This is a genomic window from Pseudomonas sp. TE3911, assembly GCF_054062775.1.
Genome location: NZ_JBSSFP010000001.1, coordinates 3,493,970 through 3,549,922 on the forward strand (window position 1 = coordinate 3,493,970; position 55,953 = coordinate 3,549,922).

Sequence of the window (55,953 nt, forward strand, 5' to 3'; positions counted from 1 at the left end):
CATGTTGCCCCAGACGCTTTAGGCCTCGGCCGACTCCGGATACTCGTATTCGAACACCCGCACCACTTCGGAGGCATGCCAGGACGCCGCGGCCACGCCATCGGAGGGTCCGCTGAAGCGCCCGAGGCGCTCCACGCATTCAAAGAAGCCGGTACGCGGAAGGCGGCTGGCGCCCTGGCTGATCACCAGGGAGCTGCGCAACGGTTGCTCAGCCTTGGCGTCCAGTGCCGCTAGGTGCTCCAGAGCAGCGGCCAGGGTTTGCATCGCCGGCGTCGGAAACTGCAGGCGCTCCAGCAGCGCGCGGTAAGTCAACAGATGGCGCTGGCGGCGCGCCTGGTCCAGTTCGTTAAGTAACCCATCCCAATGCTGACGGCTGATACGTAGGCTCAAGATTCATCCCTCCAACCTGCAACGCCTAATTCCCAGGCCAGGCTGCGTCGTATCGCGGCATCCGGCTGACGTTCACCACTTTCGATCAATCCGAGATACGACGGGCTGATGCCCACGGTGCGAGCCAGCACTTCAATCGCCAGGCCCTTGGTTTCACGCAAACCGCGCAGGTCTGCGAGCGGGCGCAAGTCCTGGTCAGGTGCGGCTTGGACAGTAGGAGAATGAGGCGGTGAAGGCTGTTGCTGACCGGCAGCTTTTAGCAGCGCCTGGTACTGATCCCATGGCAACACCGCGTACTCGGGTTCGCCATTGCGTGAAATTATCTGAATATCCATGACTGCCCCGTAGGATAACTGCACTTACTGAGTAAGCTCTTTCCTTAGGAGTGTAATCCTAACAGCCACAAAGGTCGCAGGGGATAGCTGCCTCATCCGTTTTTTTGCGGGTTTTCCTTGGCCAGCAAGGCCGGGGTCGCAGGCAAACGCTCAACCACCGCGAGCTTTTCCGGGCGCTGCGCGTCACGCCAGGCGCGAAAAGCGCTCAGTTCGCCCTCTAGGGTCTTCATGACCCACGCAAGTACGGCGATGTCATCGAGCATGCCGAACATCGGGATAAAGTCCGGAATCGCATCAATCGGGCTGAGGAAATACATCAGCCCCGCTACCACCGAGATCAGCGCCTTGGGGCTGATCGCCCGATACTCTCCCCGCCAGTACGCGAGGCACAGGGCCTGGAGCAGTTTGAAATCATCCTTGAGCTTGCCCAGGCGATTGCCCTGGCTTGACCCCTTGGCGGCCACCGCGAACAGCAGAGTCGGCAGGCGCCCACGGCCCAGCAAGCGTGCAGCCATGGGTAGGAAACGGGTGAAATTGAAGGGTGGTTTCATCTGTCACTCCAGTTCCATCAAACAGAAAGGTTATCCACACAAATTGTGGATAACCTTGTGAACAGAGCCTGTTTTACTGGCTGAAAGCCACGGTTTAAAAGGCTTTCAGTCAGATCGGGCGTTTTTTGCGCACATCAAAAAAACCCAAGATTTCATTGACTTGGCGGTTGTGTGCGGCTAGTGGTGCCTTAGCCTTATATCAGACTGCCACTGGCCAGGGATGTTCGTTTGGATTTGCCCAAACCGCAATGTAAGTGCTTCAGAAACAACAACGCCCCGTCGAGACGGGGCGTTGTGTGTTCAGGCGCCTATTACTTCTTGGCGGCTGGTGCGTCAGGAGCTTCAGCCTTGGCTGGGTCCTTGATGGCCAGCAGTTCCAGGTCGAATACCAGCACGGAGTTGGCTGGAATCGCCGGGCTTGGGCTCTGGGCGCCGTAGGCCAGGTCGGACGGGATGTACAACTCGACCTTCTCGCCGACGTGCATCAGTTGCAGGCCTTCGACCCAACCTGGGATCACGCCGCTGACCGGCAGGTCAATCGGGCTGCCGCGATCCACGGAGCTGTCAAAGGTGGTGCCGTTGGTGAGTTTACCGGTGTAGTGAACAGTCACAACGTCAGTCGGCTTAGGCTGTGCGCCGTCAGCTTTCTTGATGATCTTGTACTGCAGACCGGAAGCGGTGGTGACGACGCCGTCTTTCTTGGCGTTGTCTTCGAGGAATTTCTTGCCGGCGGTTGCCGACTCTTCGCTCATTTTGGTCATGCGTTCTTCAGCACGTTTTTGCAGTGCGGCGAACGCTTCAACCAGTTCGTCGTCTTTGAGCTTCTGCTCTTTCTTGCCAACGGCATCTTCGATGCCCTGGGCTACTGCTTTGGAATCCAGGTCATCCATGCCTTCTTGAGCAAGGCTTTTGCCCATGTTCAGGCCGATGCCGTAGGAAGCTTTTTGCGCCGGGGTTTTCAGCTCTACGCTGGTCTGCGAATCACAACCCGCAAGTACCAGGCTAACCAGGGCCACCGCCGCCGCCAACCGATGCTGTTTCATGCTATTTCCTTGTTCATGCGCCAATAGGGCATTCGAATAAAGTCGCGAGCTTATCAGGCGGCCACGACCAATGGCTACCGGCATGTGAGCAGGAAACTTCCGATAAGTTCACGTGTTTAAAAGCATTTTCATTCATGATGGGCGTCCGCGACGGATCGCGGGACCGCCTCTCATAAGGCTCATGGCCACTTGCCGCACTTATGGCGTAGTGGCATAACAACGCTACAACTCGACAAGGATAGTTATCTTGCGCATTTTTTCCCGTGTTTTACTCCTGATATTCGCCATTCTGGTCCTATCACTGGCCGTGGTGCTCTATTACACCGTTAACCCCAAGCTACCGAACTACGTGCCCGTGGAGCAGGTGCACTATCAGGATCAATGGAGCGCCGCCGACCGCCAGACCTATTACTTCACGCCCCAAGGCACCCAGGTAAAAGGCCTGCATTACGACTGGTTCACCGCCCTGGAGCTGCCGTTCTCCGAGGGACGTTTTGCCACGCCAGAGTACCTGGCGCGCTTCGGTTTCCTTGTGGATCCCAAGCAAGTGCCCACCGCGCAAAACCCCGGCAACCTGCCGGTAGGTTTTGCCCGACATAAAAACGCGGGCAGCAACGTTGAGTACTTGGACATCACCTGCGCCGCCTGCCACACCGGCGAGCTGCATTTCAAAGGTCAGGCCTTGCGGATTGACGGCGGTTCGGCCCAGCATGTGCTGCCTTCAAGCGTGCCGACACTACGCGGCGGCAGCTTTGGCCAGGCCTTGGTCGCCAGCCTTGCAGCGACTTATTACAACCCATGGAAATTCGAACGCTTCGCCCGTCAGGTGCTGGGTGATCGTTACGACGCCGAACACAGCCAACTGCGCCAGGACTTCAAGCAGTCGCTGAACAAGTTCCTAAAAGTCGCCTGGAACGATACACACCGCGGCCTCTACCCCACCGAAGAAGGGCCGGGCCGTACCGACGCGTTTGGCCGCATTGCGAATGCCAGCTTCGGCGATGCCATCTCCCCGGAAAATTATCGCGTCGCCAACGCACCTGTGGACTACCCACAGCTGTGGGATATCTGGACCTTCGATTGGGTGCAATGGAACGGCTCGGCCCAGCAACCGATGGCACGGAATATCGGCGAAGCCCTCGGTGTGGGGGCGACCCTGACGTTTTTCGATGGCGCTGGCCAACCGCTTCAAGGCGATGCGCGTTACCCGTCCAGCGTACGAGTGCGCGACCTCCACCTGATCGAAGAAACCTTGCAACGCCTCAAACCGCCCACCTGGCCCGAAGAATTGTTCGGGCCTATCGACAAGCCCCTAGCCGCTCAGGGCCGCGCGCTATTCGCCGAGAACTGCGCCGGCTGCCACGTGCCCACCGTCAGCCAGGAAGGTGGCCGCCCTGTGCAGACACTGAAAATGCTGCCGGTGGACTACATCGGTACCGACCCCGGCACCGCCACCAACATCGCAGACCAGCGCTATGACCTCAGCGCCCTGCAATGGGACCCTGCGGAGCTGTCCAAGCTGAATGTCCAATTGCACCCGACGCCAACCGAACCCCTGGACCTGAAAAAAATGTCCGTGGCCAAGGGCCTGGCGTATGTCACCGCCTTCGTCGAAGACCACGCTTACCGCGCCGCCGGTGTCACACCGGCCGAACGCCCGCGCCTGGATGGTTTTGGCCTTCCGATTGGCGTGCGCGAGCTGCGTGCCTACAAGGCCCGTCCACTGGCGGGCGTGTGGGCCACCCCGCCATTCCTGCATAACGGTTCGGTGCCGACGATCTACCAATTGCTCTCGCCCCAGGACGAGCGCAGCACCACGTTCTATAAAGGCACCTTCGACTACGACCCTCGCCATCTCGGTTTCGAGACTGCGGCGTTCAAGAATGCTTTTCTGTTCGATACCAAAATTACCGGCAACCACAACAGCGGCCACGAATTCCGTGCAGGCGCTCGTGGCAAAGGCGTCATCGGCCGTGGCCTGCAGCCGCAGGAACGCTGGGCGCTGCTGGAATACCTCAAAGTGCTGGGCGGCCCGCTGGAGCAACAATTGCCATGATGATTCGATCTCGATACGACCAACCGTCCCTGCTCGCCCGCCTGTGGCTGCGCATTGGGAGGTTTCTCGGCAAGACCCTGTTGTGGCTGGTCGGACTGGGCTTGCTCGGCTGGCTGGCCGCTACCGCCTGGTATGCCTGGCAGCACAGCGGGCCGGTGTCGCCGGATGAACACGTCCCGGCAGGTGAAGCCGCGATGACTCAGGGCATCATCCAGACGGCGGTGCGCATCGTTGACCAGCACCGCGAAGGCACGCGCTACCTGCGCGATGCCCATGCCAAGGCCCACGGCTGCGTGAAGGCCGAAGTCAGCGTACTGGCGGATCTCGACCCGGCATTACGCCAGGGTGTATTCGCCGAACCGGGCAAGACCTGGCAGGCCATGATGCGGTTGTCCAACGGCAACGCCTACCCGCAGTTCGACAGCATTCGCGATGCCCGGGGCATGGCGCTCAAGCTGTTGGACGTGCCGGGCAAACAACTGCTGGCCGACCAGCAGACCCGCACGGAACAGGACTTCGTGATGTTTAGCCATCCGAACTTCTTTGTCAGCGATGTGGCGGAATACGCGCAGAACATCGGCGCCCAGGCCGATGGCAAAAAAGTCTTGGCGTTCTTCCCCAAGGCTGACCCACGCACTTGGCAGGTGCGTCATCTATTTATCGCCCTGGCAACCCTGGCACCGGCCCCGGCAAGCCCGACGCAAACTACGTATTTCTCGGTATCGCCCTACAAGTTCGGCGCGGCGAATGCCAAGTTCCGCGTGGCGCCAGACCCGCAGAGCTGCCCGGAATACGTCCTGCCCAAACAGAACCAGGACCTGCCGAACTTCCTGCGCAGCGCCCTGAGCCAGCAGTTGTCCATGGACCGCGTGCCGGCGTGTTTCGTGCTGCAGATCCAGCGGCAGAACCCGCAGAAATTCATGCCGATCGAAGACACCAGCATTGAATGGAAGGAGAGCGATGCGGCCTATGAAAGCGTAGCCAAGGTGCGGATCCCTGCTCAGGATTTCGATACACCTGAACTGAACCTGGCGTGTGACAACCAGTCATTCAACCCGTGGTTCGGCGTGGAAGAACACCGCCCTATCGGTGGTATCAACCGCTTGCGCAAGGCGGTGTACGAGGCCGTCAGCGATTACCGCCACAGCCGCAACGCCCCGTAAAGAGTGCGTAATAATGGGCCCGGCGTCGTAAGGATTGCGTCGGGTCTATTGAGGCGCTTTCGCCGTAACTCTACCGTGGACGCCTACTCCATCACGTAGGACGCCCATCGTGGAAAACTCAACCCTAGGCATGATCGTGCTGACCATAATCGCCGTGTTCGGCACGGCCTCTTTTTGCTTCGAGCATTTGGCCACGCGCCAGCCACGCAAGAAAAAGGTCAGGTAGCCTCAGCGGTCCGTTCCAAGGCGTCCCGACGGGTCGACATTCATGCGTGAGTGAGGTACCAGCGCCAGTCCTGCTCTCCGACTTCAGCATTGAATTGACGGAACTCGCGCCACTTGATCGCCAGGAACACCTTCAGGAATTCAGCGCCCAGCGCCTCACGTGCCCAGGTTGAGCGTTGCAGTGCCTGCAACGCTGTCAGCCAGTCGGTGGGTAGAAAATCGGTCGCCTGTTCATAGCCATTCCCCACAATCGCCGCGCCGGGATCGCTTTGATGAGTGATGCCGTGGTGAATACCCGCCAGTAACGCGGCAGCGGCGAGATAGGGGTTGGCATCGGCACCGCAAATGCGGTGTTCGATGTGCCGACTGATGGCAGGGCCGCCGGGCACGCGGAACGACACCGTACGGTTGTTGACGCCCCAACTTTTAGCCAGCGGCGCGTAACTACCGGTCTGGAAGCGTCGATAGGAATTGGCATGGGGGCAAAATATCGCCAGCGAGTCAAACAAGGTCTCCATCATCCCGCCGATGGAGTGCCGCAACAGTGGCGTACCCTGTGGGTCTTCACTCGCATACAGGTTATTCCCGTGCTCGTCGGCCAGGCTGACGTGCAGGTGCATACCGCTGCCGGCCTGATCGCTGAATGGCTTGGCCATGAAGCACGCTTGCAGCCCATGTTTGTTGGCCACCCCCTTGACCAGGCGTTTGTAACGTACGCCTTCATCAATGGCCTGGAGTGCGTCGAAACGATGCTCCAGCGTCAACTCGACCTGGCCTGGCGCGTACTCGGATATCGCCGTACGTACCGGCAACCCCTGCAGCGCGCACGCCGCGTAGAGGTCATCAAGAAACGGTTGAAGCTGCTCCAGCTCGTATACGCCATAGACCTGTGGAGCAACAGGGCGTACGCCATTGGTCTGCAACGCCGGCTGCGGCCGACCGTTGACGTCGCGTTGTCGGTCCAGCAGGTAGAACTCCAACTCGACGGCCATGACCGGATGGAATCCATCGGCTTTCAGCCGCTCGATGGCGTTCACCAGTACGTGACGCGGGTCCGCCGGTGCGGCGGGAATACCTTGGGTCGGGTGCATGCTCACCTGCACTTGACCGGTGGGGTTGGTGCGCCAGGGTTGCAAGGTCAGGCTTCCCGCCAAGGGGTACGTCCAACAATCGGCGTCAGCAACATCCCAGACCAAGCCTGTGTCTTCTACGTCTTCACCCTGCACGGTCAAGGCGAGAATGGAACTTGGCAATGGCCGACCATTTTCGTAGATCGCCAGCAGTTCGTCGCGATGCAACAATTTGCCCCGTGGAACGCCATTCGCGTCGATAAGGAACAACTCGATGCTCAGCACTTCAGGGTGGGCGGCCAGATAATCTACGGCCTCTTTTTTATCCGCAAATTGCATGTCAAACCTCTTAGCGCTTATTCAAGCGACTGGCAGTATTTAAGAACAATGGCGTTTTCAGACGTGCAGTTATGAAGCGATAACCCGCGCGCCAGGTAGGGCAAGCAGGGTGGTCAGCGCGTTATCCAACTCAGCGATCAGCCTGTCGATATCCGCATCACTTGTTTGCGGACAGCACAGGGTCATGTTGTGAAAAGGCGTGATCAGGATTCCGCGGTTGATGAGATAAAGATGCAGCGCCATTTGAAGGCTGTCATGAAAAGCCGCCTCGGCTTGCGCGCCTGTTCTTGGCGAGGTAGCACAGAATTGAAACTCACAACGCGCGCCCAACTCTGTGACAGACCAGTTCAGTTGGTGCCGCTTGAACAACCCTCGAAATCCCTGGGCCAGCCTTGAGGCCAGGGGCAACATGTGCTCGTATGCAGACTCTGTCATGACCTCTTCAAGACTGACGCGCATGCAACGCATCGCCAGGGCATTGGCGGACAGCGTCGTTCCCATGCCACTGTGGCCATGCCCGCCGCTCTCCTCGCTGATGGTCTTCTGGACGTCGCGCATAGCCGAGGCGACTGGCTCGCTAACGCCAAACACCGCGCAAGGCACGCCACCTGCAATGGGTTTACCCACCACGAAAAAGTCGGGTTTCAAATCCCACTGGCGAGTGCATCCACCGAGGCCGGTGGAAATAGTGTGGGTCTCATCAATGACCAACAGGCTGCCATATTTAAGGGTCAGCTCTCGGCACTTTTGCATGAACCCCGGATCCGGCAGGACCATGCCAATGTTCGTCATCGCCGGCTCGCACATCAGCGCGCACACATCGCCCTGGGCTAACGCCGCCTCCAGTGCGGCGACATCGTTGAAGGGGATAGATCGACTGTATTGGCTCAAGTCGTAGGCTTGGCCCACAAGACCTGAACGGTGCACTGTTTTGCCGTCGCGGTAGCGCACCATCACGTCATCCACGGTGCCGTGGTAGCAGCCATCGAACACCAGCAAGACGTTGCGCTGGGTGATCGCGCGCGCCCAGCGCAGCACATACCGGTTGGCGTCAGTCGCATTGGCGGTCACTTGCCAGTAAGGCAGCTCGAATCGCCGAGCCAGCAACTCGCCGCAGACCACCGCGTCTTCGCCGGGCAGCATCGTGGTCAAGCCATTATTCGCCTGCTCGGTTATGGCGCGGACAATAGGATCAGGTGAATGGCCAAACATCGTGCCGGTGTCGCCAAGGCAAAAGTCTATGTATTCATGCCCGTCAACGTCGGTGAAGCGCGCCCCTTTTGCACGCTGTACGAAGAGCGGCGAAGGCATCGACCAGTCGCTCATCCAGTGCATGGGCACACCGTTGAACAGATTCGCCTTGGCGCGCGAGGCCAGCGCCAGTGAAGTTGGGTTGTTTTCTATAAACCGGGCACGCTCGGAGGCGGTAAAAGCAGCAATCGCTGATTCACTAATTCCACTTTTCGACATGATCAATACCCTATGTTAATTATCAACTTAATTAAAAGTCCGTTGCTGAATGACAGCCGGATACGGCTCAAAGAACTCAACGGTTCTTTGATACATCGCGCTTTTATAAATCTCGGTTATAGCCCCCGCCCAATATCGTGGATTGAGCGCGCTAAAGCGTATTCAAACTTAATAATCGCCGTGAGGGGCTTTGTTCTCGACCAGACAGTTACCGCCATCCACCACGAGGACTTCCCCAGTGATGTAACTGGCGTCAGGCGATGCCAGAAATGCAACCGCCGCCGCCACTTCGCGGGGGCTGCCTGCGCGCCCAATCGGGGTGAAGCGCCCCGCCTCGGCTTCAGCGGGCGTGGTTGAGCCCGTGGTGATCCAGCCAGGGGCCACACTGTTGACGGTAATCCCCTGCTTGGCGACTTCAAGCGCAAGCCCCATGTTCATGCCCACCATCGCTGCCTTGGCGGCGCTATAAGCGGCTTCCCCCGGATTGCTCCCTCGGGTGCCCGTGGTCGAACTGATATTGACAATGCGCCCGTAACTTCTCGCCCTCATACCGGGCAAAACGGCTCGTGTCAGAAGAAAAGCGGTCGTTACGTTTCTGGCCAGTGAAAGATTCCACTCATGCAGTTCCATCGTTGCCAATTCCGAGAAAACTTCAGGGCTTCCTTGCATGGCCATACCGGCATTGTTCACCAGAATATCGATCCGCCCCCAGACTGACGCGGCCCATAGGCCGAATTCACGCACCTGACGTTCATCGGTGAGGTCAGTTGCCCGGCCTTCAACTTCAAACCCTTCTGCGAGTAACTCTTTAACTCGATCCTCGATGCGGTTGCTGCTAGCGGTGATGATCAATCTCGCGCCCGCTTCACCCAGCCTGCGTGCGATCGCCATACCAATACCCGCTTCACTTCCGGCACCACTGATAAGTGCCACTTGCCCCCTCAAATCAGTATTTAACATGGTGTTCCCCACGTACTTAACTTGTAATAGAAGTGGAAATTAGGCTAATAAATCTGATAAATAAAGACGATCATCATCAGAAAATCTGACAACCACCATGGCGTTTACCAGTGAGTCACTGAAAGTTTTCCTTGCGGTTGTCGACAGCGGCTCCTTTTCTGCCGCCGCACGCAAATTGGGCCGGGTACCCTCGGCCATCAACATGGCGGTGTCGCAGCTTGAAGCAGAGCTGGATTTATTGCTTTTTGACCGATCAACCCGCAAAGCCATTCCTACGGCCGCCGCCAAAGCACTTGAGCCCCAGGCACGACAGGTCGCCAGCCAGCTAAACCTGCTGGACGCCCATGCTCTCCAGCTTCATCAAGGGTTGGAGGAGCGCCTGGTCCTTGCGATGGCGCCGGAGTTGCAAACAGGCGTATGGAATCGTCCGCTGTCCATTATCGCCAGCGAGTTCCCCACGCTTGAAATCGAGATTCGCTCCGCGTCCCATCCGGAGGCGATGCGCATGCTCCATGAGGGACGTGTGCAATTGGCGCTTGGATTTGAACGACCAGGGCTCGACGAGCGGGAGACGTTTCTTGAGGCGGGAAGCCAGTTGCTGGTGGCCGTTGCCTCTCCTGATCATCCTGCCGCCGCCGGCAAGAAAAGCCCCTTGAGTGAAGAGCAACTGGTCAACGTTCGGCAGATCATCGTGGCTACTGGAGGACCTACCGACTCTGATCCACGTGTTGTGCTGTCACGGCGCATTTGGCACAGCGACAATTACCTGGCAACGCTGGACCTGGTGCAGCAAGGATTGGGCTGGGCTTATCTTCCACAGCCGCTGGTACAACCCTTGATCACTTCGGGTGCATTGACGGAGGTGGTGTTTGACTACATGCCAAGTCAGATGCGGTTATGGGTCGATATCATCTGGGTAAAGAACCGCCCCCTGGGGCTGGCAGCGAGTCGCTACCTGAGCCTGATGCGCAAGATTGCCGAGGGCGAGCCGCGTCGGGTTTGAGAAAAAATACTCGCCGTATGGCTCATTGCGGCCACTGCTCAAGCAGTATCGAGACGAATTTTTCCGCTGCCGGCGAGAGCGATGCCCCGCGGCGGTAGACCAGTCCCAATGAGCGGTTTACCACTGGCTCGATCAACGGGACGCTGACCAAAGTGGGATGATCTTCCGCCGGCATGGCCAGGCTCGGCATCGCCGAAACCCCCAGCCCAGCCTCCACCAGCCCCAGCGAAGTAGAGAGGTGCTGGACTTCGTAGAACCATTGCGGCCGCCAACTCAAGCCAGACAACGCGTGATCGAGCAGCATCCGGTTACCGCTCAGCCGCCCTACCCCGATAAGACGATAATCGCTCAATTCAGACCAGGTGACCGAACTGCGTCCGGCCAATTCATGATCACGCCGGCACGCCAATACAAAAGGTTCGCTGACCAATGGGACGAACTCAATGTCCGGATGCTGCCCACTCATCATATTGATACCGAAGTCGGCTTCCCCGCGCAGTACCGCTTCAAGCCCCTCATTGGCACTCAAATCCAGCAGACGGATGCGGATTTTTGGATAGCGCTCGTTATACAGGCGGATCACTGAGGGCAAAAAATAGAATGCGGCAGTAGGGATGCACGCCAGGGTGACACGGCCAATCTGGCGTTCGGCCAATTCACGGATATTGAGAATCGACTCATCGAAGTCGTCCAGCAACCGACGTGCCTTTGGAAGAAAGTCACGGCCGACGCTCGTGAGACTGACCTTGCGCGTGGTGCGATCAAGCAATGCGGTGCCCAACCCCTCTTCCAGCTTTTTTATCCGCCGACTGAGTGCGGGTTGAGACAGGTGCAAGGCATCAGCTGCTTCGTGAAAGCTCCCAAGCTCGGCGATTTTCACGAATGATCGGATATCGTTTAGCTCATATTCCATGTCTTATCTCGTCAGCAGAAAGCGTCAAAAAGAAATTCAGCGTAAATTTATCATTCGCAAAACGCAATAATCGCTTCAATTTTTGCATTTGAAACATTTTTTAAAGCTTGAGACTCTTGCTCCAAGAACATCAATTACACCGATTGATCAACAAGAGTCAGTGTCATGCAAAGAATTCCCTGTGTGCTGATGCGTGGTGGTACCTCAAAAGGTCCGGTTTTTCTCGACTGGGACTTGCCCGCAGCCGTTGAGGCCCGTGACGAACTGCTACTCAACCTGATGGGCTCCGGTCATGAACTGGAGATCGACGGAATTGGCGGTGGCAATCCGCAAACCAGCAAGGTTGCGATTGTCAGCCCTTCGCTGCACCCGGATGCGGACGTTGATTACTTGTTCGTTCAAGTGATGGTTTCACAACGCCGGGTCGACAGCGCCCCCAACTGCGGCAACATGCTGTGCGCGGTTGGCCCGTTCGCCATCGAACAGGGCCTGGTCAAAGCCACCCAAGAGCGCACTCGTGTACGTATTCGCAACGTAAACACTGGGACGTTCATCCATTCCGAGGTGTACACACCGAATGGCAAAGTCAGTTATGAGGGTGATACCGCCATTGATGGCGTGCCCGGTACCGCGGCGCCGGTGCAATTGACCTTCCTGGATGCAGCCGGCAGCAAGACAGGCAAACTCTTTCCCACTGGCAACACACAAGACGTCATCGACGGCATTGCGGTGACCTGTATCGACATGGCGATGCCCATGGTGCTCGTCGAGGCCAGCCAACTGGGCAAGCGTGGCGATGAGACCCCAGCGGAACTGGACGCTGATAAAGAATTCCTGCGACGCCTTGAGGCACTGCGGCTTCAGGCCGGCTTGGCCATGGGCTTAGGCGATGTCAGCAACAAGGTAATTCCCAAGCCGGTCCTGGTGTCGCCTGCGAAAGCCGGCGGTACGATTCAGGTTCGCTATTTCATGCCACACAGCTGCCACCGCGCGCTGGCCATTACGGGCTCGATTGGTTTAGCTACCGCGTGCGTGATAGAGGGCAGCATCGTCGCGCAGATGCTCGGCGGGATCAGTACGCCGCGCCTTGAAGCGGTGCGCATCGAACACCCGAGCGGCGGAATTGATGTCGTATTGTCCTACACCGGCGTCAACGGTGAGACAATTCAAGCGTCCGTCGTACGCACCGCGCGCAGGCTTTTTTCCGGTTACGTCTACGCCACTGACTCTCAGCGCCTCGCCGGATAATTCCGGCGGTCGTTGGCATTTTTGCATCCGCACAATTCTAAAAATGGGTGATGCCATGAAAGTTGTTAAATCGCTCTACTTCCAGATTCTCTGCGCCGTGGTGCTCGGCATCGTGGTCGGGCATTTCTGGGCCCAGCAGGCCATTGCACTCAAACCGCTGGGTGACGCGTTCATCAAACTTATCAAGATGATGATTGCCCCCGTGGTGTTCTGCACCATCGTCACCGGCATCGCCGGGATGAGCGACAAACGCTCGCTCGGACGCCTGCTCGGCAAAACCATGCTGCTGTTCTTCGTCCTGACGGTGATCAGCCTATTGATTGGCCTGGTCGCGGTGTACGTGTTCCAGCCGGGCGCCGGCATGAACATTGATCCCACCCAGTTGAGCACTAAAGGATTGGCCCAATACACGGAGTCGGCCGCAAAGCTTGGGGTTGTGGAGTTTTTCATGCACATCATTCCCGAGACTTTTATCGGCGCCTTCAGTAAAGGTGAGGTGTTGCCGGTGCTGTTTATTGCGGTGTTGTCCGGCTTTGCCTTGTCGTCGCTGGGCGAGCGTGGCAAACCGGTACTCGACGTGCTCGAATCCGCCTCGCAAATGGTCTTCAAGATCTTTTCTTACCTGATGCGTTTTGCACCGGTCGGCGCTTTTGGAGCCTTGGCGTTCACTGTCGGCCAGTACGGCATCACCTCGCTGGGTTCGCTGGCGAAGTTGATCATGACCTTGTACATCGCCTGCGGCTTTTTCGTCTTCGTGGTACTGGGTAGCATTTGCCGCGCCAACGGCTTCAGTCTGTGGAAACTGCTGCGCTACTTTCGGGAAGAGTTCCTGGTGGTACTCGGCACCTCTTCCACGGAACCTGTGATGCCGCGCATGCTGGAGAAACTCGAAGCACTGGGTTGCAAAAAAGGCGTCGTGGGCCTGGTACTGCCCACCGGCTACTCGTTCAACCTGGACGGCACGGCCATCTACCTCTCGTTGGCGGCGATTTTCATTGCCCAGGCCTGCAACATCGACCTGAGCCTGACGCAAATCATCACCATGTTGGCGATCATGCTGTTGTCCTCCAAAGGTGCCGCCGGCGTTACTGGCAGCGGGTTCGTGGCGCTTGCCTCGACCCTGACGGTCATTCACGACATCCCCTTGGCCGGCCTGGCATTGCTGATCGGCGTTGACCGCTTCATGTCTGAAGCGCGCGCCCTGACCAGCCTGGCCAGTAACGCTGTAGCAACGGTAGTGATTTCGATGTCTGAAAATGCCTGCCACCGCGAAACGCTGAACCGGATGCTCGACGCAAAATCTTCCGAGGCACCAGGAAACGCCTGGAAAGACTTGAAGGTCGCCAAACGCGCCTAGAGAAAACCGGATAACACCTCCCCCCTGACTTGACTGACCCCCCTCCCCGCCAGGCGCCGTTGTGCCGCCCGGCGGGTCAGGGCTCGTGCGCCTCGGCGTCAGCCATTTTTACGATAACAACAAGAGAATCGTTCTATGCTCGCTTTCCTTGGCTTGGCCATGGTGGTCGTATTCACCTTCCTCATCATGACGAAACGCTTGTCGCCGATCGTCGCACTCACTGTGGTGCCTATTGTCTTCGCGGTCATAGGTGGCTTCGGCGGCACCACCGGCAAGATGATGCTAGACGGCCTGAAAATGGTCGCACCGTCTGCCGCACTGCTGTTGTTTGCCATCCTGTTCTTCGGCCTGATGATCGACGCAGGCTTGTTCGACCCGCTGATCCGCAAAATCCTGAAGCGGGTCAATGGCGACCCGATGAAGATCGCGGTAGGCACTGCCTTACTGTCGTTGTTGGTGGCTCTCGATGGCGACGGCACAACGACCTACATGATCACCTGCGCAGCGATGCTGCCGCTGTATAAACGTATCGGCATGAACCCGATGATCCTCGCGACCATCTCCATGCTGTCGCTGAGCATCATGAGTGGCATGACGCCCTGGGGCGGCCCCGCGACACGGGCTATTGCCGCGCTGGGCCTGGATGCCGGTGAATACTTCGTGCCGTTGCTGCCGACTATGATCGGCGGCGCCCTGTGGGTGATCTTCACGGCCTTCATACTGGGTCGCGCAGAGCGCAAGCGTATCGGCAACGTGCAACTGCAAAGCGGCGGCGGCGATTGCTACATCAACGCGATTCTTGAGGACACGCCCCACAAACGTCCGAAGCTGGCCTATGTCAATCTGGTGCTGGTTATAGCGGTGATGGCGGCCCTGGTGATGGGGCTGATGCATTCCGCGATCCTGTTCCTGATCGGCTTCGTGCTCGCGCTGATGATCAACTACCCGCAATTGGACATTCAGAAAGAACGCATCCTGGCGCACTCGGGCAATGCCATGACTGTGGTGTTGCTGGTATTTGCCGCCGGGATCTTTGCCGGGATCTTCTCCGGCACAAAGATGGTGGATGCCCTGGCACAGACCCTCGTCGACTGGATCCCGCCGTCCTGGGGTCACCTGTTTCCATTAGTGGTTGCGATCACCAGCATGCCGCTGACCTTTGTACTGTCCAATGACGCTTACTATTTTGGTGTGGTACCGATCCTGGCTAATGCCGCCGCCGCTTATGGCATCGACCCGGTGGAAATCGCGCGCGCCTCGATCCTGGGGCAGCCCGTTCACCTCATGAGTCCGCTGGTGGCCTCGACCCTGTTGCTGGTGGGCATGGTCGATCGCGATATTGGCGACTTCCAGAAAGCCACCGTCAAATGGGCCGTGCTGACCTCTCTGGTCGTCACCGCGCTGGCCTTGTTGACCGGGGCCATCAGCCTCTTCACCTGATTCACCCACAACCTCTGCTGCCTTCCATCGCGCCTCACTCACGAGGCGCGTGTCGCCCTGTACCCCAAATAACAACAACGAGTCATTTGCCATGAACCATGTGTATACCCGTCGGGCTTTGTTTTGCGCGTTAGGCCTGGTACCCGTCGCAGGGGCCAACGCCGAAGGTTTTATTGATGACAGCAAACTCAAGCTGCAACTGCGTAACGTGTATTTCAACGAGAACTTTCGCGACGAGCACGGCTTGAGCGCACGGGCTGCGCGCACCGCAAAAAGCGAGCGCACCGAGTGGGCCCAGGGATTTCTGCTGGACTATCAGTCCGGATTTACCGCCGGCACCCTCGGCTTCGGCGTGGATGCCCTGGGGCTGTATGGCGTAAAGCTTGATTCAGGGCGCGGTCGCAGTGGTACCGGGCTTATGCCGGTGCATGATGACGGGCGAGCGGCCGACGAGTTTGCCAGCGCCGGCGCTACCGCAAAAGTCAGGTTCGCCAAAACCACCGTCAAGTACGGCACCTTGCTGCCCAAGACGCCGGTGCTGATTTACAACGATGCACGCTTGTTGCCCCAGACCTACCAGGGCACCCAGGTCAGCAGCACCGACATCGAGAACCTGACCGTCACCGGCGGGCATCTGGACCGTTTCAAATTACGGGACTCCACCAACAGCGTGCCGATCGTGCCTGATGGCTACAGCGGGGAAAAATCGGGAGATTTCAACTACGCCGGGGCCGAGTACAAATGGGGTAAGAATGTTCGCCTGAGCTATTTCTACGGGGAGCTGGAGAACTTTTACCGACAGAACTTCGCCGGCATCCAGCACGACCTTCCGCTTGCCGGTGGCGTGTTGACCAGCGACCTGCGCTACTTCAACAGCGTTGATAGCGGCTCTGCCTACGCAGGCAAAATCGACAATGACATGCTCAGCGGCCAGTTGTCCTACGTGATCGCAGGCCATACCGTCGGAGGCGGCTACCAAACCCTTCGCGGTGATGCCGGTTTACCCTACATCAGCGGCGCAACTGTCTACTCGTTCAGTAATGCCGGCATCGGCAAATTCATTGAGGAGGATGAGAAGACCTGGATGCTCAACTACGGCTACAACTTCGCCGCCGTCGGCGTGCCCGGCTTGACCTTTTCAACGCGCTACCTGAGCGGCAATGACGGCAAGTCCACGACCACGGTCAAGGAATGGGAGCGTGATACCGAGCTGGCTTACGTTGTGCAAGCCGGCACGTTCAAGGGGCTGGGCGTGCGCATGCGCAACTATGTCTACCGTTCTGAGTTCTCCCGCGGCCGCGACAGCAATCGCCTCTACCTCACCTATGACATCGCCCTTTGGTAAGTCGACGATCGCGGCCCTTGCGGCCGCGTTCATACAGATTCAGGTGAGGAACCCCAAGCATGCTGTTTAAAAACAAAGTACTGATGCTGGTGCTGGCCCCGGTGGTGCTGTTGTCCACGGTGCTGGCGCTGACAACGAGCACCACTCTGCTGTCGAGCGCCGAGCAAGAAGTCACGGTGACTCGGGAACGCCTGCTTGATGAAAGCCGGGAGCGCTTGAAAGACTACGCCAACCTTGCCCGAACCTCAGTAGCGGAACTGTATGCGCAGGCAGAGACGGGGGACAAAGCAACGCGTGCGCTGGCGATCGCGCGACTGTCCCAAATGAAGTATGGGGACGACGGCTATTTCATCGGTTACGACAGTCAGGTCGTACGCCTGTTTCGGGGCGACAGCCGCGAAGGCGTCGGCACTAACATGAGCGACCGCAAAGACAAGAATGGAATTTACCTGAACCGGGAAATGGTGGCCGCAGCGAAGAACGACACCCACTTCGTCAATTATTCAGGCGCCCTGATCAATACGGATAAAGTCGTTCCCAAGCTTGCTTACAGCTTTTACCTGCCTGCTTGGGACATGGTCGTGGTCACCGCGATTAACCTGGACAGTATCGAAAGCCAGGTTGCCAAAGTACGAGGGGAAATCCATCAGCGCGTGCGCAGCCTTGTCTATGGGATAACCGTCATCGCCTTGGTTGCGCTCGGAATCACCGGCGTGCTCGCCTTGTTATTGGTTAAAAGCAGCCTGCGCCCCCTGTCACGGATTCGTGAGCACCTTGATGAGATCGCAGCGGGCGAAGGCGATCTGACGCGGCGCTTACCCATCAGCCGCGACGAGTTCGGCCAGGTGGCCGTGTCGTTCAACGCCTTCGCGGATAAGATTCATGGGCTGGTCAGCCAGATCGTCGGCATGGCCCGAGAGCTGAATACATCGGTCACCCAAGTGGCCGAACAGAGCAAATGCATCGATCAGGTCATGGAACAGCAACGCCAGGAAACCGATCAGGTCGCCGCAGCAATTAATCAAATGTCATCCGCGGCGCAAGAGGTAGCCATCAGTGCTCAGAGCGCGTCAGATGCAGCAGGCGAAACCGATTTGCAGGCCCAGCACGCCAGGCAGGTCGTCAATGAAAGCATCGCCCGACTGGGCACCCTGACCGAGGACTTGTCCGCGGGAGGCGTCTCGTTGAAAAGCCTGCAAGGCGATGTAGAAGGCATTGTCACGGTGCTTGATGTCATCCGCTCGATCGCAGAGCAAACCAACCTTCTGGCACTTAATGCCGCGATCGAAGCGGCACGAGCCGGGGACGCGGGGCGCGGATTTGCAGTGGTTGCCGATGAAGTACGTGCGCTGGCAAGCCGGACGCAACTTAGTACCCAGGAAATTCAAGCGATGATCGAGCGCCTTAACCTGGCCACAACCAAGGTCGTCACTGCGATGAGCCATTCAGGCGCAGCAGGTCATGGCGCCAGCCTGCACGCGGAACAAGCCGGGCAGTCGCTGGGCAAAGCGGTCGAGTTGATCGTCACCATCAATACGATGAACGCGCACATCGCCAGCGCCGCGCAAGAGCAGACGTCGGTCGCCGAAGAAATCAATCGGAGCGTCCATCAGATAGCCCACGCGATTGAAAACGTCGCAGACCAGACGCAAAGCGGCGTACACACAGTCGATGAACTGTACGCCATCGGTCATCGCCTTGAAGGCCTGTTGAGGCAATTCAAGATTTAACCGGGACGTCGGTTTGTTCAGGTTGCAACGTTGCAAGCGCTGGGCTCATTGCCCGATATCGCCACTTACCCAGTGGATCGGCTGACACACAGCTGCCCTATCGTCGAAATGGACAACGAGTCCTACCGCCTGCAACACAGCACCTTGGCCGCCCAGAGAAAGATCAAATCGTGTGAGCGAAAGCGCAAGGACAAAGAGGGTATCGAAGACGATGAGCCGTTTGAACTGCACCGTAGACACCGTTCAGCAGGCCTGCATGCGGTGGGGCCAGATGAGTCTTCAGCGAAGACACTGCTGCTAAGGTCATCCACAATTATTGGGACAACAATCAGCAATCGGCCGTGGGTCAATTTTCAAGTGGCTGGAGGTGGAATCCAGTGGATTCCAGAAACGAAAAAAGCGGCACAAGGCCGCTATTTCCGTGGCTTCCAGGCGCTCAGTGGGCCTTAGTGGAAGCAAATATGGCGCAGCGGACGGGACTCGAACCCGCGACCCCCGGCGTGACAGGCCGGTATTCTAACCGACTGAACTACCGCTGCGCGTAACACATGAAGCGAATGGTGGGTGATGACGGGATCGAACCGCCGACCCTCTGCTTGTAAGGCAGATGCTCTCCCAGCTGAGCTAATCACCCTTCGTTTCGGTGTGGGCGCATCATACACCAAAAAATCGTAATGTCTTGATTTAAATGCAATTTATTTAAAAAAAGTTTCCAGCACGACTTTTCGCCATATTTCGGACAAAAAAAACCCGCTCAATGAGCGGGCTTTTTGTGGTGACCTGGCGTTCAGCATTCCAGGTTACCGAATATGGCGCAGCGGACGGGACTCGAACCCGCGACCCCCGGCGTGACAGGCCGGTATTCTAACCGACTGAACTACCGCTGCGCGTAACACATGAAGCGAATGGTGGGTGATGACGGGATCGAACCGCCGACCCTCTGCTTGTAAGGCAGATGCTCTCCCAGCTGAGCTAATCACCCTTCGTCTCGGTGTGGCGCGCATTCTACGGAGCGACCCTAGGTCTGGCAAGCACTTTCTTAAATCTTTTTTTTGAGGCCTTCCAATGGCTTAGGCAGGGTTGGCCTGGGGCGCTATCAAGAGAATAATGCCCCCCTTTGTATAAAGGAGAGACTCACCCCATGTGGTTCAAGAACCTGCTTATCTATCGCCTGACCCAAGATCTGCCTGTTGATGCCGAGGCGTTGGAAGCGGCCATGGCCACCAAACTGGCGCGCCCTTGTGCAAGCCAGGAGTTGACCACTTACGGTTTCGTCGCGCCTTTCGGTAAAGGTGAAGACGCTCCCCTGGTCCACGTCAGCGGTGACTTCCTGCTGATTGCCGCGCGCAAGGAAGAACGCATCCTGCCGGGCAGCGTAGTGCGTGACGCACTTAAAGAGAAAGTCGAAGAGATCGAGGCCGAGCAGATGCGTAAGGTCTACAAGAAAGAACGCGATCAGATCAAGGATGAAATCATCCAGGCCTTCCTGCCACGCGCATTTATCCGTCGCTCGTCGACCTTCGCCGCTATCGCGCCGAAACAAGGCCTGATCCTGGTCAACTCGGCCAGCCCGAAACGCGCCGAAGACCTGCTTTCCACCCTGCGTGAAGTGATCGGCACCCTGCCAGTACGCCCACTCACCGTAAAAACCGCGCCAACCGCGATCATGACCGACTGGGTCACCACCCAGAAACCGGCCGATGACTTCTTCGTCCTGGACGAATGCGAGCTGCGTGACACTCACGAAGACGGCGGCATCGTGCGCTGCAAGCGTCAGGACCTGACTGGCGAAGAAATCCAGTTGCACCTGACCACCGGCAAAGTGGTGACCCAACTGTCCCTTGCCTGGCAGGACAAGCTGTCCTTCATGCTCGACGACAAGATGACCGTCAAGCGCCTGAAGTTCGAAGATCTGCTGCAAGATCAGGCGGAACAGGACGGCGGCGACGAGGCACTGGGTCAACTGGATGCGAGCTTCACCCTGATGATGCTGACCTTCGGTGAATTCCTGCCGGCGTTGATCGAAGCACTCGGCGGCGAAGAAACGCCACAGGGCATCTAAGCCGTTTGAAGATCAAAATGTGGGAGGGGGCTTGCCCCCGATTACGGTGTGTCAGCTACGCACATGTTGGCTGACATACCGCCATCGGGGGCAAGCCCCCTCCCACATTTGATCGCTTTTGCACTTCAAGAATCTAACAACAAGGACACCCCCATGCGCGCACTCGCCGCCTTGAGCCGCTTCGTCGGCAATACCTTCGCCTACTGGGTGCTGATTTTCGCCGTGCTCGCCTTCCTCGAACCGAGCTGGTTCATCGGGCTGAAAAGCGCCATCGTCCCGCTGCTGGGTCTGGTGATGTTCGGCATGGGGCTGACCCTAAAACTCGAAGACTTCGCCGAAGTCGCACGCCACCCGTGGCGCGTGGCACTCGGCGTGGTTGCGCACTTTGTGATCATGCCGGGTGTGGCCTGGCTGCTGTGCCAGGCATTCCACCTGCCGCCGGAAATTGCCGTCGGCGTGATCCTGGTCGGTTGCTGCCCGAGCGGCACATCGTCCAACGTGATGACGTGGTTGGCCCGGGGCGACCTGGCGCTGTCCGTGGCCATCGCTGCTGTCACCACCCTCCTCGCCCCGCTGCTCACGCCAGCTTTGATCTGGCTGCTGGCCTCGGCCTGGCTGCCGGTATCGTTCATGGAGCTGTTCTGGTCGATCCTGCAAGTGGTGCTACTGCCGATCGTGCTTGGAGTGATCGCACAGCGCGTACTTGGCGAGCGAGTTCGCCACGCGGTGGACGTATTGCCACTGGTGTCGGTGGTGAGCATCGTGATCATCGTCGCGGCGGTGGTTGCCGCAAGCCAAGCGAAGATTGCCGAATCGGGCCTGCTGATCATGGCCGTGGTGATGCTGCACAACAGCTTCGGCTACTTGCTGGGCTACTTCACTGGGCGACTGTTCAAGCTGCCGTTGGCACAACGCAAGTCGCTGGCACTGGAAGTCGGCATGCAGAACTCTGGGCTGGGCGCCGCGTTGGCCAGTGCGCATTTCTCGCCACTGGCGGCAGTGCCGAGTGCACTGTTCAGCGTCTGGCACAATATTTCCGGGGCGTTGCTGTCGACGTATTTCCGACGCATGAGCGAGAAGGAAGACCGTCGCATCCTGGAGAACACCCCGCAAACTTGATCGCCCGATCCGTTTTCGGCACTCTACGGGCTTCGCGGGGACGACCTCGCGACGCCAACGAGCGTTGAATCCGGGGACGACCCCGCCTGAAGAAGCGAGGTCATCATGTCCTGGATCATTCTGTTTTTTGCCGGGTTGTTTGAAGTCGGCTGGGCCGTCGGCCTGAAGTACACCGACGGTTTCAGCAAGCCACTGCCCACCGCCCTGACCATCACCGCCATGGCTATCAGCCTCGGCCTGCTGGGGCTGGCCATGAAGGAACTGCCACTGGGTACCGCCTACGCCATCTGGACCGGGGTGGGTGCGGTGGGCACCGTGATCGCCGGTATTATCCTGTTTGGGGAATCCATGGCGTTGTTTCGGTTGGCCAGTGTGGCGCTGATCATTTGCGGGCTTATTGGCCTCAAGATCAGCACTTAGGCCGCTACCGCCATCAAGGGCTAGCCCCCTCCCCCATTTGACCGAGCTGTTGTGACGAGCGCGGTCTAATGGAGGAAGGGGCTTGCCCCCGATGAGGCCAATACATCCAGTACAGAACTACCTGACACTCCCCCGCAAAACACCAACCACCGCCTGCAACTGCTCAGGCGTCGCCGCCTCTGCATCGACAGGCTCGCCAGCTACCAACACTACCCGCGACCAGATCCGATGGAAAATCCCCTTGTTCGGATCGCGGCTGAAGAAACTTCCCCACAACCCCTGCAACGCCATCGGAATCACCGGTACCGGCGTCTCCTCCAAAATCCGCGTAACTCCACCACGAAACTCATTCATCTCGCCATCGGCGGTCAATTTGCCTTCCGGGAAGATACACACCAACTCGCCTTCCTTCAGGTACTGGGCAATTCGCGTGAAGGCCTTTTCGTAGATCTGAATATCTTCATTGCGTCCGGCAATCGGAATCGCACCAGCGGTGCGGAAGATGAAGTTGAGCACCGGCAAGCGGTAGATCTTGTAATACATGACAAAACGGATCGGACGACGCACCGAGCCGGCAATCAACAGCGCATCGACAAAGGACACGTGGTTGCACACCAGCAAGGCCGCGCCCTCATCAGGAATGGCCTCCAGGTTGCGGTGTTCCACGCGGTACATGGAATGGCTGAGCAGCCAGATCATGAAGCGCATGGTGAACTCAGGGACGATCTTGAAGATGTAGGTGTTGACCGCGATGTTGAGCAGCGACACCACCAGGAACAACTCAGGGATCGACAGCTTGACCACGCTCAGCAACAGGATCGAAACAATCGCCGACACCACCATGAACAGAGCATTGAGGATGTTGTTGGCAGCGATCACCCGCGCGCGCTCGTTTTCGGCGGTTCGTGACTGGATCAGCGCATACAGCGGCACGATATAGAAGCCGCCAAACACGCCGAGGCCAAGGATATCGATCAACACCCACCAGGCCTGGCCGTAACTGAGCACCGCCAGCCAGTCATTTGCCTGCACGTTCTGCGGAAACCCGCCAGAGTGCCACCACAGCAACAGGCCGAACACCGTCAAGCCGAATGAACCGAACGGCACCAGGCCGATTTCGACCTTACGCCCGGAGAGTTTTTCGCACAGCATTGAGCCGAGGGCGATGCCCACCGAGAACACCGTTAGGATCAGGGTCACCACGGTTTCATCGCCGTACAACCATTCCTTGGCGTAGGCCGGGATCTGGGTCAGGTAGATCGCGCCGACAAACCAGAACCAGGAGTTGCCGACAATGGAGCGTGACACCGCCGGCGTCTGCCCCAGCCCCATGCGCAGGGTGGCCCAGGACTGGGTGAAAATATTCCAGTCCAGGCGCAGTTGCGGCGTAGACGCCGCTGCTCGTGGAATGCTGCGGCTGGCCAGGTAACCCAGCACCGCCACGCCGACAATCGCCACCGCCACGATCGGCGCGTAATGGGTGGACGACATCATGATCCCGGCACCAATGGTGCCGGCCAGGATCGCCAAAAACGTGCCCATTTCCACCAGGCCATTACCGCCCACCAGCTCATCTTCGTGCAGGGCCTGGGGCATGATCGAGTACTTCACAGGGCCGAAAAGCGCCGAGTGAGTACCCATGGCAAACAGCGCCAGCAACATCAATTCCAGGTGGTTAGTCAGGAAGCCCGTGGCGCCCACGGCCATGATCACGATCTCGCCGATCTTGATCACGCGGATCAGTGCGTCCTTGTTGAATTTCTCGCCAAACTGCCCGGCCAGCGCCGAGAACAGGAAGAACGGCAGGATAAACAACAAGGCGCACAGGTTGACCCAGATCGAGCGGTCACCGTCGATGGTGAGTTTGTAGAGGATCGCCAGGATCAGCGATTGCTTGAAAATGTTGTCGTTGAAAGCGCCCAGCAACTGGGTGATGAAGAACGGCAGAAAACGCCGTGTGCGCAGCAAGGTGAATTGCGAAGGATGGCTCATCGTCGTCCGTGTTCCTGCGTGGCCTGAAGGCTTATAGGTTGTCAGGCCAAGACTTTACCTAATCCCGCTTACTTATTCGCTAGGCCTGCAATGCATGGCGAAACAAAAAGCTCACCTTTATAAGCGCCTTGCACGGTGCGCTTGGCCACGATCAACCACATCAGCGTCAATGCCATCACCAACACGCAACCAAATACACTGAAGAACCCCAGTTGCAACAGACTCGCCAGCTTTAACGTGGCCAGGGCGTACACGCCCAGCGGGAAGGTAAAGCCCCACCAGCCCAGATTGAAGGGAATGCCAGCGCGCAGGTAACGCAGGGTTATCAGTACAGCGATGAGCATCCACCACAAGCCGAAGCCCCACAGGGTGATACCAGCAACCAGGCCGAGACCATTGGCCATTTCACCCACGCCAGGCAAGCCATTGGCGGCAAAGATCGCTGGCGCATCGCCGCCCAGTAGCAACATGCCAAGGGCACCAGTGCCAATGGGGCCGAGCGCCAGCCAGCTCGACGCAGCCATGTTGGCGTGAGGCAGTTTATGCAGGGCCATGCGCAACATCAGGATGGTCAAAATGCTGAACGCCACCGGCAGGGAAAACGCCCACAACACGTAGCTGGTCACCAGCATTATCAGTTGCGAGTGAGCGTCCGCCAGGTGCGGTGCGAGCAGGCCACCGCTGGCTGCAGCGACTTCGGCCGCCACCACCGGCAGCAACCAGACAGCCGTCATCTGGTCGATGCTGTGTTCTTGACGGGTGAACATCATGAAGGGGATGAGCACACCGCAGGCCAGTGCCATCGCCACATCCAGCCACCACAGGGATTCGGCCAGCGGGATCACATCGCCCCCCCAACGCGGCAGGCCAAACAGCAGCAAGCCATTGAGAATGGTCGCCAGGCCCATGGGAATGGTGCCGAAGAACATCGAGACAGTGGAGTGCCCGAAGATCCGCCGCGCCTCGTGGAAAAACATCAACCAACGCGCGGCATACAAGCCACTGAACAGGATGAACAGGCCGATGGTGAACCACCACAGCCCTTCGGCAATGGCATGCAGACCGGGCATATTTACCGGCAACTGCGCCAGGGCCAGCGCCAGTACGCCGGTGCCCATGGTCGCGGCGAACCAGTTGGGGGTGAATTGGCGAATCACTTCCCGAGGACGGGCCAGGTGACTGAAGGGCTTGTAGCTGATGGCATTCGAGCAGGTCATGATGAAAATCCTCTTCCTCGCATGAGGTTGAGACCATCATAGAACCTGATCGAATATCTATATAACGGGTAATATCTCTAACTGTTATCTACTTTGCAGATATGCAGGCCGCCTTGGACTTTGCCGAATCCTGCAGCAGCAAAGCGACCAACGCCCCGAGGGCCAGCAGAATGAGGACTGCGCCGTAACCGTCGGTGGTGGCGATCAGGCCAAAGCTGCGAATCAGGTTGCCCGCCAGCAGCGAAGGCAAACAAAACGCCAAATAACTCAGCACGTAGAATGCCGACATCAAGCCTGCGCGTTCATGGGGCAAGGCCAGCGGCACCACACTGCGCAATGCGCCGAGAAAGCCGGCGCCGAAGCCGCCACCGGCGATCAACGTGGCGATAAAAAACAGCGGCAGGCTGGCGCTGTGCACTGCCGTGAGGATCAGCGCCACCCCCACAGCCAACAGCGCAGCGCCCAGGCGCAGTACCTTACTGGCCGGTCGATTGCGCAGGGTGAAGATCACCAGCGCCCCGCTCAACGTCAGCACCGCCACCAAGCCACCACCGATAAGGTTCGACGTAGAGCCTGTCGCCGCCCGCACCAGCGACGGCGCCAGGGACAAGTAAAAGCCCCCCATTGCCCACACCGCCACGTCCACCGGCAGCGAAAGCCACAACGCTCGACGCGCCTGGGGCGGCACATGCAGCGTTGGGCGCAGCGATGCCACTGCACCGGGAATGCGATCAACGGTTTCCGGCAGGCGCCATACATAAAGCGCCTGCACCAGCATCAGCGCCAGCAGCGTCCAGTAGATCAACTGCGTCGGCAGCGGCGCGAACTCCACCAGCAAACTGCTGCCCATCGCCCCGCACGCCATACCCAGCAGAGGCGCAACACTGTTGACCAGCGGGCCCTGTTGACGGTCGGTGTCGAGCAATGCCGCGCCCAGCACCGCCGTGGCCATCCCGGTGGCAAACCCTTGCACGGTACGCGCGGCAATCAGCCAGGCCACGCTGCCCTCATTTATGAACAGCAGCATCGCCAGCATATTCAGGACCAACGCAGCAAAAATCACTGGCTTGCGTCCCAGGTGGTCCGACAGCGAGCCCACGGTCAACAGCGCCGCCAAGAGGCTCAAGGCGTAAACGCCAAAGATCAACGTGAGCATGCCTGCCGAAAAATGCAGCCCCTCCTGATACAGGTGATACAACGGTGTCGGCGCGCTGGAAGCCGCGAGAAACGTCAGCAACGTGATCGCCAGGAACATCAGGCTCGAACGATGAGAAATACGGCTGGACATAGGCACGCTCCGCTAAAGCTAATATTTTGCTTTTGCGAAGTGTGCTACTGACCAACGTTTAAAGCAAATTCTTTGTGTTAAGGTCATAAACATGGCGATTAAAGAAGGCCTCCGCCCGGGGGGTCGTAGTGCCCGGGTACAAGAATCCGTTCATTCGGCCGTGCGTGAGCTGCTGAAAACCCAGGAGCGCTCCAGTGTCACCGTGCCGATGATTGCCACCCGCGCAGGCGTCACGCCGTCGACCATCTACCGGCGCTGGGGCGACCTTTCCATGCTTCTTGCCGATGTGGCGCTGGCGCGCATGCGGCCTGATAGCGAGCCGGCCAACACCGGGACCCTGCGCGGTGATCTGCAAGCCTGGGCCGAGCAATATCTGGATGAGATGAGTTCAGAACCGGGGCGAAACATGATGCGCGACGTGCAATGCAGCCTGACACCCGGGTATTGCGTGAGCATCTTGAGTGGGCAGCTTCAGGCGATTGTTGATCGTTATCCAGATGACAACCCGCCCAGCGTCGACCGCCTGATCAACTTGCTGGCGGCGCCGACGGTGTTTCGTATTCTGTTCTCAACCGAGCCACTGAAAGTTGAAGAACTGCACGCGCTGATCGAGCTGGCACTGAAGGCCTGACACAAAACCAAATGTGAGAGGGGGCTTGCTTCCGATTGCGATGTGTCAGCTACAGATAAGCTGACTGACATAGCGCAATCGGGAGCAAGCCCCCTCCCACATTTTTTACGCGTTCGGGTCAGTACTCAGGTACGCATCCCACGCCCGCTCACCAGCAACTTCGCGCAACCGATATACAACACCACCGTCGCCACGATCATGAAAGTGATCGCCACACTGATCTTGATATCCGACACACCCAGGATGCCGTAACGGAACGCGTTGACCATATGCAGCACCGGGTTGGCCAGCGACACCGTCTGCCAGAACGGCGGCAGCAAAGTGATGGAGTAAAACACCCCGCCCAGGTAAGTCAGCGGCGTCAGCACAAAGGTCGGGATGATCGAAATATCATCGAAGTTGCGTGCGAATACGGCGTTAATGAAACCCAGCAGCGAGAAAATCGTCGCCGTCAGCACGACCACCAGAATGGTGACCCCGAGGTGATGCACTTGCAGGTGGGTGAAGAACAGCGACAGCAGCGTCACGATCACCCCGACCATCAAGCCACGCAACACACCGCCAGCGGTGTAGCCAAGCAGGATAGTGTGCGGCGACACCGGCGAGACCATCAGTTCTTCGATGGAGCGCTGGAATTTGCTTCCGAAAAAGCTTGAGACCACGTTGCCGTAGGAGTTAGTGATCACCGACATCATGATCAGGCCCGGCACGATGTACTCCATGTAAGTGAAGCCGCCCATATCACCGATCTGCCGGCCGATCAGGTTACCGAAGATCACGAAGTACAGAACCATGGTGATCGCCGGCGGCAGCAAGGTCTGCGGCCAGATTCGGGTAAAGCGCTTCACTTCGCGGTAAACGATGGTTTGCAGTGCGACGAGGTTGGGTTGCAGTTCGGAACTCATACCGCCACCTTCGTCAGATTTTTCTCCACCAGGGACACGAACAACTCCTCAAGGCGATTGGTTTTGTTACGCAGGCTCAGCACTTCGATGTTCTGGGTCGCCAGCTGCGTAAACAGCGCGGTGATGCCCATGGCTTTATCCACTTGGACTTCCAGGGTGTGGCTGTCCACCAGGCGGCTTGGGTAGCCAAGCAATTGCGGCGGCGCCGACAGATTGTTCTTCAGGTCGAGCAGGAAAGTCTCCACATGCAACTGGCCCAGCAGGTTACGCATGCTGGTGTTCTCGACGATGGTGCCGTGGTCGATGATGCCGATGTTGCGGCACAACTGTTCAGCCTCTTCCAGGTAATGGGTGGTGAGGATGATGGTGATGCCCTTCTCGTTCAGCTCGGTGAGGAAGGTCCACATCGAGCGACGCAGCTCAATGTCCACGCCGGCGGTGGGTTCATCGAGGATCAGCAGCCGCGGCTCATGCACCAGGGCGCGAGCAATCATCAGGCGACGTTTCATGCCGCCGGACAATGAACGGGACGGCACGTCGCGCTTGTCCCAAAGGCCCAACTGGGTCAGGTACTGCTCGGCGCGTTCCTTGGCAACTTTCGCCGGGATGCCGTAGTAACCGGCTTGGGTCACGACGATGTCGAAGGTTTTTTCAAACTGGTTGAAGTTGAATTCCTGGGGCACCACGCCGATGGAACGCTTGAGCGCCGCCGGGGATTTGTCCAGGTCATGGCCGAAGATATTCACCGTGCCGCTGGTTTTGTTGACCAGGGTGGAGAGGATGCCGATGGTGGTGGATTTGCCGGCACCGTTGGGGCCGAGCAAGGCGAAGAAATCACCTTCGGCAACGTCCAGATCGATACCACTCAGGGCCTGGAAACCGTTGCCGTAGGTTTTGGTTAGCTGCCGGATGGACAGAGCGGAACTCATATCGGAATACGCACCAAAGAAGGGAATAGAAAGAGTAGATGAGCGCGCAGCGCACGTAGTTCAACGGCGGCGCATAACAAGCATGGTGCTTGGCTGCGCCGCACAAGTACAGTCACCTGTATTAATAGTCAGTATTAAGTCAACGCGGTCATGACCGCTTTGCGATAGGCCGGACGCTGTTGCAGACGCTGGTACCAGGCTTCCAGATGGGGCATTGCGGGGCGTTCGATGGGCATCTCGAACCAGGCATACGCAAAGCATCCCAGGGGGATATCGCCTATGCCGAACGCGTTGCCGGACAAGTAAGGCTGCTCGGCGAGGGCTTGATCGACTGTTTTGAGCGCATCGATACACGTCTGGCGCCCGGCGTTGATACTGTCCCAGTTCTGTTTTTCCGCCGGAGTACGCAGGACACCCCAGAAAACCGCTTTGAAGGGCTCAGCCAAGGTGGAGGTTGTCCAGTCCATCCACTTCTCTGCGCTTGCTCGGGCTTGCGGGTCGCTCGGGTAAAATTCCGACGCATGCTTCGCGCATAAATAACGCACGATGGTGTTGGATTCCCACAACACAAAGTCACCGTCCTGAATCATCGGCACCCGCCCATTGGGGTTCAGTGCCCGATATTGCGGGGTGTCGACCACACCAAAAGCCCCGCCCGCATCAATTGCTTCATAGTCCAGGCCGAGCTCCTCGGCGCACCATAGTGCTTTCCTGACATTTGATGAATTTTTACGACCCCAGATCTTCAGCATGACCGCGCCTTATTGTTGATGAACATGGCTATGGACGCAGCAGCATACGCCGGTTCACCCGCGGCTTAAATCGCTCTGCATATCACCCAACAGGTTTGGCATGTCTGCGGCAAACAGGTGCGGGTAGCATTTCTGAATATGGGTGAAGAACAAATGCTCGGGTACATCAGCAAATTGCCCATGGTCCACCACGTACTCCATCGAGCGTTGGCCCTGACGATTGAACGCGTGAAACACACTGTCGTTGAGCCCATCAAATTCCAGCGGCGGCACATCAAACACCGCGCACAATTGCTGATTGAACGCCGGCGTGGCTTTGACCCAGCCACCGTTCAGGTGCAGCTCGGTGTAACCGTGCATGGCGAACACATCACTCTTGAGCAACGCGAGCAGACGCGGCGTCGACAGGTGATTGCGCACATCCGCCAGGCCTATGCGCGCCGGGATACCACAGTGGCGCGCGCAGGCAGCGAGCAACGTGGCCTTGGGCACGCAGTAGCTCTCACGGGTAGCCAGGGCGTAGCTGGCATTCAAGGTGTCTGGGTCGCGGCTGAACGTGTAGGGGTTGTAGCGCACCGCCTCACGCACGGCGTAATAGAGACTGACTGCCTGGTCAGTTAAATCCGCGCGGGTTCCGCGATGTTTTTCCGCGAACTCCACCACCGCAGGGTGGTCACTATCGATGAAGCGGCTGGGACTCAGGTACGTTTCCATGAGTGTTATCTCCGAAGGAAGCCTGGAGTTTAGCGACAGGTCTGCCATAGAGATAACGACGATTCGGCCAAATGTCGGCGCCTGTAGATCGGTGCTTTGCGTACAACTCGTTACACCCTGACTGCCGCGCTTTCTCGGATGCCGACTAAGCTCCTTGGTGGTTTCGCCCCTGGTTTCACGGAGGATTGAATATGCTGTTGTTGTGGATACTGGTTCTGGTGGTCGGCATTGCCTACCTGGCACACCGCCGCACCGCGCCCCTGCCCGCCTTGGGCGTGGTCGCCGTCTACCTGCTGGCGATGGGCGCCTGGAGCCATGCACCGGGCTGGCTGCTGCTGATCTTCTGGGTGCTGATCGCCGCCGTCGCAGCGCCGTTGCTGCTGCCCGACCTGCGTCGCCAATACTTCACTAAGCCGCTGTTCAGTTGGTTCCAGAAAGTCCTGCCGCCCATGTCCGAAACCGAGCGCGATGCCATCGACGCGGGCACCGTGTGGTGGGACGGCGAGCTGTTCAGCGGTCGCCCCGATTGGGACAAGTTGCTTGCCTACCCCAAGGCCCAACTGACCGAAGAGGAACAGGCCTTTATCGACGGCCCAACCGAAGAACTCTGTGCCATGGTCAGCGACTGGGAAATCGGTCAGGCCATGGACCTGCCTCCAGCCGCCTGGGAGCACATCAAGACCCACGGTTTCTTCGCCCTGATCATTCCCAAGGAATATGGCGGCAAAGGCTTCTCCGCCTACGCCCACTCCCAGGTCGCAATGAAGCTTGCCACCCGCAGCGGCGACCTCGCCTCAACCGTGATGGTGCCCAACTCCCTCGGCCCGGCCGAGCTGCTGCTGCACTACGGTACCGACGAACAACGCAACCACTACCTGCCGCGCCTGGCTCGTGGCGATGACATTCCGTGCTTCGCCCTCACCGGCCCACTGGCAGGGTCCGATGCGGGCGCCATGCCCGACACGGGCGTGATCTGCAAAGGTGAATGGGAAGGCAAGGAAACCCTCGGTCTTCGCCTGAACTGGGAAAAACGCTACATCACCCTTGGGCCGGTCGCGACCTTGCTCGGGCTGGCCTTCAAGGCCCATGACCCGGACCACTTGCTGGGCGAAGAGGAAGACTTGGGCATCAGCCTGGCGTTGATTCCCACCGACACTCCTGGCGTGGAAATCGGCCGTCGTCACCTGCCCCTGGGCGCCGCGTTTATGAACGGCCCCAACTCTGGCAAAGATGTGTTTATCCCCCTGGAATTCCTCATCGGCGGCCAGGAAATGCTCGGCAAGGGCTGGATGATGCTGATGAACTGCCTGTCGGTGGGCCGTTCGATTTCCCTGCCAGCAGTCGGCACCGGCGCTGCCAAGTTCACCAGTCTGGTGACCGGCCAATACGCCCAGGTGCGCGAGCAGTTCAACGTACCGCTGTCGGCCTTCGAAGGTATCCAGGAAGCCCTGGCTCGCATCGGCGGCAACGCCTGGCTGATGGACAGCGCGCGCATGCTCACCGCCAATGCCGTCGACCTTGGGGAAAAGCCTTCGGTGCTGTCGGCGATTCTCAAGTACCACCTGACCGAACGGGGCCGCGAGTGCATCAGCCATGCCATGGATGTGCACGGCGGCAAGGGCATCATCATGGGCCCGAACAATTACCTGGGCCGTAGCTGGCAAGGCGCACCGATCTTCATCACCGTGGAAGGCGCGAACATCCTCTCGCGCAACCTGATGATCTTCGGCCAGGGCGCCATCCGCTGCCATCCGTTCGTACTCAAGGAAATGGCCCTGGCCGGCCGCGAAGATCACGACCAGGCGTTAAAGGAATTCGACGGCCTGCTGATGCAGCATATCGGTTTTGCCGTGAGCAACGCCGCCAGCACACTGGTACTGAACCTCGGTATTGGCCGCTTTGAGAAAGCGCCGGGCAACCGCTTGAGCCAGGGTTATTTCCGTTCGCTGAACCGCCAAGCTGCGGCGTTCGCCCTGCTAGCGGACTTGAGCATGATGCTGCTGGGTGGCGAATTGAAACGCCGCGAACGCCTGTCGGCACGCCTGGGGGATGTACTGAGCCATATGTACCTGGCCTCGGCGGCGCTCAAGCGTTATCACGACCTGGATTCACCGGACCACCTGGAACCGCTGTTCGCCTGGGCCATGGAAGAAAGCCTCGGCGAGTCGGAACGCGCGCTGGATGAGTTGCTGAGCAACTTCCCAAACAAGGTGCTCGGATGCCTCTTGCGGGTGATCGTATTCCCGTTCGGCCGTCGCCACACGGGGCCGTCCGATGCACTGGATGCCGAAGTGGCCGCAGTGATAGGCCGCGCCAAAGGCGATCCAACCCTGGAAGAATTACTGGCCGGCTGCTATCGCCCGCAATCGGCGGACGATCCGGTAGGCGCCCTGCAACATGCCTACGACCTGCTGGGTGCCAGCCATCCGCTGCAGAAAAAACTCCACACTGCGCTCAAAAGCGGTCAGGTCAAACCGAGCGCCGGCGAGCATGCCATTGACGCAGCACTGCACGCCGGGGTGCTGCAACCGGCCGAAGCACAGACTCTGCGTGACGCCGAGGCAGCACGACGCAAGGTGATCGACGTGGATGATTTCAGTAAGGAAGAGTTGACCCAGGCTGAGGGTAAAGTCCGCTGAGTCGAGCGGTCATATAAATACGGGCGCGAGGGCTATATACTCTCGCGCCCGTTTTTGCTTTAGAGGACTTATCTCGTGTCCAACGTCGTTGCCGATCATCTCGTCTTGCTCGACCACCTGCGCAGCATCCTGGTTGCCGTCGGCGAAGCCGAACAGGTGCCCGAGGAAAGCCACACCCTATTCCTGGAGCGCTTCGACGAATTGCGCGCGCTGCTGCCCATCGACCCGATCGAAAGCCAGTACCTGGGGCAGGACTTGATGAGCCAGGTCATCCTGCGCTACCCGCAAATTGCCCACCTCGTACCACGCGATCTGCTGTGGTTCTTCGGCGGCGACTGCCTGCACTTCATGCCCGACGAAGAACTGGACCTTTACCAGGCCTTGGAAGAACGTCGCTTTGAGGCCGAACAGAACGACGAACCGTTCGACTGGAACCAGGAAAAACAGTTGCTGGCCATGCCCCAGGATCAGAGCAAGCACTGATCAGCCAACCACACCAGAGGGCCGACGCAACGTCGGCTCCCTCGCCATACACTCCACCAAATAATCAATGAACACCCGCAGCTTAGGCGGCAGGTAGCGCGTGGGCGAATGCAGCAACCACGCCTCGCCATGGTAGGACGCAATAAAATCCCACCCCGGCAACACCTGCACCAACCGCCCCTCCTCCAATGCATGACGCGCTGTAAAGTACGGCAAGCTGCCAATCCCCACATGCTGCAACACCGCATCCAGCCGCACGCCGGTGTGGTTAGCGGCATAACGCCCACGCACGCTGACGGTCACCGCCCTACCTCCCTGGCGAAACTTCCAGCGCGAGTCGCCCGGGGTTTCGCCAAGGTAGATACAGCTGTGCTCCAACAAGTCGTGGGGATGCTCCGGTGTACCGTGCTCGGCCAAATACTGCGGCGTAGCGCAAAGCAAATGTTCAATCGGCAATAGCTGGCGCCCCACCAGGCCCGGCGGCGGGCTGTCGGTGATGCGAATACTCAGATCAACATTGTCATCGATCATGTCCACCTGCCGGTCTTCCAGGATCAATTGCACATCCACCTTGGGATATCGCCGCAGGAACTCGGGCATATGCGGATGCACCACAAACCGCCCGACCGCCTTGGGCACACTGACACGCACCAGGCCCTCAGCCTCATGGGTGAATTGACCGCTGATTTCCATCACCGAGCGCGCAGCGCTGACCATCTCCTGGCAGCGCTTGAATACCTCTTCCCCCCCGTCGCTCAGGCGCAGTTTTCGCGTGGTACGTTGCAGTAACCGGGTAGCCAGGGCTTTTTCCAGGCGCGAAATACTGCGACTCACCGCCGACGGCGAGACACTGAGTTGCCGTGCCGCTTCGGAGAAGCTGCCGGTCTCTACCACCTTGACGAAAATCGCCATTTCACTCAGCAGCGGTAACGGAAGATTGATGCTCATGACGCACAGGTCCATTGATAATTGAGCGGATTATCACCTAATCCGACAGCATTTATACTGCCCGCAGAACCCTGATGCGGATGTAGAAAATGACCGAGCGCCTGTTTTTCACCCATGACCACCTCACCGCAGAGCTTGAAGTGCTGGGTTGCACGCCCTTTGAGGACCAGTTTGCGGTCATTTTGCAGTCGACGATTTTTCATCCCCAAGGCGGCGGCCAGCCGTCCGACACCGGTTGGCTGGGTGAAGCCCGGGTACTGCGCGTCACTCAGGAGGTTGATCGCGTGGTGCACTATCTCAACCACCCTGTGCCACTGGGCGCCATCAATGCGAGGGTCGATGAACCACGCCGCGCCCTGCACACGCGCCTGCATTCCGCCGGGCACTTGATCGGCAACGCCGGCGAAACCCTGGGCTGGATGCCAATCAAGGCCCACCACTGGCCGGGCGAAGGCAAGATCACCTTTATCCGTGGCGAAACCGCGCAAGCTATCGACGCCGAAACCCTCCAGCAGCAGATCAACCAATGGATCGCCGCAGACTACCCACGCCATATGACCCTGGACGAAGGCATCCGCGAAGTAGGTTTCGGTGAGTTGCCCACGTACGCATGCGGTGGCACCCATGTGCAAACACTGGGCGAGCTGGGTGAGGTGACGATCCTTGCCTTGTCGGAAAAAAAGGGCGCGCTGTCGGTACGTTACAGCCTTGACTAAACCGCAACCGCTCTCGTCGAGCACCATGAGCTGCGCGGCCTCTAAAACGCAGGTCACGACGTTGCGAAATAAGCATTCAAGGGGGCTATCGAGTTTTTAGATAAGCCTTCTTACGGCCTCCCCGGCACACCTTCGCAGTGTTAGTGTGTGGAAATGTTTCTGACACATTGATCAGAAATCTCCTACTTTCCCTTTGCAAAGGAATGCCTTTAGCCATGCACTTCCCTCTCAAACATTTGGCGGCTGCGACCCTGTTCGCGGCGAGCCTTTCGGTGATGAGTACTCCCGCCTTTGCCAATATCACCCCGCAGCAAAGCACGGCAATTCTGAAGAGCTTCAACGAAACTTCGGTCACTGACTTTCGTGGTTTCCTCAGCACACTAGCCAAGGGAGACCTGGGCAAAACGGCGGATGTAGGCCCTGCAATCAGCGTCTTCCTCGACAACCAGACCCTGACCGCCGACCAGCAGAACGAGATCCATCGCTTGCTGGGTATTTACACCCGAGTTAAATACGGAAAAGCCGCCCTAGAAACTCTGCGCGAACTGGTGGAAATCCCAACCTTCAACGTAGACGGTGTTCCGCAATACAAGAATCCGGAATTCACCCGGATTGCCGACAAGCTACAGGCCCTGGCCAAGACCTTTGACCTGAACTTCCGTAACGTCGACAACCGCGTGTACGAAATTTCCCTGGCAGGCAGCGGCGACGAAGTGGTGGGCATCCACGCCCACGCCGACGTGGTGCCGGTAACCCCGGAAAACTGGGTACTGAAAGACGGCACCAAGCTTGATCCGTTCAAGGTCACGCTGATCGGCGACCGCATGTATGGCCGTGGTACCGAGGATGATAAAAACGGCATCGTGGTGGCTATGTATGCCATGAAAGTGATCAAGGAAGAAAAGCTGCCGCTGGCGCGCAATTTCAAACTGCTGGTGGATACCACCGAGGAGACCTCCGGAGACGCGATCCCTTACTACTTCGAACGCAACCCGACACCGCAATACAACCTTGCGCTGGATGGCGGCTATCCGGTGGTGATTGCCGAAAAAGGTTATGGCACCGTCATGGCCACCTTCCCCCGCCGCAAAGGGGAAGGCAAAGGCGCAGAAATCATCGCAATGACCGGCGGCATGGCCACCAACCAGATTCCATCGGCGTCGGTGGCCACGTTTATCAGCGACAACCCTAAGGAATTAGCAGCCAGCCTCCAAAAGGCCGGCACGGAATACGTCAAGCGCAACGGTGGCGATTTTGAGGTGAGCGCCAAGGTCAACGGCAAGGACGTCAAGCTGACTGTCACCGGCGTGTCGGCGCACTCCTCCGAGCCGGAGTCCGGCATCAACCCGGTGGCGCGCATGCTGGAGCTGATTCACAGCGTCGACGGCAAGATCGCTCTCAAGCACAACCACATCACCGACGCTGCGCGGTATGCGTCCGACAATTGGGGCCTGGATTACTTGGGTGGCAAATTGGGCGTGGGTTTTGCGGATGATTTCATGGGCCCGCTGACCACCTCACCGACCTTTGTCGGGCTGGATGAAAAGGCTTTCAAGCTGGCAGTCAACCTCCGGGTGCCGAAGGGTAAATCCCCGGAGCAGCTCAAGGCCGAGATCGCCGAAAAGTTGAGCGCCTGGGACAAGAAAACCAAGGTCAACGTGGACTTCACCTACTCGGTGGCCGAGCCGATGTTCCGCAACCCGGAAGGTGAATGGGTGAAGGCCTTACTCGCGGTAGCCAGCGAAAACCTGGGCATGGAACACAAGTTCGGCACCTCGGCTGGAGCGACCTCCGTGCACGAGTTGCCCAACGGTGTGCAATTTGGCCTGGCGCGACCGGAAGTGAAGTACACCGGGCATACCGACAATGAGTTCAAGACGGTCGACCAGTTCTTGCTGGATCTGCAGATCGTCACCGAAATGATGGGGCGTATCGGACAGCTGCCCAAGCTCTGATTGCGATTGAAGCGCTCCCCAACAACAAACGCCGATCATTGCTGATCGGCGTTTTTGTGTGCGGCGCAGGGGTTAACGCGTCAACCCGCCGCGCCCAGGAACGGCAGCGCCAGATACAACTTGATCACCACCGCATTGGTGATATCGATAAAGAATGCGCCCACCATCGGCACCACCAGAAACGCAATCTGTGACGGCCCGAAGCGTTGCGTCACCGCCTGCATGTTGGCAATCGCCGTCGGCGTGGCACCGAGCCCGAACCCGCAGTGCCCTGCCGCCAGCACTGCCGCATCGTAATTGCTGCCCATGACCCGGAACGTGATGAAAATCGCAAACAGCGCCATCAGCAATGCCTGCGCGGCCAGCAGGATGACAATCGGCAAGGCGAGTGCTGCCAGGTCCCACAGCTTGAGCGACATCAAGGCAATAGCCAAGAACAACGACAGACTGACATTGCCCAGCACCGATACCTCGCGCTCGAACACCTGATGCCAGCCCAGCGCCGACAAGCCGTTACGCAGCACGACGCCGACAAACAGCACACAGACGAAAGTGGGCAACTCCAGTGCTGTGCCTTGAAGGAAGCCGTTGAGGTAGGTGCCGACCTGGAGGCTGATCGCAAGCAACGCGAGGGTTTCGATGAATGAGAACGGGGTAATCAAACGCTCCCTGTTCGGTTGCTCGAAGCCCTTGGGCAGGCGTGGCTGCACCTGCTCGATACCAGGCACCTGGACCCGCTTGATCAGCAAGCGGGCAACCGGACCTCCAATCAAGCCCCCGAGCACCAAGCCGAAGGTTGCGGAGGCGATCGCCAATTCTGACGCGGAGGCCACGCCATACTTCTCGCTGAACACAGTCCCCCAGGCGGCACCCGTACCGTGTCCGCCTGACAGCGTCACCGAGCCGGCGAGCAAGCCCATCAACGGGTCGAGTCCCAAGGCCTTGGCCAATGCGATGCCCATGGCGTTTTGCACCACCAGCAGTGTGGTCACGACCAACAGAAAGATCGCCAGGATTCGACCGCCTTTCTTCAAACTGGCGAAATCCGCGTTCAGTCCAATAGTGGCGAAAAATGCCAGCATCAACGGGGTTTGCAACGAAGGGTCGAAGCGCACCTCAATATCGGCCAGCCCCCGCAACGCCAAAAGCACTAAAGCGACCACCAGGCCGCCGGCTACCGGCGCGGGAATATTGTAGGCGCGTAAAAAGCCTATGCGGGCAACCAGCCAGCGGCCAAGCAAAAGCACAAGGGACGCGGCGACCAGGGTTGAATAGAAGTCCAGCTGTAACATCCGGGCAGCTCTCTGAGGTGAACAAGGAAAATAGGCACGCCAGAGTAGAGACAGCGGGACCAATTCGCATCAACCTCACGGAAAGTACAGACTATTCCTACAAGACCCACCACATCAGCGGCGAAGCAGATGGCTTTACCAGGAAAAGCACATCTGGAACCGGCAAGAATGAAAAAAGAGACCGAAGCCCCTTTACGTAAATCGCAGGCAAAAAAAAGCCACTCGCTTGAGTGGCTTTTTTCTTGAATATGGAGCGGGAAACGAGACTCGAACTCGCGACCCCGACCTTGGCAAGGTCGTGCTCTACCAACTGAGCTATTCCCGCAAATGGCGTCCCCTAGGGGACTCGAACCCCTGTTACCGCCGTGAAAGGGCGGTGTCCTAGGCCACTAGACGAAGGGGACACGCTACTGAAACACATGGTGTGTATTTCAGTGCCCAGAGGCCTCATCCGAAGATTGGGTCCTGGTTTCACTCAGCGCCGCCCGAAAGCAACACCGCTTAAAATGGAGCGGGAAACGAGACTCGAACTCGCGACCCCGACCTTGGCAAGGTCGTGCTCTACCAACTGAGCTATTCCCGCAAATGGCGTCCCCTAGGGGACTCGAACCCCTGTTACCGCCGTGAAAGGGCGGTGTCCTAGGCCACTAGACGAAGGGGACACGCTACTGAAACACATGGTGTGTATTTCAGTGCCCAGAGGCCTCATCCGAAGATTGGGTCCTGGTTTCACTCAGTGCCGCCCGAAAGCCACACTGTTTGTAAATTGGAGCGGGAAACGAGACTCGAACTCGCGACCCCGACCTTGGCAAGGTCGTGCTCTACCAACTGAGCTATTCCCGCATATGGCGTCCCCTAGGGGACTCGAACCCCTGTTACCGCCGTGAAAGGGCGGTGTCCTAGGCCACTAGACGAAGGGGACACACGTACAACATTCACTACTCAACGCGTTTCGCTGTGTGCTTTACGCTTTAAGTGGCGCGCATTCTATGGATGGATTGGGGGATCGTCAACCCCCAAGGATAAATTTATTAAAATCAATGACTTCGCCCGCGTTTACCAGCCGTTGCGAGCATTCTGCCCGTCCGCACCTTGACGCCTATATTCTGGCACCCGACAAGACGTTATAGTTCGCCCTGGCAAATAATGGCAATGTGCATCTACGCAGGGAGCGCTTGTCTATATAGAAGAAACTACCCGGGCAGCTGGTCGATCAGCTCTATCCGATAGCCGGCCCAGTCACTACACTCCATTGCAAACCCTATAAAGAGGTCACACCGGTGACACCACTCATGATCACCCTGCTGGTAATAGCCGGGATCGTAATACTGATCGCCATTGGCTATATGAACCACGTGGTGGAAAACAACAAGCTGGAAAAGCAGCGCGTCCAGATCGAGCTTAACGATCGCCTGCGCCGTTGCGGTGAGATCACCGAAACATTCCCAGGCCAACTGATGACCCCGGCGCTCAAACTGTTGTTGACCCGCCTGGAACTCAACGTGAACCAGCGCCTGTTGAACCTCAACAAGACCAGTGCTCCTATTAAAGCGCGCATCACTGAGCTGAATACACTGGTGGCCCAGGGCGAATCCATCCCGGTCAACAACCCCCCGGCACCGATCCAGACCGAAGCCAAGGCCAAGGACGTGCGCTTCCTGCTGGAAGCCCTGCACGGCCAGGTCACGCGCGCAGCCCAGGACGGTTTCCTACCCTCCAACGAAGCCAAGCATTGGATCAAAGAAATCCGCCATATCCTGGTGCTGCTGCACATCGAGTTCTTCAACAACCTCGGCCAGCACGCGCTGCAGCAGGGCCAACCGGGCCAGGCACGCCTGGCCTTCGAGCGTGGTGTGCAGTACCTGCGCAAACAGCCGGAGCCGGTACTCTACAGCGCCCAGCTGCAATTGCTGGAAGGCCAACTGGCCCGCGCCAACTCCACCGTGCTGGCTAACAGCAAACAGGCCGCAGAAGAGGTCAACGAACTGACCCAAGGCATGAAAGAAGTCGACGCCGACGCCGAGTGGAAGAAGAAAGTCATCTACGATTGATCCTCGCAAAATAATAGGTGCCATCATCCTGGCACCTATCCTCCGCCCCCCGACTAGCGTAAAAAAGTGCGCCTCACTCCGTGAAGTCAGAGGCCTGCTATGCCTATCGCCGTCATTGATGGACAACCCCTGCACTACCTCGACCAAGGCACCGGCCCGGCCGTGCTGCTGGGCTCCAGCTACCTGTGGAACCGCGACATGTGGGCACCGCAGATCGACGCCCTGTCGCAACAGTACCGTGTGATCGTGCCCGAGCTATGGGGCCACGGTGAATCGGGCCAACTGCCCACGCAAACGCGCTCCCTCGACGACCTCGCACGCCAGACCTTGGCCCTGCTGGATCACTTGGCTATCACGCAGATCAACCTGGTGGGCCTCTCGGTCGGCGGTATGTGGGGCGCGCGCCTGGCGTTGCAGGCCCCAGAACGCATCAACAGCCTAATACTGATGGACACCTACCTCGGCGCCGAGCCCGAGGCCACGCGCCAGTATTACTTCTCGCTGTTCAAGATGATTGAAGACGCCGGCGCCATTCCCGAGCCGTTGCTGGATGTGATCGCACCGATCTTCTTCCGCCCGGACATCGACCGCGAATCAGCGCTGTACCAGGACTTTCGCACGTCACTGCGGGCCTTTTCCCGAGAGCGCCTGCTGCAGAGCGTCGTGCCCTTGGGCCAGTTGATCTTCAGCCGCGACGACGTGCTGGAGCAACTACCGCGCCTGGACGCCGATACCACTTTGGTGATGTGCGGCGAGCAGGACAAACCTCGTCCACCCGTCGAATCCAAGGAAATGGCCGAACTGATTGGCTGCGCACTGACGTTGATTCCAGACGCAGGGCATATCTCCAGCCGGGAGAACCCGGACTTCGTCAACGAAGCGCTGCTGACCTTTCTCGCAAACCACGCTTGATCGCCCTCCCCTTTGATTGCAGCCTCGGTGCTGCGATCAAAGGCGGAAATGCCCCACCATCCCCTTGAGCTCCGCCCCCAACTGCGCCAGCTGGATACTCGACGCCGCATTGCCCTGCATGCTCAACGCCGATTGATCGGCACTCGCACGAATACTGGTGACGCTACGGTTGATCTCTTCAGCCACCGAGCTTTGTTCCTCGGCGGCAGCGGCGATCTGCTGGTTCATCTGCTGGATCAACGACACCGCCACTGCGATGCTGCCCAGGGCGCTCTCGGTTTCCAGGGCATCGCTGACCGCCAGTTTGACCAGCTCACCGCTTTGCTGGATCTGCTGCACCGATGATTGCGCCGCGCTGCGCAAGGTGCTGACCAACCGCTCGATTTCTTCGGTCGATTGCTGGGTACGCTTGGCCAGCGCCCGCACTTCATCGGCCACTACCGCAAAGCCACGGCCCTGCTCACCCGCACGGGCAGCCTCGATGGCCGCGTTCAGGGCCAGCAAGTTGGTCTGCTCCGCCACGCTTTTGATCACGCCCAACACAGTCCCAATGTTCTGGATTTCGGCACTGAGGCTCTCGATGCTCGCACTGGCACTGTTACTGGAAGTGGCCAGCAACTCGATGCGCTGCAAACTCTGGCGCACCACTTGCTGACCGCTGTCGACCTTGTCATCCGCGGTCTGCGCGGCTTGCGCGGCCTCTTCAGCGTTGCGCGCCACATCGTGCACCGTGGCGGTCATCTGGTTCATAGCAGTGGCCACCTGCTCGGTTTCCTCCTTCTGGCTGCTGACCTCGACATTGGTTTGCTCGGTCACTCTGGAGAGCGACTGCGCCGAGCTGGCCAATTGCTCGATACCGGCCTGCAGGCCGCTGACCATCTGGCTCAGGCCGTTGCCCATCTGTTGCATCGCCTGCATCAACTGGCCGATTTCATCACGACGACTGACCTCCATACGCCCGCTCAAATCCCCGGCGGCAATCTGCTGCGCCACCGCGATCACACTGCGCAGCGGCGCGACGATCAAACGGGTAATCACCCACGCTGCAATCAGCCCCACCAGCAAAGCCAGGGCCGACGAGACGATGATCAACATCGCGTTTTTTTTCAGTTGTGCCTGCATCGACAGGTCTTCGGCGTCATAGGCCTGGTTGACCCGGCTGACCACTAGGGCCGCCCGGTCATGCAGTTGTTTGTAGACCACTTTTTCCTGGGCCAACAGGCCGGTGTATTCACCCAGCTTCTCGCTGAACGCGGCAATGTGCCCGGAAACTTCATTGAGCACCGTCTGATAACCGGAGTCCTTGACCGACTTCTTCAGTTGCTCGACTTGAGCAAGAGCCTGGTCAGCCTGCTCGATCTTGCCTTGCTCGGCATCCTCAGCATCCACTTTGCGGCTCTGGTCCAAGCGTACGTGGGCTTCGTTCATGGCCTGCAACATCAAGCGCGACACCTGACTGACCTGACCAGCCTGCTCGATAAACTCGGCGCCCTCCTTGCCCTGGCTTTCCTTGAGGCCATAAGCCCCGTCGTCCGCCAGGCCGGCCTGCAACACGTCCAGGTTGTTCGCCACGCTGGACACTGACCAAGTGGCCATTTCCAGCGCCAGATCCTTGGTCTGGGTCAGCTCGACAAACTCATCGAACGCCTGGCGGTAGGCGACCAGGGCCTGCTCGACGTCAGTCATCACCGGCACATTCGCCGCAGACTGTGCCTTGAGGGCGGCGGCCTGGGCCGCCAAGGCGTCAACGCTTTCATGCAGGGCGTCGACAGCCTTGGGGTCGGCGTGCAGCGCGTAGTCCTGCTCGATCAGGCGTACCTTGAGCAAGCCGCTGTTGAGCGAAGACATGGCCTTGAGCCCCTCGAAACGCTGGCCAACGGTCTGCAGGGACCACACGCCGATAGCTGCTACCAAAGCCGTCAACAGCAGCACCAGCATGAAGCCCAAACCCAGTTTTTTCGCCATACCGAGGTTGGCGAAACGTCGTTGCACGCCTGAAATCATTGCACTTGAATCCTCTTGCAATGGCAGATGCCATCAAGCCCGATTGACATCCAGCGAGATTCGCAACCACAAGGCACTAAGCACAAGACGTTGGCGCCACAATAATGGCAAAAAGCTACACGCTCGTCGTTTTCAGAATGGTCGAGGTCGATCTGGTAGGCCCCATGGCACGGAACAATGCCAAAGCCCGTGGATCAGTTGCATAGGCCACATTGATGCGCAGCCAATCACAGGGCTCCGCCGTTGGGCTGAACAACGCCCCGGGAGGCAACAACACTCCCAGACGTCGGGCACACCTCTGCAGCAGCGAAGGTTGCGCCTCCCCCGGCCGCGCCCACAGGAACATGCCTCCGGCAGGCACCGCGAACACCTCCCACTCCTCGTCTTCCAGCACTTGCAGGGTGGCTCTCATTTCAGTGCCCAGTCGCTTGCGCAGGCGCTGTACCCATTTACGATAGGTGCCATTGGCCAATAGCGTAGCAACCACTGCCTCGGCAAACCGCGAGGTGCCGAATCCGGTCAAGGTCTTGAGGCTGGCCAGTTGCGTGATGATCGCCGAACTGGCAGTGAGATACCCCACGCGCAACGCACTGCTCAAGGTCTTGGAGAAACTCGCGACATAGATCACCCGGTCATCATGGGGCAATGCCGCGAGCCGTATGCAACTGGCATGTTGCAGGTCGCCGTAGACGTCTTCTTCAATGATCAGGAAGTTTTCGCGGTGCGCCAGTTCCAGCAAACGCTCGGCCACCTCGCGGCACAGACTCGTCCCGGTGGGGTTGTGATAAAGGCTGTGGATGAACAGGCATTTTGGCCGATGGTCTTGTAGTAACGCTTCCAGGGCCAGGAGGTCGGGGCCGCCTTCGGTACGCGGCACCTCCAGCAGTTGCACACCCTGGAACGCCAATTGTTGATAGAGGTTGCCGTACCCCGGGGTTTCGACCACCACGCAATCGCCGGCCTTGAGCAGCGTGCGTATCAGCAGGTCCTGGGCATGGCCAGCGCCCGCGGTAGTGAGGATGCAGTCCACGCTGGAGGGGATATGAATCTGAGTCAGGCGCTTGGCCAGTTGTTCGCGCAACGCGGGTAAACCTAAGGGCGTGCTGTAGTTGAACAGTGCTGCAGTGTCGGTGCGGGTAACTTCACGGATTGCGTAACTGATGTCATCGCTTTCGCGCCAGGCATCTGGCAACCAGCCGCAGCCCAGTTTCAACTCGCCCAGCGGATTATCGGCAAAGGCCCCCCATTCGCGCTCCGCCCCTTCATACCAATTGCCTTCGTGGGAGACGGCTGGCTGGGCCACTACAAATCCCGAGCCTTGCCGGGGGGCCAGCACTCCCTGGGCGACCATCCGTTCGAATGCTTCGATCACGCTAGATTGGCTGAGCAGATTATCCCGAGCCAGTTGGCGGATGGAGGGCAAGCGTGTGCCGGGGCTTACCTCGTCCTTGCGAATCCATTGCGCCACTGCACTGACAATTTGCTGCACCACCGGTACAAGGGCTTGTCGATCAATCCTTAAATCCATGAGCCACTCACTTCAACTGTCTGTTATCAACCCGAAGAGTTAAGCACAGAAGCCGTTGACTGCCGGTCACACAAATTTATTAAAGTATTGATTTAATTGAATTATTTACCTACTGACACATATTCGGTCGCGGCGTTTTGCCAGCTCTGGAAAAGCCCCACATCCCCCCAAGACGTTTTCGAATAGAGGGCGACGCGAGGTCCTAGATCGCCGTCGCGCCACCGTCCACCGCCAAGGCGTGCCCGGTGGTGAATGCGGCGCCATCGCTGCATAGGTAAAGCACGGCGCTGGCGATTTCTTCTACTTTGCCGATACGCCCAACCGGGTGCATGGCGGCGGCGAATTCAGCCTTGCGGGGGTCGGCCTCATAGGCACGGCGGAACATATCGGTGTCGATCACCGCCGGGCAAACGGCGTTAACGCGAATTTTCTTCTTCGCGTACTCAATGGCCGCCGATTTGGTCAGGCCGATCACTGCATGCTTGGAGGCCGCGTAGATGCTCATCTTCGGCGCCGCCCCCAGGCCTGCGACCGACGCGGTGTTGACAATGGCCCCGCCGCCTTGGGCCAGCAACAGTGGCAATTGGTACTTCATGCACAGCCACACGCCTTTGACGTTGACGCCCATGATGGCGTCGAACTCATCCAGGCTGCCGTCCGCCAGCTTGCCCTTCTCAATCTCGATGCCGGCGTTATTAAAGGCGTAGTCCAAGCGGCCATAAGCGCCGATGGTCTGCGCCATCAATTGCTGCACATCCGCCTCCTGTGTGACGTTGCAGCGCACAAACAACGCCTCGCCACCGGACTGATGGATCAGCGCGACAGTGCCCTCGCCGCCCTCCACATCCAGGTCGGCAACCACGACCTTCAAACCTTCGGCGGCGAACGCCAGCGCGGTGGCGCGGCCAATACCGGCGGCGGCGCCGGTCACCAGGGCGACTTGGCCGGAAAACGTCATGCTCATGGGGGAATGTCCTATGGGAGAAATAGCCGTGGGCCGAGTCTAGCCAACACTGACACTGGCGCGTCAGCACTATCAAACGCCCGGTTAGGGCTGCATGAGTACCAGTGATAAGGACACCCTGCGCACTATCAACGCAGCCTATCGACCAGCATTCGCGCCTTCAGCCGGCCTTGCCCCCAACCCTCTCAAGGTCTATCACTCATGCTCCACTTCTTAAGAGTCCCTGCCATGACTGCCCAGACCAACCGCCAATTCCTGCTCGCCAAACGCCCGGTCGGCGCGGCGACGCGGGAAACCTTCACGTACCAGGAAGTACCGGTGGGTACACCCCAGGACGGGCAAGTGCTGGTACGCAATGAATACTTGTCCCTCGACCCGGCCATGCGTGGATGGATGAATGAAGGCAAGTCCTACATTCCGCCCGTCGGTATCGGCGAAGTGATGCGCGCGCTCGGCGTGGGCAAGGTGATTGCCTCGAACAACCCGAAATTCGCGGTCGGCGACTACGTGAATGGTGCCTTGGGCGTGCAGGATTATTTCCTCGGCGAGCCGCGCGGCTTCTACACCGTCGACCCAAAGCTCGCCCCTCTGCCCCGCTACCTTTCTGCACTGGGCATGACCGGCATGACCGCCTACTTCGCGCTCCTGGACACCGGCGCACCCAAGGAAGGTGAAACCGTGGTCATTTCCGGTGCAGCCGGCGCCGTGGGCAGTATTGCCGGGCAGATCGCCAAGCTGAAAGGTTGCCGCGTGGTCGGCATCGCCGGTGGCGCTGACAAGTGCAAGTTTCTGGTAGACGAATTGGGCTTTGATGCAGCCATCGACTACAAGAACGAAGACGTACCCGCCGCCCTCAAGCGCGAATGCCCGAAGGGCGTGGATGTGTATTTCGATAACGTCGGCGGCGACATTCTTGACGCAGTACTTAGCCGCCTGGCGCTGAAGGCGCGGGTGGTGATTTGCGGCGCCATCAGCCAGTACAACAATAAGGAAGCTGTGAAAGGCCCGGCCAACTACCTGTCGCTGCTGGTCAATCGCGCGCGGATGGAAGGCTTTGTGGTGATGGATCACGCGGCGAATTTTGCCGCCGCCGGGCAGGAAATGGCCGGCTGGATGGCGCAGGGCAAGCTCAAGAGCAAAGAGGATATTGTCGAGGGCCTGGAGACGTTCCCGGAGACGTTGATGAAGTTATTCAACGGCGAGAACTTTGGGAAATTGGTGCTTAAGGTCAGCTGACACACTGCATAGCAAATGTGAGAAGGGGCTCGCTGCAGCAAGCCCCTTCCCCATTCGGATCAGGCGATCTCGGCAACGACCGCCGCCAACGCCTTGGCCGGATCCGCCGCTTGGCTGATCGGGCGACCGATCACCAGGTAGTCAGAACCTGCATCGAGTGCCTGACGCGGGGTCAGGATACGGCGCTGGTCATCCTGGGCGCTGCCCGCCGGGCGGATCCCCGGGGTCACCAATTGCAACGACGGATGGGCGGTCTTCAAGGCCTGGGCTTCCAGCGCCGAGCACACCAAGCCATCAAGGCCGGCTTTCTGGGCCAGGGCTGCCAGGCGCAGTACCTGCTCCTGAGGCTCGATGTCCAGGCCGATACCGGCCAGGTCTTCGCGCTCCATGCTGGTCAGCACGGTCACACCGATCAGCAGGGGTTTAGGGCCGCTGCGCTGTTCCAGCACTTCGCGGCAGGCGGTCATCATGCGCAGGCCGCCGGAGCAGTGCACGTTGACCATCCACACGCCCATTTCGGCGGCGGCCTTGACCGCCATGGCGGTGGTATTCGGGATATCGTGGAATTTCAGATCGAGGAACACTGCGAAGCCTTTGTCACGCAGGGTGCCGACGATTTCTGCGGCACAGCTGGTGAACAGTTCCTTGCCGACCTTGACCCTGCAAAGCTTGGGGTCCAACTGGTCAGCCAGCTTCAGTGCGGCGTCACGGGTGGGGTAATCCAGGGCGACGATGATAGGAGTCTGGCAGACGGACATTGGAATGGGCTCTCAGGCAAGTCGAAATCGGCGCGGATTGTAGCGCAAGCAGCGGCGTTGCGGGATCCGATGATCGGTAAATACTGACCAACCGGCATTTGGCGGGCCTTTCGGGAAAATATTTCAAAGCTGATACATTCACGACATGCCCCCAACACGCCCCACCGCTAGCCTCGCCCGCACGACCCAACGACCAGCACTTCCAGCCATGGGGCTGGGCGCCTATGCTGACCGCAACAACCAGGCAGATGATCGCACTATGCATACCCCTTTTGTCCCAGTGAACGACGAACAAAAAGGCGCGGTGACCGCCGATGACAAGCGCTGGAATACCCGCGCGCTGATCGTCGACGACGATGTGCCGATTCGCGAACTGCTGATCGACTACCTGGCACGCTTCAATATCCTCGCCACCGGCGTCACCGACGGCGCCGCGATGCGCCTGGCCATGCAAGCCGAAACCTTTGACGTGGTGGTGCTCGACCTGATGCTGCCAGGCGAGGACGGCCTTTCGCTGTGCCGCTGGCTGCGCTCGGAGTCGGATATACCGATCCTGATGCTTACCGCCCGCTGCGAACCCACCGACCGCATCATCGGTCTGGAACTGGGCGCCGACGACTACATGTCCAAGCCTTTCGAACCGCGCGAACTGGTGGCACGTATCCAGACTATCCTGCGCCGAGTGCGTGATGACCGCACCGAACAGCGCGCCAATATCCGTTTCGACAACTGGCGCCTCAATAGCGTGTTGCGCCAACTGGTGGCGGACGATGGCCTCGTGGTGCCGCTGTCCAATGCCGAGTTTCGTCTGTTGTGGGTGTTTATCGAGCGCCCGCGGCGGGTGTTGAGCCGTGAGCAATTGCTGGATGCCGCTCGTGGGCGATCCATCGAAGCGTTTGATCGCAGCATCGACTTGCTGGTGTCGCGCCTGCGTCAGAAACTGGGGGATGACCCCAAGGCACCACAGTTGATCAAAACTGTGCGGGGCGAAGGCTACCTGTTTGACGCGCGGGATATCGGTTGATGCGTGCCGCCTTCAATACGCTGTTTGGTCGGCTGTTCGGCGTGTTGCTGGTGGCGATTGTGCTGGCCCATGTGCTGGCGATCTGTTGGTTTCGTTATTACGGTCCTCCCCCGCCACCGCCTCAGGAAGCCTTTGTCGAACAGCCTGATGGCACTATGACGCAACGGCATAAGGAACATCGCCGCCCGTGGTTTGGCGGCCCGCTGGTCCCGCTGACGTTCCAGTTCATCTGCCTGATCATTGCCGCCTGGTATGGCGCCAAGCTGCTGAGCCGGCCGATCCAGCGTCTGAGCGAAGCGGCCGAGCGCCTGAGCCTGGACCTCGACAGCCCGCCGCTGGATGAGTCCGGTCCGCAGGAAGCGCGCAAAGCAGCATCGACCTTCAACCTGATGCAACGGCGTATCCGCGAACAGGTCAGCCAACGCGCACGTATGCTCGGCGCCGTCTCACATGACCTGCGCACTCCGCTGTCACGCCTCAAGCTACGCCTGGAACAGATCGACGACACGAAGTTGCAGGGCCAGATGCGCCAGGATCTGGACGACATGATCAACATGCTCGACGCCACCCTGAGCTACCTGCATGAACAACGCACCAGCGAAACACGGCATTGGTTGGATGTGCAGGCGTTGGTGGAATCACTGAGTGAAAACGCCCAGGACCAGGGCTCCGATGTGCAATTCGCCGGCACTTGCGTTCCGTTGCAGGTGCAACCGATGGCCCTGCGCTCCTGCTTGAACAACCTGATCGACAATGCCTTGCGCTATGCCGGCACGGTGCGTGTTGAACTTGAAGACAGCCGCGAAGCCCTGATCATCCGCGTGATCGACCACGGCCCTGGGATTGCCGCCGATATGCGCGAGGCGGTGTTTGAGCCCTTCTTCCGCCTGGAAGGTTCACGCAACCGCAATTCCGGTGGCGTAGGCCTGGGGATGACGATTTCCAAGGATGCCGCTGAGCGCCTCGGCGGCCGCCTGAGCCTGGAGGAGACCCCAGGCGGCGGTTTAACTGCAGTGATGTGGTTGCCTAGGGCTTAAAGAGGCTTGTCTTCGCGTCGCCCTTGAGCTTGTGTCGCGCTCCAATCCATCAACAGGCTGTAAGCCACGGCCAACAAGGTCGGGCCAATAAACAGGCCGATAAAACCAAATGCGATCAAGCCGCCGAACACCCCAAGCAAAACGATCACCAACGGCAGATTGCCGCCACGGCTGATCAGGTACGGCTTGAGCACGTTGTCCACGCCGCTGATGATGAACGTACCCCACACGCCCAGGAACACCGCATAGGTGTAATCGCCCTTCCATGCCAGCCACGCCGTGGCCGGGATCCACACCAGCGGCGGGCCCATGGGGATCAGGCTGAGCAGGAAGGTCACGATCCCCAGCACCAGGGCGCCCGGCACGCCGGCAATCCAGAAACCGATCAGCGCCAGCAATGCCTGGGCAGCAGCGGTGCCGATCACGCCGTTGACGACACGTTGAACAGTACCTGCAACCAGTTCGATGTAATAACCGGCGCGATCACCGATCAAGCGCTCCAACAGGCGATGCACGAACATCGCCAACCGTGGCCCATCGCGATAGAAAAAGAACACGAACACCAGGCTCAGTGTCAGCTCAAGGATACCGCCGCCGATCTGTGCACTGCGCGCCAGAAGCCAGTTCCCCACTTGGCCCAGGTACGGCTTGATGCTGACCATCAGCGCCGCACCCTGCTCGTCAATGCTGTTCCACATCCCAACCAATCGCTCACCCACAAAGGGAATTGAGCCCAGCCAGTTCGGTGCCTCGGGCAGCCCGTCTACCTGGATATCCTTGATCAACGCCACCGCATCGCGCACATGGTCCGCCAGGTTGAATCCCAGCCACACCAGCGGCACCGCCACCAACAGCATCCAGCCCAGCGTCAGGATGCCGGCAGCCAGGGATTCACGGCCACCCAACCAGCGCGTCAGCAGCACCATCAGTGGCCAACTGGCGAACGCCAGAACGGCGCCCCAGAACAGCGCCGACCAGAACGGCGCCATTACCCAGAAACTGGCACCAAAGAGCACCAGCAGCAGGATTTGCACCAGCAGGCGATCGTTATTGAGCATGGGGTATCTCGGAAAAAGGCTGTAGGAAGAAAGCTTAGGCGAACGGCGCGGGTCCGTTCGCCTTATATGGGTCAGCGTATCAGATGCAGGTGCAGACCTTTGGTTTCACCGGTTCCGGTTTCAAGGCGCGCAGCGCGCACGCCTTTTTCGACCAAAGCCTGGCGCCAGGCTTCGGCGTGGGTGCCGGTCAAGCTGACGCGCAGGGTGGTATCGAGGTTCAAGCCACGGGAGATGAGGGTCAACCAGGTGTCGTCAGGCTCGGCGCCCAGCGCTGGGAAATCCAGTTCGCCGGTGCTTTTCAATTCGCGCAAGAGGGTCGCGGAGGTGGGCAGCAGGTCACCCAGCGGTGCGCTGGCGTCCAGTTGTTCCACATGCAGATAGGCACGGCGGTTGCCTCGGGTGATGCCGTACAACGCCACCAAGGAATTGTCCTGCGGTGCGGCCAGACGCAACAGCAGGTATTCCTGCTGGCCATCGGCGCCGACCAGCTTGGCGTTGCCGAACACCTCATTGGCCCACAGGCTGCTCTCGCCGCAGTCGCGGGCCTTACACCAGAACAACAGCTGTGCACCCTTTGCCTGCAATGCTTCGCGGGTCGCGGTGAACGCGGCGCTGGAGCTGTGTTCAGCGGGCAGTTCATAGGTGATGGCTGTGGTTTGGCCCCGGGCGGTGGCCTGGCCTTCATAGCGCAGTTGGCCACTGATCTTGCGGATCGCACCCATGGGGTAGATGCGTTCTTTTTCTTCGGCGGGACGGTAATCGACAATTTGTGTGTCGACCTGTCGGGCCACGGTGGGCAGGTCCTGGCTGCCCGGCAGGTCGGCGGCGAATACCATTGGGCTGAGCAGGCTCAGCCCCAGGATACGGATACATCCGTTACGCACGCTCATAAGCTCAAAAAGCCCTGGCCATTGGAGGTCGTAGCGGTGTTGAAAACATTCATGGTTGACTCCCTTTCAATCTGCCCAGCCTCGGCAGTTGACCGCCCCAAGTCAAGGCGCGGAGAAGAACCGATTGAAACAGTCTGCAACAAGGACTGCGCCGGGCTCATCATTCAGGTGCAAATGATGGCCGCCTGGCAGCGTAGTTACCGCAAAGGGCAGCTGGGAAAGCAAGTCAGGATGTTTCGCCAACATACCGTCGGCGGCAACCACCAACTGCGTAGGGCAACCCACTCGCCGCACGAAGGCCATTGCCTGCTCATCGGTCAGACGCATCGGCGAAGCCAGGGTGAGGCGACTGTCCGTACGCCAGGTGTAACCACCCGGCACCGGCATCAAACCGCGCTGGGCCAGCAGCTCTGCGGCTTCACGGCTGACGGCGACCAAGCCTTTCATGCGCGCTTCGACCGCTAGATCCAGGGTGCTGTAGACCGGTTTGCGCTTGCCCTGCAGGTTCAATTGCGCCTGCAATGCCATGCCCAAACGCTCCGCAGCGTTCTCACCACTGGCGGTGGGTGGGATCACGCCGTCGATCAAACCCAAGTGCGTTACCCGCTCCGGCAACGCGCCGGCCAGTACCAGGGAAACGATGGCTCCCAGGGAGTGGCCAAGTAATGCAAAACGTTTCCAACCCAGTTGCTCGGCGACTTGCAGTACATCGTGGACGTAATCCCACAAGGCATATCCGGCACCCGTAGGACGATGCGCGGAATGCCCATGGCCCGCCATGTCCAGGGCCACGATACGCAACCCTGAAAGCTTGGGCGCCAGACGCGCAAAGCTGTTGGCATTGTCCAGCCAGCCATGTAGGGCAATCACTGGCAAGCCATCCTCGGGCCCAAATAGATGGGCCGCCAATTCGATATGGGGCAGGCTCAGGCGCACTTCTTCGACCGGCGTGCTCATGCGCAACTGCGCTCACGGGCTTCCCAGCGAGTGAACAGGGTTTTGATCAAGGTCGCGGTGTCCTGAGGGCGTTCGAGTGGGAACATATGGCCACCGGGCATGGTGAGCATTTCACCCATGGGCAGACGGTCGACCCCGCTGGCGTGGTGACGCATCACTACCCGGCTCTGGCGGCCACGCACCACTGCCAGCGGCACCTTCAGTTGGCGCACCTGGCCGGGGCTGGTGTGGGGTACGCCACGGTAGATGCTGATTTCGGTGGCTGGGTCGAAGCGCAGGCGCAGACGATCACCCGCCTGGTAAAGCCCGTGTTGCAAGTACGCGTCGAAACATTCCGGGTCGAAGCCACGGAACAGGGTCTTGCCAGCGAAGTAACTACGCGCGGCGTCGATGTCGCTGAATTCTTCACGACGGCCCAGCGTGCGGCCGGCCGGGGTCAGGCGATCGATAAAGCCGAAACGCTTGGCGGCGCGGATCACCCAGCGGTCAGCGCGGGTCAGCACTGGCGAATCGAGCATCACCACGCCGCGATAGAACTGTGGGCAACGCATGGCGGCGTGCAAATGCAACACACCGCCCAGAGAGTGGCCCACCCCCCATACCGGCTCCGGCTGCTGCTCCAGATGGTGGATCAACTCGTCCACCAGATTCTGCCAGTTATCGTCCACCGGGAACCTGGGGTCGTGACCGTGCTGCGGCAGGTGAGCCACTGCGTACTCCGGCGCCAAGGCGGCAAACAGCTTGCCGTAGGTGGCCGAAGGGAAGCCATTGGCGTGAGCAAAAAACACGTGCTGCGACATACCGGACCCATCTACAAAAACAGAAAATTGATTGTCACCATGCCTGGGCAGCACAGCAATGACTGTAACTGCCAGGAATGATGACACTCACGCCACGCCTATCGTGCCGGCGGGTTCTCGCCCAGCGGAACCACGGCCATGGTCAGACGTGAAACGCAGCTGGCCTTGCCATCTTCCGTGGTCAGGCGGATATCCCACACCTGGGTGGTGCGCCCGATATGGATCGCCCTGGCCACCGCAGTCACTCGCCCACTGCGCACGCCACGCAGGTGATTGGCGTTGACCTCCAGGCCCACGCAATAGAACTTGCTGGCGTCGACGCACAGGTAAGCCGCCATAGAGCCAACGCTTTCGGCCAGCACCACCGAAGCGCCGCCGTGCAGCAGGCCGTAAGGTTGATGGGTGCGGTGATCAACCACCATGCTGGCGGTCAGGGATTCGTCGTCGAAGCTTTCAAAGCGAATATCCAGCAGTTCACCGATGGTGTTTTTCTGGATGGCGTTGAGTTGTTCGATATTCGGTTGGGTACGCCACAGGCTCATGCGGTTGTCCTTGTTGGTTTTATGATGACCCTAATCCTGCCACACAACCGCCTCGGAACGCTCGCTCCAGTCCTGAAACTGTGGACCGTAAGTCGATTCGATCACGTTGCGCTTGATCTTCAAGGTCGGGGTCAGAAAGCCGTTCTCCACTACCCAGTTGTCCTTGACCACCACCAAACGGCGCAAACGCTCATGTTTATCCAGCGTCTGGTTGACCTGCTCCAGCCAGCGTTCGAGGCTGGCGCCAAGCGCTTGCCGGTCCTGGTCCTGCGCTGACAGCACACACAAACCGATTGGCGCGCCAAGGCCATCGCCCACCACGCAGACTTGTTCGATGCGCGCGTGCTCCGCCAGACGGTTCTCAATCGGCGCCGGAGCCACGTATTTGCCCTTGCTGGTCTTGAAGATTTCCTTGAGGCGTCCGGTCAAGCGCAGGCGACCCTCAGCGTCCTGCTCACCTTTATCGCCCGTGCGCAGGAAGCCGTCCCCAGTAAGGGTTTCAGCGGTTTTTCCAGGATCCTTGAAATAGCCGAGCATGGTCGCGCCGCTGCGCACCTGAACCTCACCCGACGCATCGATGCGCACTTCCACACCGGGGCACGGCAGGCCGATCCAGCCGATTGTCTGCTGACCAGGACGACACACATGGGAATAGCCGCAGCTCTCGGTCATGCCATACACCTCCAGCACATCCAGGCCCAGGCGTTGATACCATCGCAGCAACGCCTCGGGAACCGGCGCGGCACCGGACAACGCAATCCGCAGTGCATCCAATCCGAGGCCGGCGAGCACCTTGCGGCCTACGCGCTTGCCGATAAACGGCAGCCGCAGCAGGGTGCCCAGGCGCTTTTCAGGGATTTTGCTGTAAACACCCAGCTGGAATTTGGTCCAGATACGCGGCACACCAAACAGCGCTGTAGGCCTCGCCCTGCGCAAATCCGTCAGAAAGGTATCCAGGCTCTCGGCGAAAAATACCGTTTGCCCGGTGTAGATTGAGGCCATCTCTACAAACATCCGCTCAGCCACATGGCACAGCGGCAGGTACGACAGCAGCCGGTCGCCCTCCCCCAGGCCAAACAACTCAGTACCGTGTGTGGCGGCAAACCCCAGGGTGCCGAAGCTGTGCATCACGCCCTTGGGCAAGCCCGTGGTGCCAGACGTGTAGATGACAGTAGCCAGTTCAGAGGCAACGGGTGCGGGGCTGTCCTGGATCGGTGAGCAGGTTTGCAGGTCTGCCCACGTGAAGTCGAACGCGCCGGGTGGGCACAGCGGCAGGCTGATGGTCGAAACACCGTCCGGAACGCCGGGGGCCATGGCAGGCCAATCATCGAGCTTGCCGACAAACACCAGCGCCGCCTCGGAATGAGTGAGTACGTGACCAACGGAATCGGCGGTGAGATTGGGGTAAAGAGGGACCGAAACATGCCCCGCCATCCAGATTGCCAGATCGGCGATGATCCAGTGGGCGCAGTTTTTCGAGATCAGGGCAATG

At 59.1% G+C, this 55,953-nt stretch carries 49 protein-coding genes, 10 tRNA genes and 3 pseudogenes (2 of these 62 only partly in view); 24 read left to right on the forward strand and 38 right to left on the reverse strand.

Going from position 1 to position 55,953, the window contains the following annotated elements; all coding sequences use genetic code 11:
- On the forward strand, nt 1–22 hold the final stretch of the coding sequence (locus ACVWXD_RS15680) for a bifunctional diguanylate cyclase/phosphodiesterase (RefSeq protein WP_095184334.1). The gene continues 1,748 nt to the left of window position 1, outside the view; 22 of the gene's 1,770 nt are visible here — the last part of the coding sequence; its start codon lies beyond the left edge, outside the window; it ends in the stop codon at nt 20–22.
- On the opposite strand, the gene ACVWXD_RS15685 is transcribed toward ACVWXD_RS15680, so the two are convergent.
- From ACVWXD_RS15685 to ACVWXD_RS15700, 4 genes are all read right to left on the reverse strand, one after another.
- The gene (locus tag ACVWXD_RS15685; protein WP_005786715.1) at nt 19–390 is read right to left on the reverse strand and encodes a hypothetical protein; all 372 of its coding nucleotides are present in this window, start codon (nt 388–390) and stop codon (nt 19–21) included. The two genes, ACVWXD_RS15680 and ACVWXD_RS15685, sit on opposite strands and share 4 nt — an antisense overlap.
- Complete coding sequence (locus ACVWXD_RS15690; protein WP_099603161.1) at nt 387–725, reverse strand: helix-turn-helix domain-containing protein; 339 nt, start codon at nt 723–725, stop codon at nt 387–389. The genes ACVWXD_RS15685 and ACVWXD_RS15690 overlap by 4 nt, the downstream gene beginning before the upstream one ends.
- Nucleotides 726–817: 92 nt before the next feature.
- On the reverse strand, nt 818–1,276 hold the full coding sequence (locus ACVWXD_RS15695) for a YkvA family protein (protein ID WP_010211619.1): 459 nt from the start codon (nt 1,274–1,276) through the stop codon (nt 818–820).
- A gap of 311 nt (nt 1,277–1,587) precedes the next feature.
- Nucleotides 1,588–2,319, reverse strand: coding sequence for an FKBP-type peptidyl-prolyl cis-trans isomerase (locus ACVWXD_RS15700; protein ID WP_032885995.1), 732 nt, complete (start codon nt 2,317–2,319; stop codon nt 1,588–1,590).
- A 247-nt stretch (nt 2,320–2,566) separates the two neighbouring features.
- Here ACVWXD_RS15700 and ACVWXD_RS15705 point away from each other — a divergent pair, with 247 nt between their 5' ends.
- Together ACVWXD_RS15705 and ACVWXD_RS15710 are read left to right on the forward strand one after the other, a co-directional pair.
- Nucleotides 2,567–4,375, forward strand: a complete 1,809-nt coding sequence (locus ACVWXD_RS15705; RefSeq protein WP_032885994.1) for a di-heme-cytochrome C peroxidase — start codon at nt 2,567–2,569, stop codon at nt 4,373–4,375.
- The gene (locus tag ACVWXD_RS15710; protein ID WP_457371175.1) at nt 4,372–5,538 is read left to right on the forward strand and encodes a catalase family protein; all 1,167 of its coding nucleotides are present in this window, start codon (nt 4,372–4,374) and stop codon (nt 5,536–5,538) included. The genes ACVWXD_RS15705 and ACVWXD_RS15710 overlap by 4 nt, the downstream gene beginning before the upstream one ends.
- A 266-nt stretch (nt 5,539–5,804) precedes the next feature.
- On the opposite strand, the gene ACVWXD_RS15715 is transcribed toward ACVWXD_RS15710, so the two are convergent.
- From ACVWXD_RS15715 to ACVWXD_RS15725, 3 genes are all read right to left on the reverse strand, one after another.
- Entirely contained in the window at nt 5,805–7,172 is a 1,368-nt protein-coding gene (locus ACVWXD_RS15715; RefSeq protein WP_457371176.1) for a glutamine synthetase family protein, read from the reverse strand.
- A 69-nt stretch (nt 7,173–7,241) separates the two neighbouring features.
- Nucleotides 7,242–8,642: an aspartate aminotransferase family protein gene (locus tag ACVWXD_RS15720; protein ID WP_260366566.1), complete on the reverse strand. Its 1,401-nt coding sequence runs from the start codon at nt 8,640–8,642 to the stop codon at nt 7,242–7,244.
- 168 nt (nt 8,643–8,810) lie between these two features.
- On the reverse strand, nt 8,811–9,602 hold the full coding sequence (locus tag ACVWXD_RS15725) for an SDR family NAD(P)-dependent oxidoreductase (RefSeq protein WP_457371177.1): 792 nt from the start codon (nt 9,600–9,602) through the stop codon (nt 8,811–8,813).
- A 97-nt stretch (nt 9,603–9,699) separates the two neighbouring features.
- Here ACVWXD_RS15725 and ACVWXD_RS15730 point away from each other — a divergent pair, with 97 nt between their 5' ends.
- Nucleotides 9,700–10,605, forward strand: coding sequence for a LysR family transcriptional regulator (locus ACVWXD_RS15730; RefSeq protein ID WP_032885989.1), 906 nt, complete (start codon nt 9,700–9,702; stop codon nt 10,603–10,605).
- 22 nt (nt 10,606–10,627) lie between these two features.
- Here ACVWXD_RS15730 and ACVWXD_RS15735 read toward each other — a convergent pair whose 3' ends face one another.
- A complete protein-coding gene (locus tag ACVWXD_RS15735; RefSeq protein ID WP_032885988.1) occupies nt 10,628–11,518 on the reverse strand; it encodes a LysR family transcriptional regulator in 891 nt (296 codons plus the stop codon).
- Nucleotides 11,519–11,683: 165 nt separating this feature from the next.
- Here ACVWXD_RS15735 and ACVWXD_RS15740 point away from each other — a divergent pair, with 165 nt between their 5' ends.
- From ACVWXD_RS15740 to ACVWXD_RS15770, 7 genes and pseudogenes are all read left to right on the forward strand, one after another.
- Nucleotides 11,684–12,766 carry a 4-oxalomesaconate tautomerase gene (locus ACVWXD_RS15740; protein ID WP_122680073.1) on the forward strand — a complete coding sequence of 361 codons (1,083 nt, stop codon included), beginning with the start codon at nt 11,684–11,686 and terminating at the stop codon, nt 12,764–12,766.
- Nucleotides 12,767–12,809: 43 nt separating this feature from the next.
- A complete protein-coding gene (locus ACVWXD_RS15745; protein WP_032885986.1) occupies nt 12,810–14,123 on the forward strand; it encodes a dicarboxylate/amino acid:cation symporter in 1,314 nt (437 codons plus the stop codon).
- Between the two features lie 135 nt (nt 14,124–14,258).
- A complete protein-coding gene (locus ACVWXD_RS15750; RefSeq protein WP_032885984.1) occupies nt 14,259–15,563 on the forward strand; it encodes a CitMHS family transporter in 1,305 nt (434 codons plus the stop codon).
- A 91-nt stretch (nt 15,564–15,654) separates the two neighbouring features.
- On the forward strand, nt 15,655–16,908 hold the full coding sequence (locus tag ACVWXD_RS15755) for an OprD family porin (RefSeq protein ID WP_032885983.1): 1,254 nt from the start codon (nt 15,655–15,657) through the stop codon (nt 16,906–16,908).
- Between the two features lie 83 nt (nt 16,909–16,991).
- A pseudogene (locus ACVWXD_RS15760) lies at nt 16,992–17,780 on the forward strand (cache domain-containing protein); the annotation flags it as partial.
- Between the two features lie 102 nt (nt 17,781–17,882).
- Nucleotides 17,883–18,638, forward strand: a complete 756-nt coding sequence (locus tag ACVWXD_RS15765; protein ID WP_375803682.1) for a methyl-accepting chemotaxis protein — start codon at nt 17,883–17,885, stop codon at nt 18,636–18,638.
- Nucleotides 18,639–18,707: 69 nt separating this feature from the next.
- A pseudogene (locus ACVWXD_RS15770) lies at nt 18,708–18,860 on the forward strand (AAA family ATPase); the annotation flags it as partial.
- A gap of 240 nt (nt 18,861–19,100) precedes the next feature.
- Here ACVWXD_RS15770 and ACVWXD_RS15775 read toward each other — a convergent pair.
- The 4 genes from ACVWXD_RS15775 to ACVWXD_RS15790 form a co-directional block, all read right to left on the reverse strand.
- A tRNA-Asp gene (locus tag ACVWXD_RS15775) sits at nt 19,101–19,177 on the reverse strand.
- A gap of 19 nt (nt 19,178–19,196) precedes the next feature.
- Nucleotides 19,197–19,272: transfer RNA gene (locus ACVWXD_RS15780), tRNA-Val, on the reverse strand.
- Between the two features lie 176 nt (nt 19,273–19,448).
- Nucleotides 19,449–19,525: transfer RNA gene (locus tag ACVWXD_RS15785), tRNA-Asp, on the reverse strand.
- A 19-nt stretch (nt 19,526–19,544) separates the two neighbouring features.
- Nucleotides 19,545–19,620: transfer RNA gene (locus tag ACVWXD_RS15790), tRNA-Val, on the reverse strand.
- Nucleotides 19,621–19,779: 159 nt separating this feature from the next.
- Here ACVWXD_RS15790 and rdgC point away from each other — a divergent pair.
- The 3 genes from rdgC to sugE all read left to right on the forward strand — a co-directional run bounded on the left by rdgC (nt 19,780) and on the right by sugE (nt 22,239).
- Nucleotides 19,780–20,700, forward strand: a complete 921-nt coding sequence (rdgC, locus tag ACVWXD_RS15795) for a recombination-associated protein RdgC (protein ID WP_010567523.1) — start codon at nt 19,780–19,782, stop codon at nt 20,698–20,700.
- Nucleotides 20,701–20,853: 153 nt separating this feature from the next.
- The gene (locus tag ACVWXD_RS15800; RefSeq protein WP_032885981.1) at nt 20,854–21,819 is read left to right on the forward strand and encodes a bile acid:sodium symporter family protein; all 966 of its coding nucleotides are present in this window, start codon (nt 20,854–20,856) and stop codon (nt 21,817–21,819) included.
- 105 nt (nt 21,820–21,924) lie between these two features.
- Nucleotides 21,925–22,239: a quaternary ammonium compound efflux SMR transporter SugE gene (gene sugE, locus ACVWXD_RS15805; RefSeq protein ID WP_095184284.1), complete on the forward strand. Its 315-nt coding sequence runs from the start codon at nt 21,925–21,927 to the stop codon at nt 22,237–22,239.
- 117 nt (nt 22,240–22,356) lie between these two features.
- Here sugE and ACVWXD_RS15810 read toward each other — a convergent pair whose 3' ends face one another.
- The 3 genes from ACVWXD_RS15810 to ACVWXD_RS15820 all read right to left on the reverse strand — a co-directional run bounded on the left by ACVWXD_RS15810 (nt 22,357) and on the right by ACVWXD_RS15820 (nt 26,736).
- On the reverse strand, nt 22,357–24,231 hold the full coding sequence (locus tag ACVWXD_RS15810; protein WP_032889250.1) for an MFS transporter: 1,875 nt from the start codon (nt 24,229–24,231) through the stop codon (nt 22,357–22,359).
- Nucleotides 24,232–24,299: 68 nt separating this feature from the next.
- On the reverse strand, nt 24,300–25,448 hold the full coding sequence (locus ACVWXD_RS15815; RefSeq protein WP_260366569.1) for a TDT family transporter: 1,149 nt from the start codon (nt 25,446–25,448) through the stop codon (nt 24,300–24,302).
- Between the two features lie 88 nt (nt 25,449–25,536).
- Nucleotides 25,537–26,736 carry an MFS transporter gene (locus tag ACVWXD_RS15820; RefSeq protein ID WP_457371178.1) on the reverse strand — a complete coding sequence of 400 codons (1,200 nt, stop codon included), beginning with the start codon at nt 26,734–26,736 and terminating at the stop codon, nt 25,537–25,539.
- 91 nt (nt 26,737–26,827) lie between these two features.
- Here ACVWXD_RS15820 and ACVWXD_RS15825 point away from each other — a divergent pair, with 91 nt between their 5' ends.
- A complete protein-coding gene (locus ACVWXD_RS15825; protein ID WP_095184280.1) occupies nt 26,828–27,367 on the forward strand; it encodes a TetR/AcrR family transcriptional regulator in 540 nt (179 codons plus the stop codon).
- 125 nt (nt 27,368–27,492) lie between these two features.
- On the opposite strand, the gene ACVWXD_RS15830 is transcribed toward ACVWXD_RS15825, so the two are convergent.
- The 4 genes from ACVWXD_RS15830 to ACVWXD_RS15845 form a co-directional block, all read right to left on the reverse strand.
- Nucleotides 27,493–28,272, reverse strand: a complete 780-nt coding sequence (locus ACVWXD_RS15830; RefSeq protein ID WP_032889243.1) for an ABC transporter permease — start codon at nt 28,270–28,272, stop codon at nt 27,493–27,495.
- The gene (locus ACVWXD_RS15835; protein WP_095184279.1) at nt 28,269–29,201 is read right to left on the reverse strand and encodes an ABC transporter ATP-binding protein; all 933 of its coding nucleotides are present in this window, start codon (nt 29,199–29,201) and stop codon (nt 28,269–28,271) included. The genes ACVWXD_RS15830 and ACVWXD_RS15835 overlap by 4 nt, the downstream gene beginning before the upstream one ends.
- A gap of 134 nt (nt 29,202–29,335) precedes the next feature.
- Nucleotides 29,336–29,953: a glutathione S-transferase family protein gene (locus ACVWXD_RS15840; RefSeq protein ID WP_181643591.1), complete on the reverse strand. Its 618-nt coding sequence runs from the start codon at nt 29,951–29,953 to the stop codon at nt 29,336–29,338.
- Nucleotides 29,954–30,007: 54 nt separating this feature from the next.
- Complete coding sequence (locus ACVWXD_RS15845; protein WP_032889237.1) at nt 30,008–30,667, reverse strand: transglutaminase-like domain-containing protein; 660 nt, start codon at nt 30,665–30,667, stop codon at nt 30,008–30,010.
- A 191-nt stretch (nt 30,668–30,858) separates the two neighbouring features.
- Between ACVWXD_RS15845 and ACVWXD_RS15850 the strand changes: the two genes are divergently transcribed.
- Entirely contained in the window at nt 30,859–33,306 is a 2,448-nt protein-coding gene (locus ACVWXD_RS15850) for an acyl-CoA dehydrogenase (RefSeq protein WP_457371179.1), read from the forward strand.
- 75 nt (nt 33,307–33,381) lie between these two features.
- Nucleotides 33,382–33,789: a PA2817 family protein gene (locus ACVWXD_RS15855; protein ID WP_010567536.1), complete on the forward strand. Its 408-nt coding sequence runs from the start codon at nt 33,382–33,384 to the stop codon at nt 33,787–33,789.
- On the opposite strand, the gene ACVWXD_RS15860 is transcribed toward ACVWXD_RS15855, so the two are convergent.
- A complete protein-coding gene (locus tag ACVWXD_RS15860; RefSeq protein ID WP_181643589.1) occupies nt 33,790–34,737 on the reverse strand; it encodes a LysR family transcriptional regulator in 948 nt (315 codons plus the stop codon).
- A gap of 89 nt (nt 34,738–34,826) precedes the next feature.
- Between ACVWXD_RS15860 and ACVWXD_RS15865 the strand changes: the two genes are divergently transcribed.
- Nucleotides 34,827–35,453, forward strand: coding sequence for an alanyl-tRNA editing protein (locus ACVWXD_RS15865; protein ID WP_401381516.1), 627 nt, complete (start codon nt 34,827–34,829; stop codon nt 35,451–35,453).
- A 215-nt stretch (nt 35,454–35,668) separates the two neighbouring features.
- Nucleotides 35,669–37,408, forward strand: coding sequence for a dipeptidase (locus ACVWXD_RS15870; RefSeq protein WP_032889228.1), 1,740 nt, complete (start codon nt 35,669–35,671; stop codon nt 37,406–37,408).
- 80 nt (nt 37,409–37,488) lie between these two features.
- Here ACVWXD_RS15870 and gltS read toward each other — a convergent pair whose 3' ends face one another.
- The 7 genes from gltS to ACVWXD_RS15905 form a co-directional block, all read right to left on the reverse strand.
- Nucleotides 37,489–38,700, reverse strand: coding sequence for a sodium/glutamate symporter (gene gltS / locus ACVWXD_RS15875; RefSeq protein WP_095184274.1), 1,212 nt, complete (start codon nt 38,698–38,700; stop codon nt 37,489–37,491).
- Nucleotides 38,701–38,949: 249 nt separating this feature from the next.
- A tRNA-Gly gene (locus ACVWXD_RS15880) sits at nt 38,950–39,025 on the reverse strand.
- Nucleotides 39,026–39,028: 3 nt separating this feature from the next.
- Nucleotides 39,029–39,104, reverse strand: a tRNA-Glu gene (locus ACVWXD_RS15885).
- 103 nt (nt 39,105–39,207) lie between these two features.
- Nucleotides 39,208–39,283, reverse strand: a tRNA-Gly gene (locus tag ACVWXD_RS15890).
- A gap of 3 nt (nt 39,284–39,286) precedes the next feature.
- A tRNA-Glu gene (locus ACVWXD_RS15895) sits at nt 39,287–39,362 on the reverse strand.
- Between the two features lie 105 nt (nt 39,363–39,467).
- Nucleotides 39,468–39,543 (reverse strand) — tRNA-Gly (locus tag ACVWXD_RS15900).
- Nucleotides 39,544–39,546: 3 nt separating this feature from the next.
- Nucleotides 39,547–39,622 (reverse strand) — tRNA-Glu (locus tag ACVWXD_RS15905).
- 358 nt (nt 39,623–39,980) lie between these two features.
- Here ACVWXD_RS15905 and ACVWXD_RS15910 point away from each other — a divergent pair.
- Both ACVWXD_RS15910 and ACVWXD_RS15915 read left to right on the forward strand, forming a co-directional pair.
- Complete coding sequence (locus ACVWXD_RS15910; protein WP_032889225.1) at nt 39,981–40,751, forward strand: hypothetical protein; 771 nt, start codon at nt 39,981–39,983, stop codon at nt 40,749–40,751.
- 99 nt (nt 40,752–40,850) lie between these two features.
- Nucleotides 40,851–41,663: an alpha/beta fold hydrolase gene (locus ACVWXD_RS15915; protein WP_032889223.1), complete on the forward strand. Its 813-nt coding sequence runs from the start codon at nt 40,851–40,853 to the stop codon at nt 41,661–41,663.
- 36 nt (nt 41,664–41,699) lie between these two features.
- Here the strand turns inward: ACVWXD_RS15915 and ACVWXD_RS15920 are convergent, their stop codons facing one another.
- From ACVWXD_RS15920 to ACVWXD_RS15935, 4 genes and pseudogenes are all read right to left on the reverse strand, one after another.
- Entirely contained in the window at nt 41,700–42,581 is an 882-nt protein-coding gene (locus ACVWXD_RS15920) for a methyl-accepting chemotaxis protein (protein ID WP_457371596.1), read from the reverse strand.
- Nucleotides 42,558–43,667, reverse strand: a pseudogene (locus tag ACVWXD_RS15925) (HAMP domain-containing protein); the annotation flags it as partial. The gene ACVWXD_RS15920 and the pseudogene ACVWXD_RS15925, both read right to left, overlap by 24 nt.
- Before the next feature lie 115 nt (nt 43,668–43,782).
- On the reverse strand, nt 43,783–45,195 hold the full coding sequence (locus ACVWXD_RS15930) for an aminotransferase-like domain-containing protein (protein WP_401383945.1): 1,413 nt from the start codon (nt 45,193–45,195) through the stop codon (nt 43,783–43,785).
- A gap of 202 nt (nt 45,196–45,397) precedes the next feature.
- Complete coding sequence (locus ACVWXD_RS15935) at nt 45,398–46,159, reverse strand: SDR family oxidoreductase (RefSeq protein WP_122680085.1); 762 nt, start codon at nt 46,157–46,159, stop codon at nt 45,398–45,400.
- 228 nt (nt 46,160–46,387) lie between these two features.
- Between ACVWXD_RS15935 and ACVWXD_RS15940 the strand changes: the two genes are divergently transcribed.
- Nucleotides 46,388–47,395: an NADP-dependent oxidoreductase gene (locus ACVWXD_RS15940; RefSeq protein WP_095184270.1), complete on the forward strand. Its 1,008-nt coding sequence runs from the start codon at nt 46,388–46,390 to the stop codon at nt 47,393–47,395.
- 59 nt (nt 47,396–47,454) lie between these two features.
- Here ACVWXD_RS15940 and pyrF read toward each other — a convergent pair whose 3' ends face one another.
- Nucleotides 47,455–48,153 (reverse strand): orotidine-5'-phosphate decarboxylase, encoded by a 699-nt coding sequence (gene pyrF / locus ACVWXD_RS15945; RefSeq protein WP_401383938.1) that lies wholly within the window; start codon nt 48,151–48,153, stop codon nt 47,455–47,457.
- Between the two features lie 259 nt (nt 48,154–48,412).
- On the opposite strand from pyrF, the gene ACVWXD_RS15950 reads away from it, so the two are divergent.
- On the forward strand, nt 48,413–49,177 hold the full coding sequence (locus tag ACVWXD_RS15950) for a response regulator (protein ID WP_122752773.1): 765 nt from the start codon (nt 48,413–48,415) through the stop codon (nt 49,175–49,177).
- Nucleotides 49,177–50,214: a sensor histidine kinase gene (locus ACVWXD_RS15955; protein ID WP_095184269.1), complete on the forward strand. Its 1,038-nt coding sequence runs from the start codon at nt 49,177–49,179 to the stop codon at nt 50,212–50,214. Before ACVWXD_RS15950 ends, ACVWXD_RS15955 begins: the two co-directional genes overlap by 1 nt.
- Here the strand turns inward: ACVWXD_RS15955 and ACVWXD_RS15960 are convergent.
- From ACVWXD_RS15960 to ACVWXD_RS15985, 6 genes are all read right to left on the reverse strand, one after another.
- Nucleotides 50,211–51,272, reverse strand: coding sequence for an AI-2E family transporter (locus tag ACVWXD_RS15960; RefSeq protein WP_032889210.1), 1,062 nt, complete (start codon nt 51,270–51,272; stop codon nt 50,211–50,213). The two genes, ACVWXD_RS15955 and ACVWXD_RS15960, sit on opposite strands and share 4 nt — an antisense overlap.
- 71 nt (nt 51,273–51,343) lie before the next feature.
- Nucleotides 51,344–52,162 (reverse strand): DUF4892 domain-containing protein, encoded by an 819-nt coding sequence (locus tag ACVWXD_RS15965; RefSeq protein ID WP_032889207.1) that lies wholly within the window; start codon nt 52,160–52,162, stop codon nt 51,344–51,346.
- A gap of 102 nt (nt 52,163–52,264) precedes the next feature.
- A complete protein-coding gene (locus tag ACVWXD_RS15970) occupies nt 52,265–53,119 on the reverse strand; it encodes an alpha/beta hydrolase (protein ID WP_032889206.1) in 855 nt (284 codons plus the stop codon).
- Nucleotides 53,116–53,919 carry an alpha/beta fold hydrolase gene (locus ACVWXD_RS15975; protein ID WP_032889203.1) on the reverse strand — a complete coding sequence of 268 codons (804 nt, stop codon included), beginning with the start codon at nt 53,917–53,919 and terminating at the stop codon, nt 53,116–53,118. The genes ACVWXD_RS15970 and ACVWXD_RS15975 overlap by 4 nt, the downstream gene beginning before the upstream one ends.
- Nucleotides 53,920–54,017: 98 nt before the next feature.
- Nucleotides 54,018–54,461 (reverse strand): hotdog fold thioesterase, encoded by a 444-nt coding sequence (locus ACVWXD_RS15980; RefSeq protein ID WP_032889200.1) that lies wholly within the window; start codon nt 54,459–54,461, stop codon nt 54,018–54,020.
- 30 nt (nt 54,462–54,491) lie between these two features.
- Nucleotides 54,492–55,953, reverse strand: the 3' portion of a protein-coding gene (locus ACVWXD_RS15985) for an AMP-binding protein (protein WP_457371180.1). 188 nt of this gene lie beyond the right edge of the window; only the last 1,462 of its 1,650 coding nucleotides appear in the window; its start codon lies beyond the right edge, outside the window — the gene reads right to left on this strand; the stop codon is at nt 54,492–54,494.

What these genes read in the sequence shown, in the direction of transcription:
- ACVWXD_RS15690 (WP_099603161.1), bottom strand. Translation starts at nt 725, where the DNA reads ATGGATATTCAGATAATTTCACGCAATGGCGAACCCGAGTACGCGGTG.
- ACVWXD_RS15695 (WP_010211619.1), bottom strand. Translation starts at nt 1,276, where the DNA reads ATGAAACCACCCTTCAATTTCACCCGTTTCCTACCCATGGCTGCACGC.
- ACVWXD_RS15700 (WP_032885995.1), bottom strand. Translation starts at nt 2,319, where the DNA reads ATGAAACAGCATCGGTTGGCGGCGGCGGTGGCCCTGGTTAGCCTGGTA.
- ACVWXD_RS15710 (WP_457371175.1), top strand. Translation starts at nt 4,372, where the DNA reads ATGATGATTCGATCTCGATACGACCAACCGTCCCTGCTCGCCCGCCTG.
- ACVWXD_RS15715 (WP_457371176.1), bottom strand. Translation starts at nt 7,172, where the DNA reads ATGCAATTTGCGGATAAAAAAGAGGCCGTAGATTATCTGGCCGCCCAC.
- ACVWXD_RS15720 (WP_260366566.1), bottom strand. Translation starts at nt 8,642, where the DNA reads ATGTCGAAAAGTGGAATTAGTGAATCAGCGATTGCTGCTTTTACCGCC.
- ACVWXD_RS15725 (WP_457371177.1), bottom strand. Translation starts at nt 9,602, where the DNA reads ATGTTAAATACTGATTTGAGGGGGCAAGTGGCACTTATCAGTGGTGCC.
- ACVWXD_RS15730 (WP_032885989.1), top strand. Translation starts at nt 9,700, where the DNA reads ATGGCGTTTACCAGTGAGTCACTGAAAGTTTTCCTTGCGGTTGTCGAC.
- ACVWXD_RS15735 (WP_032885988.1), bottom strand. Translation starts at nt 11,518, where the DNA reads ATGGAATATGAGCTAAACGATATCCGATCATTCGTGAAAATCGCCGAG.
- ACVWXD_RS15740 (WP_122680073.1), top strand. Translation starts at nt 11,684, where the DNA reads ATGCAAAGAATTCCCTGTGTGCTGATGCGTGGTGGTACCTCAAAAGGT.
- ACVWXD_RS15745 (WP_032885986.1), top strand. Translation starts at nt 12,810, where the DNA reads ATGGGTGATGCCATGAAAGTTGTTAAATCGCTCTACTTCCAGATTCTC.
- ACVWXD_RS15750 (WP_032885984.1), top strand. Translation starts at nt 14,259, where the DNA reads ATGCTCGCTTTCCTTGGCTTGGCCATGGTGGTCGTATTCACCTTCCTC.
- ACVWXD_RS15755 (WP_032885983.1), top strand. Translation starts at nt 15,655, where the DNA reads ATGAACCATGTGTATACCCGTCGGGCTTTGTTTTGCGCGTTAGGCCTG.
- ACVWXD_RS15765 (WP_375803682.1), top strand. Translation starts at nt 17,883, where the DNA reads ATGGAACAGCAACGCCAGGAAACCGATCAGGTCGCCGCAGCAATTAAT.
- rdgC (WP_010567523.1), top strand. Translation starts at nt 19,780, where the DNA reads ATGTGGTTCAAGAACCTGCTTATCTATCGCCTGACCCAAGATCTGCCT.
- ACVWXD_RS15800 (WP_032885981.1), top strand. Translation starts at nt 20,854, where the DNA reads ATGCGCGCACTCGCCGCCTTGAGCCGCTTCGTCGGCAATACCTTCGCC.
- sugE (WP_095184284.1), top strand. Translation starts at nt 21,925, where the DNA reads ATGTCCTGGATCATTCTGTTTTTTGCCGGGTTGTTTGAAGTCGGCTGG.
- ACVWXD_RS15810 (WP_032889250.1), bottom strand. Translation starts at nt 24,231, where the DNA reads ATGAGCCATCCTTCGCAATTCACCTTGCTGCGCACACGGCGTTTTCTG.
- ACVWXD_RS15815 (WP_260366569.1), bottom strand. Translation starts at nt 25,448, where the DNA reads ATGACCTGCTCGAATGCCATCAGCTACAAGCCCTTCAGTCACCTGGCC.
- ACVWXD_RS15820 (WP_457371178.1), bottom strand. Translation starts at nt 26,736, where the DNA reads ATGTCCAGCCGTATTTCTCATCGTTCGAGCCTGATGTTCCTGGCGATC.
- ACVWXD_RS15825 (WP_095184280.1), top strand. Translation starts at nt 26,828, where the DNA reads ATGGCGATTAAAGAAGGCCTCCGCCCGGGGGGTCGTAGTGCCCGGGTA.
- ACVWXD_RS15830 (WP_032889243.1), bottom strand. Translation starts at nt 28,272, where the DNA reads ATGAGTTCCGAACTGCAACCCAACCTCGTCGCACTGCAAACCATCGTT.
- ACVWXD_RS15835 (WP_095184279.1), bottom strand. Translation starts at nt 29,201, where the DNA reads ATGAGTTCCGCTCTGTCCATCCGGCAGCTAACCAAAACCTACGGCAAC.
- ACVWXD_RS15840 (WP_181643591.1), bottom strand. Translation starts at nt 29,953, where the DNA reads ATGCTGAAGATCTGGGGTCGTAAAAATTCATCAAATGTCAGGAAAGCA.
- ACVWXD_RS15845 (WP_032889237.1), bottom strand. Translation starts at nt 30,667, where the DNA reads ATGGAAACGTACCTGAGTCCCAGCCGCTTCATCGATAGTGACCACCCT.
- ACVWXD_RS15850 (WP_457371179.1), top strand. Translation starts at nt 30,859, where the DNA reads ATGCTGTTGTTGTGGATACTGGTTCTGGTGGTCGGCATTGCCTACCTG.
- ACVWXD_RS15860 (WP_181643589.1), bottom strand. Translation starts at nt 34,737, where the DNA reads ATGAGCATCAATCTTCCGTTACCGCTGCTGAGTGAAATGGCGATTTTC.
- ACVWXD_RS15865 (WP_401381516.1), top strand. Translation starts at nt 34,827, where the DNA reads ATGACCGAGCGCCTGTTTTTCACCCATGACCACCTCACCGCAGAGCTT.
- ACVWXD_RS15870 (WP_032889228.1), top strand. Translation starts at nt 35,669, where the DNA reads ATGCACTTCCCTCTCAAACATTTGGCGGCTGCGACCCTGTTCGCGGCG.
- gltS (WP_095184274.1), bottom strand. Translation starts at nt 38,700, where the DNA reads ATGTTACAGCTGGACTTCTATTCAACCCTGGTCGCCGCGTCCCTTGTG.
- ACVWXD_RS15915 (WP_032889223.1), top strand. Translation starts at nt 40,851, where the DNA reads ATGCCTATCGCCGTCATTGATGGACAACCCCTGCACTACCTCGACCAA.
- ACVWXD_RS15920 (WP_457371596.1), bottom strand. Translation starts at nt 42,581, where the DNA reads ATGCAGGCGATGCAACAGATGGGCAACGGCCTGAGCCAGATGGTCAGC.
- ACVWXD_RS15930 (WP_401383945.1), bottom strand. Translation starts at nt 45,195, where the DNA reads ATGGATTTAAGGATTGATCGACAAGCCCTTGTACCGGTGGTGCAGCAA.
- ACVWXD_RS15935 (WP_122680085.1), bottom strand. Translation starts at nt 46,159, where the DNA reads ATGAGCATGACGTTTTCCGGCCAAGTCGCCCTGGTGACCGGCGCCGCC.
- ACVWXD_RS15940 (WP_095184270.1), top strand. Translation starts at nt 46,388, where the DNA reads ATGACTGCCCAGACCAACCGCCAATTCCTGCTCGCCAAACGCCCGGTC.
- pyrF (WP_401383938.1), bottom strand. Translation starts at nt 48,153, where the DNA reads ATGTCCGTCTGCCAGACTCCTATCATCGTCGCCCTGGATTACCCCACC.
- ACVWXD_RS15950 (WP_122752773.1), top strand. Translation starts at nt 48,413, where the DNA reads ATGCATACCCCTTTTGTCCCAGTGAACGACGAACAAAAAGGCGCGGTG.
- ACVWXD_RS15955 (WP_095184269.1), top strand. Translation starts at nt 49,177, where the DNA reads ATGCGTGCCGCCTTCAATACGCTGTTTGGTCGGCTGTTCGGCGTGTTG.
- ACVWXD_RS15960 (WP_032889210.1), bottom strand. Translation starts at nt 51,272, where the DNA reads ATGCTCAATAACGATCGCCTGCTGGTGCAAATCCTGCTGCTGGTGCTC.
- ACVWXD_RS15965 (WP_032889207.1), bottom strand. Translation starts at nt 52,162, where the DNA reads ATGAGCGTGCGTAACGGATGTATCCGTATCCTGGGGCTGAGCCTGCTC.
- ACVWXD_RS15970 (WP_032889206.1), bottom strand. Translation starts at nt 53,119, where the DNA reads ATGAGCACGCCGGTCGAAGAAGTGCGCCTGAGCCTGCCCCATATCGAA.
- ACVWXD_RS15975 (WP_032889203.1), bottom strand. Translation starts at nt 53,919, where the DNA reads ATGTCGCAGCACGTGTTTTTTGCTCACGCCAATGGCTTCCCTTCGGCC.
- ACVWXD_RS15980 (WP_032889200.1), bottom strand. Translation starts at nt 54,461, where the DNA reads ATGAGCCTGTGGCGTACCCAACCGAATATCGAACAACTCAACGCCATC.